Here is a 57,671-nt window from a genome sequence, read left to right on the forward strand (position 1 = left end):
GTTCTTCGGCTCTTGCGTAACCGGCTCACGTCGCGCACTCTGTAGATGTTCGTGCGGGCCGCGTTGTTCCAACGTCACGGTCGTGTCGATCGTGCGATGCCCGCTGAGGCCGAGCGCGGGCGCACGGTGCCCGTCCCGTCACGGAGGAGCGACGTCGTGATTGCCATCGAGCGGGTACCCGCCCCGGCCTGACCCGGCACGATCTGCCGGGCGGTCACCCCACGCCGGCTCCGTGACCGGGCCGCCTGCCCATCGCACACCGCACTTCCGACCAGCACCGACGGTCGCGTCGAGCCCGATCCAACTGCTCCGCTCGGTCCGCTACAACCCAGTCCGCTCAACAGTTCAACCCGCTCTACTGCTCAGTCCACTCAACAGCCCAGCCCGCTCGGCCCAGTCCGTTCCTTTGGATTCGCCCGTAGTACTCCACCTGTTCCCCTGGTACCGGGAGGTGATCGCCGTGGCCACCGCCACGACCAACCTGCTGAACACCCCGCTGAGCGATCCGCGTGCGGAGCGGGTCCGCCGCGCCGCGCTCGCCGCGTATGTGGACGGGAAGGTCAGCTTCGCGCAGGCGAACTCCCGGGTCAGCAAGGCGATCGAGCGCTTCGGGCACTGACCGCACGTCAGACCGCAGGTCAGGGACCGTGCGTCAGATGAGGTTCAGCCGCCGGTCCGCCATGCCGATCGTGAGGCGTTGGCCCCAGGTGAGAGCCACCGAGTCGGTCTCGATGCCGTCACCGAAGACGACCAGACGCTCGGATTCGACCAGCAACTCGAGCCGGACCGCTCCGACGAGGAGCCCCTCGGTGCAGGCCGTCCCCGTGGTCGGGGACGGCCACGCCTCACGGGTGAACCAGATCAGGGCGGGCGCCTCGCCGGCCGGCAGGTCCAGGGCACTGTGCCGCTCGCGCCAGACGGACCGGCACCACCCGGTGCTGCCCGTGCCGGTGCTGACGATCAGGCCGGACGATGCCTGCCGCTCTGTCGTGACTCCGTCGTACCCGGGCGCGCGCAGGAGGTAACGGGCCGTCTGGTGGCCGGGGTCCCCGATGTAGACCTCGTTCAGGGCACGCACGACCTGTCCGTCGTCGGAGCGTGCCTCGACCATGGTGAGGTGGCGCAACGGGCCGCCGGCGCCGCCCGCGCCGCCCGCGCGCCGGAGCGCTTCGGCGACGGCCAGCAGGCGCCCGGTCTCGCCCGGCTGGTGCCGGACGAGCACGCCGGGGTTGCGCGAGGGATCGGCGTCGATGCCCACGACGGGCTGGTCGTCGACGTACTTGGCGACGTTGGCGACGAGGCCGTCCTGGCCGACACAGATGATCACATCCTCGGGGTCGAACAGGAAGCGGTCGAGGTCGGCGCGCTCCACCTCGCCGCGCCGCCAGCTCGGCGGCACCGCGGCGGCCACCTGGCGCCGCGCCGCCGTCTGGGCGGCGTGCCGGGCCTCCACCTCGGCCATGTCCCGGCCCCGCGACCGCAGGAAGAACTCCGCCTGGCCACGGGTGCCGTGGTGCTCCAGCAGCTCGGTGTACTCGGTGCGCCGGTGGACGATCACCGCGCGCGGGGCGAGGCTCACCGCTCGCCGCCGGCCGGGACGGCGGCCGTCAGGCCGGGCCGGGCGAAGCGGGCGAACGCCTCGGTGAGGACGTCCGGCGTGATGGTGAGGGCACCGATGTCCGGCAGGTGGTCGGCCAGGTCGCGCACGGCGAGGGCGACCAGCGTCGCCGTGTCCATGCCGGCCAGCGCGCCGACCCGGGCGGCCTCGGCGTCGGCCTCGGCCGCGCCGACCAGGCGGACCGCGTCGGCACGGGCGGCGGCCTCCAGCCGCACCCGCTCGGCCTCGGCGCGGGCCGCGGTCTCGGCCCGCTCGGCCTGCGCGGTGGCGCTGATCCGCGCCGCCGCCGCCTGCTCGGTCATCCGGCGTTGCTCGTTGGCGCCTTCCTGGACGACGAGCTGTTCCCCGCGGCGGGCCAGCTCGATTTTGCTCTGCAGCTCGTTCTCGCCGATCCGGCGCTCCTGCTCGACCGCCAGCGCGCGGCGGCTGTAGGTGGCGCGGTCGGCCTCAGTCTGGATCTTTTCCCTGGTAGGGGTGCCCAGCGCCTTCTCCACCTCCGGCACCGGCCGGATGGCGACGACCCGGACACCGACGAGCGCGATCCCGGTCTGGGCGAGACGGGCGTCGCCGCCGAGGCCCTGGCCGACGCGCTGGCGGACCGCCGCGACGCCGTCCACCAGGGCGTCGGTGAGCGGCATGCGGACGAGCTGGTCGGCGGCATACTGCTGGGCGGTCTCCGTGATCATCTCGGCGAGCCGGGCGAGCGGGTCCTCGCGCCAGCTCCCCAGCTCGGGGTCGATGCCGAAGTCGAGACGGCTCGCGGCGAGCGCCGGGTCGGCGATGCGGAAGGTGACCGTCGACTGGACGGCGACGTCGGCGAAGTCCGCGGTCCGGGCGTGGAAGACGACCGGAAGCTCCCGGTCGTCCACCGGGACCTCGCTGATCACGGCCGTCCGCGGCCGGTACCAGAACACCAGGCCGACGCCCTCGTGGGCGACGGCGGTGCCCCGCTGGTGGCGGATGTACGCCGTCGGGGTGCCACGCAGGTGGCGCAGGAACAGAACACGGCTGATATCGGCCATCGCCGAACCTCCTCACACTCTTATCGTCGAACTGACGATAAGAGGGACTGTAGAGCCCTACCCCCCTTTTCGTCAACCTGACGAGATACCATCGCCGCCATGACCACGCCGCCCGCCGCCGGCTCCCGCACCGCGCCCGGCTCCCGCCCCACGCCCGGCTCCGGCACCCCGTCCGAGTCCGGCGCCACGCTCGACTCCGGCGCCGCGCCTGGTCCGGCCGAGATCCTCCCGGCCGAGATCGTCCCCGTTCCGCTGGCCGTGGATCTCGTGGTGCTCACCGTGCGCGATGACACTCTCTGTGTCCTTCTGGTGCGGCGCGGGATCGAGCCGTTCGCGGGGCGATGGGCTCTGCCCGGCGGGTTCGTCCGGCCCGACGAGGATCTCGACGCGGCCGCCGTCCGCGAGCTACGGGAGGAGACCGGCCTGGCGCGCTCCACCGGCCATCTCGAACAGCTCGCGACCTATGCGGACCTGGACCGCGACCCGCGCGGGCGGGTGGCCACGGTCGCGTACCTGGCGCTCGCGCCTGACCTTCCGGTTCCCGTCGCCGGCACCGACGCGGCGGCCAGCCGGTGGTGGGCGGTCACCGACATCCCGCGAGCCGGCTCGGACGGCGACTCGGGCGCAAACGGTACGGACGGCGGCACAGGCGAAGGCGCGGGGAGCGCGGACGGCGGCGCGGGCGGGGACGGCCGCGCGGTCGGCGGGATGACCGGGCTGGCCTTCGATCACGCCAGGATCCTGGCTGACGGGGTCGAACGTGCCCGTTCAAAGATCGAGTACAGCCCGGTGGCGACGGCGTTCTGCCCGCCAGAGTTCACCGTCGCGCAGCTTCGGCGGATCTACGAGATCGTCTGGGGAACCCGGCTGGACCCTCGCAACTTCCACCGTAAGGTCACCCGCACGGCGGGCTTCCTCGTCCCGACCGGACGGACCACAACGCGGGACGGCGGCCGTCCGGCCGAGCTCTTCACCCGCGGGGACGCCTGCCTGCTGCATCCGGCGATGCTGCGGCCGGAACCCGGAGACCGCTGACCCGCCCAGCACCGTGTGTCGCCCGGGACCAACGCCCCGGAACGACTCAGGAGCACCGAGACGGAACAGGCAGCGCCAATGCGGTCGTACCTGTGGACTCGCTCACGCGATGCACACTTCAAGAAACCGTTAGTAACGCATCGCGTGCCGAGCGTGAGACAGTCGTTGTGGCCGGCCGCCCGGGTTCACCCCCCGATCGCCCGGGCGCCCGGCCGTCCATCCGAGTGAGGCGCACCAGCAGCCCCGGCCACGAGCCGGCGCCGGCGACGGCGACGTGCACCGGAAGGCCCAGGAACCGCAGCGGGCTCAGTGCAGGGCGGGCGGTTCCGCCGCGCGGGACACGTCCTGGTCGAGCGCCGCGCGACTGAGGGCCGCCGTCCAGCGGTGGAAGTCAATCAGTGATGCGCGCGGCTCCTGGCGCCACAGCGCCTGGGTCACGTAGGCGGACAGGCCGTTCGGGCCGACCCGGCGCAGCACGACCTCCAGGAGATCGCTCGGCAGATTGACCGAGACGACCCGGTACCCCGGATCCTGGTATCCCGCCGCATCGTCGAACCCCGAATCGTCCGCGTACACGCGATCCACCAATCCCGGCCGAGCGGGGCCGCACCTCGAACGCCTGCCGCGATGCCCTCACCGACCCACGGGCCCACGGGACATTTCGCCCATGAGCCCCATCCTGACTCAGCTCTGCGCACTCCGCAATGGGTCCATGACCACGCCGAACCTGTCGGCCGACCCGTGCGCGGGCGCGCCGCCCGGGGCGGTTCCGCCGCCGTCGTAGCCGGCTCCCGTCCCGGGAACAGCCCAGTCATCCTGGTCGGTGGCACCGTCGAGGGGACGATAGCCGTCCTCGTCGGCGGGGTCGTAACCGGCTCGGGGATCGACGACCGGCTCGTCCTCGACCGACCGGTTGGCGGCCATCCGGTCGCGGCCGAGCGCGCCGATGCCGGCGGCGACCATCACCAGCGAGACGACGAAGGCGAGCAGGCGCGGGCCGTCCGGCGCCGGCTCGTCGAACAGGGTCAGCCCCAGGGTCACCGGGAGGAACGCCGAGACCCCGCTGGTGACGGGGAAGGCGATGACCGCGGCCCGGCCCTGCAGGCCGCGCTGCTCCAGCCCGAGGGCCAGCACGGAGAACAGGATGAGGACGTAGGGCGTCGGCGTGGACAGCAGGTCGATGAGCGTCGAGTCGCTGTTGCGGCGTTCGTGCACCGCGAGCCCGATCTGGCGGGTGGCCAGGGTCGCGATGGCATAGCTGACCCCGGCGGCCAGCCCGAACCCCAGCGCGGCCCCGGCGACCTGCCGTTTCGCCGCGGCCAGGTTCGCGCCGAACGCGCACAGCAGCGAGAAGATCAGCCCGAGCACCAGGAAGGCGAGCAGGACGCCGTTGCCCGCCGGGCTGCCGACCTCCGCGTTGCGGTGGAAGGCGTAGGCGAGCAGCCCGACGCCGGCCACCATCAGGCCCACGCCGCTCCAGCCGACCCGGCTGATCTGTTCACCCAGCGCCCGGCGCGCGAGCAGGGTGAACACGATCATGTCGAGGGCCATCACCGGCGCGACGAGCGCGACCGGCGCCACCGACAGGGCGTAGACCTCCAGCAGGAACGAGCCGGCCTCAACCCCCAGACCGATCAGCCACAACGGCCGGGTGGCCAGCCGGGCCAGCAGGCCGAGCCCGAGGCCGGTACCGGCTTCCTCCCTCCGGGCGGCCATCGCCTGTAGCAGCGGCGCGACCCCGTACAGGGCCGCCGAGACAATGGTCGTGGGCAGCCCGATTACGAGCGCCGTGTTCATGCGCGGCTCACCATCGCAGCGTCCCATCCGCCGACACGGGCGGCCGAGCCAGGGTGCGCCGCCCCAACGGCGGCGACCCCGGCGGCATCATCTCCCACAACGCGACGGCTCCCCCAGCACATCTCATGACGTATTGACTTTCATGGCACCTGGCCCACCCGCGCGCGCGGCATCACCAGTGGACGCCCAGTCCGATCTGGGCCAGCGCCGCACCGAATGCCTGCTCCCAGGCCTGTGGGCTGACGGCGACCCGCTGCGAGGGCGGCTTGACCCGGTCCAGACAGGCCAGGGCCGACCGGGTCAGGGACAGCGAGTCCGTACTGGTCACCTCGGCATGGCCGCGGTCGAGCTCCTTCTGCAGGTTGTCCCGCCCGTGGCCGGGGACGACGTCCATCAACAGCAGGTCGCGCCCGATCACGCGAGCCTCGCTGCACGTGTCCCCCGACGAGGTCACCACCAGGTTACTTGCGGCCATGAGCTCGGGAATCCGGTTGGTGAATCCGAACGGGATCACCCGGTGGTCGCGCTGCGCGAGGGCGGACAGCCGCGCGGCCAGCTTCTCGTTGCGGCCGGCGACGGCGAGCACCCACACCCCGGCCGCGGCGAGTGCCTCGGCGGCCTCGACCAACGGGCCGAGGCCCCACGATCCGGACATCAGCAGCACGCACCGGCTCTCCAGCGGGATGCCGAGATTGCCCCGGGCCTCCTCCTGGGTCGGCGGGTCGTAGAACGGCGTCCGCACCGGGGTCGGCACCACGGCGACCCGGGCCTGCGGGGCGAACCGGCGCACGTAGCGGGCCGCGGTCTGGGACGTCACCAGGAACAGGTCGGTGTTGTCCTGCACCCAGATGCGGTGCACGCAGCAGTCCGAGGAGAACACGGCCGTGGTCATCCCCGGAAACTCCGACTTCAGCCGGCTGACCGCCGCCGCGGCGGAGGCGAAGATGGAGATCACCAGGTCGGCCGGCTCGGCCCGGATGTCCTCGCGCAGCCGCGGCACGAGAAAGTGGCTGGACGTCCGCTCGATGGCCCGCGCCACCCGCCCGCCCGTGCGTAGCTGCGAGAAGTGCAGCGCGTCGTACACCCCCGGGACGGCGATCAGCCCACGGAAGGCGTTCTGCCCGAGCGTGCCGTTGCGGCCGTCCGTCATGCGCAGGCAGTCCGCGGTGCGGGTGTGGAACCCGCGGCGCTCCAGCGACGTCGCGCAGGCCTCGGCCATCACGTCGTGGCCCATTCCGAGGGAGCCGGAGAGCAGCAGCACGTTCCCGCGCCGAGACTCGGGCTCGCTCTCCGCCGTGACGTCGCCCATGATCCCCTCGATCCCGTCCATCTTCGACACGCTCATTCCGATGAGGTTGCGGAGACGCCGAGATCCCCGATCGACGGCGCAGTCACCGCGGGTGGCTGCCGGTTCGCCTGATACCACTCGATGTACTGCCGGACGCCGTCCAGGAACGGCGTCGTCGGCCGCCAGCCGAGAAGGCCGGCGGCCCGCTGCGCGGAGATCTCCCGGCCGCGGAAGTCCCCCGGCCGGGCTGGCATGTGCTCAATCTCCGTCCCGGGGAAGTGCCGCTGGACGGCCTGGGCCATCTCCAGCACGCTCACCGGCTCGTTGCCCTCCAGAGCGAGGGTGGTGTTCGCCGCGGAGTCGGCGAGCGCGAGCACGTGCGCGTCGGCCAGATCACGGACGTAGACGTAGTTGCGGAACTGCAGGCCGTCGCCGGCGACGGTCAGCGGCCGGCCGTGCACGGCGTTGTGGACGAACCTGGCCAGCACCAGCTCGTCACGCATGCCGGGGCCGTAGGGGATGCCGTACCGCAGGATCGTGAACGGGAGCCCGTAGGTCTGCTGGTAGCTGTGCAGGAGCAGCTCGGCCGCGAGCTTGGTCGAGGTGTACACGTGCCCGGCTCGCGCGAGCACGATCTCGGCGTCCTCGGTGAGCGGCGCGGGCCGCGGATGGTCACCGTGCCCGGCCGGAGCGGGGACGCTGCCCGCCGCGAGCCCGGACGGCTGCTCGGTCGGTTGCGCGGGCGGCTGAGCGGGCGGTTGCTCGGTCGGTTGCGCGGGCGCGTCGGCCACGGCGCCGTAGACCCAGACGGTGCTCGCGAACACGACGCGGCGCACGCCGGTGCGCCGGGCCGCCTCGCACACCTTGCCGGTTCCCTCCACGTTGAGGCGCACCGTGCGCACCGGGTCGGCGAAGGCGAAGTCGACGTTCGACATTCCGGCGATGTGAAAGACGACGTCCACGCCCGTGAACGCGTCGACGAGCGCCTCGAGCTCGAGAACGTCGATCTCGCGGTAGGCGGCACGCGGGTCGGGCCGCCTGCAGGTGCTCAGGTCAAGCGACAGCACCTCGTGGCCGGCGTCGAGCAGGCGGTCGACGACGTGACCGCCGATGAATCCGGATCCTCCCGTGACGGCTATCTTCATCGCCGGGCACCGTCCAGTTCCATTCCGTGGACGACGGCACGGAATGCCGAGATGACATGTTCGGCCTCGGCGTCGGTCATGTCGGAATGCAGTGGCAGGCAGACGTGCCGCGCGCAGATGTCCTCGGCCACCGGCAGCTGGACCTGCGCATACCGCTCGAACACCGGCTGCTGGTGCAGCGGGGCTTCGTACACCTCACCCGCCATGGAGACACCGTGTCCCTCCCGGATCTCCTTCTTCACCTGCGTCCGGTCGACGCCCCGGGAAAGAAGAACCGGGTACTTGTAGTAGTTGGTGACGCCGCCCTCGACCGCCTGCGGCCGTTCCACGCCCAGTTCGTCGATCGCCTGGTCGTAACGGGCCGCGACCCGGCGTCGGCGGGCCAGGAAGTCGTCGAGGTGACGCAGGTGGACGCGGCCGGTTGCGGCGTGCACCTCACTCATCCGCCAGGCGTACCCCTCGCGGATGTGAATGTTGCCGAGGAATCCCGCCTTGCCCTGGTCACGATAGAGGAGGGCTTCGTCTCGCAGCCGGTCGTCGGATGTGACGACCATTCCACCCTCACCGCACGTGATCAGCTTGGTCGGGTAGAAGGAGAACGACCCCGCCACCCCGAAGGAACCGGCGTGCCGGCCGGCGAGACTTGATCCGTGCGCGTGGGCCGCGTCCTCGACGAGCACGATGCCCCGCTCGTCGAGGAGGCCACACAGCTCGTCGATGTCCGGCGGAATCATGCCGCCGATATGCACGACGACGACGGCTTTCGTCCGCGGCGTGACGGCTGCGGCGACAGTCTCCGGGCTGAGCGCGAAGGTGTCTGCGTTCACATCGGCGAAGACCGGTGTGCCGCCGGCGCGGAGAACCGCGAACGCGGTGGCAGCAAAGGTGTTCGTGGGCACGACGACATCGAATCCGCCCACGCCGATGCTTCTTAGGATGATCTCGAGGGCGGCCGTTCCGCTGTTCACGGCGACGGCGTGGCGCGCGCCGTGCATGGCCGCGAACGCCGCCTCGAATTCCTGGGTGTGCGCACCGAGAGTCAGGGCACCGGTCGAGAGGACCTCGGCCGCGAACGACGCGACCTCTGCGCGGTCTTCTGGCGAGAACACGATGCGCGCCGCGGGGACCTGCACCAGTTCAACCCCCCTAGGTCAACGAGCCTATTAGCTGTAGTCAGTCGCGCACGCAGCGCGAGCAGCTTCGAACGCTACCGGCTCGCCCCCGGACCGGCTCGCAACATCGCGAAACCTGACCATCCGAACTGGTCGAAACCAAAGGTCCGGTCCACCCAGATCGCGTTGATTTGCACCGGACCCTGCCGTTGGCAGGCTACAGACCCCCGACAGGGGGTCGGCCGCTACTGCCGCGTCGATGCCGCGACAACCCCGTCGACACATCACCGCACGCCTTTTTCCTTCACCTGATCCCCACCGCAACGTAACCGTGCACAGTGTTTGCGCGACACACCGCAACCGAGGCCAGACGATTGCTACTCATCAGGATCAGTCGGGTTCGTGTTGTCATCACCAGGATGAACGCGGATCACCAAATGGGTAGGCCCGATCGGTGTCGGGCATCCGACGGCACGACAACTCCCCCAGGCGCTCACCCACCGCCCGGACATCTGCCTAACAGGCATCCGGCTGGCAGACGCCGAGTTGCCACCCACCCGCCCGACATACGCCCACAGACGGCCGGTAGCACGACGAGGCCGAGCGCTCACGGCCGGTGCGGGACGCGGCGGGGATGAGATCGGCTGCGCGCTCCGGGCCACACCCGGGGCAGCGCACGCGGATGCGGAACAATGCCCGGCGACAGGTTCCATCGGCATGCCACCGACATTCGGCACGGGGGGAAGAAGAAGTCCCGGCGATCGCGCGGCTCCTTGCGTACGGGGGGAACGCAGGGAGTGCGGAGATCGCCGGGACTTCCATTCACTTTACGACCCCCAGATGGCAGACGCGACAGGACTAAAGTCCCAACCCTGGCCCGAACCGTGGCCCGGCGGCGGGCTCACGCCTCCTCGAAGACGACCTCGCCGCGATCCGCGTCGAAGAACAGCCAGTTGGAGGGCCGCCCGATCGCCGGGCCCACGTTCACCACGACGGTGACCGGATCGGGCCCCGCGACGCGTACCGGCACCGGCACCCCGGAGACCACCGGGACGGACCGGACCGCTCCGGACCGCCCGGCGCCGGGGAACCGCGGCTCCCCGGCCCGCCCGCTCTCGGCCCTGGACTCGGGTTCGCGCTCGGGCTCGGGCGCGGGCTCGGCGCTCCAGCGGATCTCGAAGACGGCCCGGTGGTGGGTGTGCCCCACCAGCACCAGCGGGACGGCCGGCACGTCGCGGGCGCGGGGGACGAACGAGCCCGAGCCCGGATCGACATCCCAGCCGATCTGGTGGCCGTGCATCCCGACCGCGCAGTCCACATGGGTCATCGACACCCCGGACAGCAGCGGTGCCAGCAGCTCCGGCACCTGCTCCGGAGCGAGCAGGTCCCGGATCCGTTCCTCCTGGTTGCCCAGGATGCGCCGCAGGTCGGCGAGCTCGGCCCACAGCTTGGGGTCGGGATCGACGACCTCGTCGAGCGGCCAGAACCGCCCTGGATCGTGCCGGCGCATGGGCACCTTGGCCTCCAGGTAGTCACCCAGGCAGACCACCTCGTCGACACCGACCTCGTCGGCGGCGGCGAGGACCCGCCGCAGGGCCTTGCGTTTTCCGTGCAGGTCGGCCATGACCGCGTACCGCATGCCATCCAGCTTGCTCCGCAGGCGGGAGGCTGGACGGCGCGATCAACAGAAAGATCACATCGAGTGGACAGAGGAACAGCTCCGACTACCCGGAGGGGTCACCACAGGACCAGGCCAGGGCGGCCGAGGGACCAAAAAGAGCCAGTGGCGCGACCGGGTTGTCACGTTGGCCACACACGGGAAACACCAGGGTGCTTCACTGCCACCGTGCCGCGACCGGACGTACACGATGCGCATCGACATCTCGGGGTGCTGCCGGCCCACCCCTATTACGGTGGACCGCCGGTGGTCCCCGACGTCCGCGCCCGGGCGACGATCGCGCAGCTGCGCGCGGACCTGGACGCCGAGCGGACGTCCGCGGCCGTGGTGATCCCGAACTACGGCGTGCCGAAGCCATCGGTCGCCTTCGGGTTCAACGAGCTCTGTGTCGAGGCGGCCCAGGTGGACGAGCGGATCCTGGCCGGCCTGTGGGTCTCGGCGCGGCCCGAGGACACCGAGGCCACCGAGCGCGCGCTGGCACTGGCGGGCGAGCGGGGCGTGGTCGCCCTCAAGCTCAGCTTCCTGCTGGGCGGGGACGTCACCGACCCGGCCTGCCGGAGCCGGCTGGACCGGATCTTCGCCGTCGCCCGCGCGCACGACCTCGTCGTGCACGTCCACACCTCGCCCGGGGGTGCCGCCGACGTCGACCGGATGGGCACACTGGTCGACGACTACGCGGCCGAGGTCGCCGTCCATCTGGTCCATCTGGGCGGTGGCGCGAGTGGGCACATCAAGCTGATCGGCGGTCGCTTCTTCGACTGGGTCGCCGCCGGGCGCCGGGTCTACACCGACGCGAGCTGGGCGGTCGGCTTCGCGCCGCGGTGGTTCGCGGCGGAGGTGGCCCGCCGTGGCCTCGGCCACGACCGGCTGCTGTTCGCCAGCGACGAGCCGTGGAGCGACCACGAGGGCGAGCTCGCCCGGCTCACCGGTGCCATCGGCGACCCGGAGCTCGCCCGGAGGGTCCTCGCGGAGAACTTCCGCGACCTGTATCTGCGCGAACGGACACCGCGACCACACCCAGCGACTACTTGGTAACCGTCGGGCGGCCAAAATGTAAGTAGTCGATCACAACCGCCAGATTGAGACACACGGAGACCGAGACAGGAGCACGCATGGAGCTGACGGAGCTGGAGCGCCAGAGCCTTACCGAGGTTCCGCACCCCTCGCTGCCGCCCGGGAGCAACCTGTACGGCTCGACGAAGCTCTTTCCCGACTACCAGGCCGAGGACGGCGAGTCCTACCTGACGCTCGTCCACGGCATCGCGCACGAGTCGTCGGTGAGCTTCGTCGCGATCCTCCAGGCCACCCGGGCACTGCGCAAGGGCTTCGAGTCCGTCATCTACTTCTACGGGCCCGGCGCGATGAACTGCATGGCCACCCGCGGGTTCCCGCACACCGGCGACTCCGCGTTCGCCGGCGAGCACAACATCAACGCCCAGATCGAGACCTTCATCGAGGAGGGCGGCAAGGTCTACGTCTGCCGGTTCGGGCTCTCCCTGCACGGCCTGCGCGAGGAGGACCTCATCGAGGGCGTCATCCCCGCGCACCCGCTCGACATCCAGGACTGTGTCATCCATTACACCCGCAAGGGCGCGATCGTGAACTCGACGTACATGCTCTGACGCCCCGCATCCGGCTCCGGACGTCCCGGCTCCGCACCGCCGGCTCCGATCACCGCGGGCTCCGATCACCGCGGGCGGCTGCCATCTGCCCCGCCCGGAGCCGGGACGTCCGGTGCCGGACGCACCGGCGTCCGGCCACACCGCACCCCAGCGACACCGCACCCCAGCCACAAGCATCGCGACACCTCCGCACCTCGCCAGTACCCGGCACCTCGGCGTACCGGGCCCCGCGGACATGGGCCCCGCAGGCATGGGCTCCCGCGCGTCCGCGCGCCGGCCGGCACCTCAGATGCCTCCGAACCTCAGATGCCTCCGAACTTCAGGTGCCTTCGAATGTCTCCACCCCGATATCTCCACCCCGATCTCCCGCCCAGGCCCACAGGCGCTGCCCCACCCGCGACCGGGCCGGGCGCGGATTCCCGACGGGAGACACAGATGAGAAACGGTCCGGCGGCCGAACACCGGCCTGACGACGGAGCCGAGGCCCCCGTGTGGGCCGAGGCCGCGGCCTGGCTCGGCGAAGCATCTGACCGGCCCGAACGGGCGGGCGGCCCCCTGGCCCCCGTGGGCGCCCGCCCGTCGGGCGGACTCGACCTCGCGGTCCGCAGCGCCGTCGCCGTCCGCGGGGTGCGCGTCGCCACCCCGGTGCGCCGCCGCGGCGGCGCCGGTCCGAGCGACGACGGCCACGTCGTCGTCGCGGGCCGGGGACTGGCCCTGCCGATCATCCCCAGCAGCCCGTACTCCGTCGACGCCGGCCGGCTGCTGCTCGACGGTGTCGACCTCGGCATCGAGGCCAGGCCGGTGCGCCGGCCGCGCTTCTACGACCTGAGCACCGCCGACGGCGTCCCCTACTCCCAGCTCGCCCGGCTGCACGGCGCGGACGTCCTGGCCACGACGGTGCTGCAGACGTGTGTGCGGTACCGGGAGCCGGAGCGCTGCCGGTTCTGCGCGATCGAGGAGTCGCTGCGGGCCGGGGCGACCACCCGGCTCAAGACCCCCGGGCAGCTCGCCGAGGTGGCGCTGGCCGCCGTGCGGCTCGACGGGGTGCGCCAGATGGTGATGACCACAGGCAGCACCGCCGGCCCGGACCGCGGTGCCTCGCTGCTCGCCGAGTGCGTGCGGGCGGTGACGGACGCCGTCCCGGGGCTGCCCGTCCAGGTGCAGTGCGAGCCGCCGGCCGACCCCGCGTTCATCGGTGAGCTGCGCGCGGCCGGGGCGAGCACGATCGGCATCCACATCGAGTCGCTGGACGAGGCCGTCCGGCAGCGCTGGACGCCCGGCAAGGCCACCGTCTCGGTGGAGCGGTACGAGCGGGCCTGGGCCGAGGCCGTCCGGGTGTTCGGCCGCAACCGGGTGTCGACATACCTGCTGATCGGGCTCGGCGAGGATCCGGACGAGCTGGTCGCCGGCGCCCGCCGGCTCATCGCGATGGGCGTGTACCCGTTCGTGGTCCCGTTCCGCCCGATGGCGGGCACGCTCGCCGAGCGTGACGGGGCGCGGGCACCCGAGCCCGCCCTCGTCGCGGATGTGACGGCCCGCGTCGCCGCCGAGCTGCGCGCGGCCGGCATGCGCGGCGCGGACCAGGGCGCGGGCTGCGCGGCCTGCGGGGCGTGCTCGGCCCTGCCCCAGGCCGGGGGGTGATCCTGATGTCCAGTCTGCTGTCGGGGGGGCACACGCCGATCCGGCACCGCACCGTGGACACACTGGCGATCTGGGGTGATCGCCGGGCGCTGGCGGGCCAGCCGCCGTACCGCGTCGAGCAGGCCGAGGATCTGGCCACCTTCACCGCCTACGCCCGTCTGCGGCGGGAGGTCTTCGTCGACGAGCAGGGCCTGTTCTCCGCGACCGTCGCCGGCGATCTGGACGAGGTCGACAGCGACCCGCGCAGCATCGTCCTGGTCGCCCGGGTCGTCGGCGGGCCGGATGACGGCACGGTGATCGGCGGGGTGCGGCTGGCGCCGATCTGGCGCGGCGAGGACATCGGCGCCTGGCAGGGCGGCCGGCTCGTCGTCGCGGCGGCCGCCCGCGGGCGCTACGCGGGGGTCGGTGCCGCGCTGGTCCGGGCGGCGTGCGCGCGCGCCGAGAACGAGGGGGTGCTGCGCTTCGACGCCGCGGTGCAGCCCGACCGGGCCCGCTTCTTCGGCCGGCTCGGCTGGATGATCGCCGGGACGACCACGGTCGCCGGCCGCCCGCACGTGCTCATGCGCTGGCCCATCAACCGGCTGGCGGCGGTGGCGGCCTCGATCAAGGCCCCGCTGGCGACCCTGCTGGCCGGGATGCGCCCCGGCGGCCCCGGGTTCGTCGGTGACGACGGGGCACCGGTGCCCGGCACGGACGTCGTCGCGGCCTGCGACGCGATCGTGCCGTCGATGGTCGAACGCGACCCCTACTGGGCCGGCTGGTGCGGCGTGCTGGTCAACCTCAACGATCTGGCGGCGATGGGCGCCCGGCCGGTGGGCATGCTCGACGCGGTGGCCGGCCCGACGGCGTCCCGGGTCGCCCGGGTGATCGGCGGGCTGCGGGCGGCGGCGGAGCGCTACGGCGTGCCCATCCTGGGCGGCCACACCCAGCTCGGGGTGGCGGCCGCGCTGTCGGTGACGGCGCTGGGCCGCTCCGAACGGCCGATCCCCGCCGGCGGCGGCCTGCCGGGGCACGCGGTGACCCTGACCGCCGACCTGGGCGGTGACTGGCGCCCGGGGTACTCCGGCCGGCAGTGGGACTCGACGTCCAACCGCCGGACGGCGGAGCTGCGCGCGCTGCTGGACCTGCCACGCCGGCACCGCCCGTGCGCGGCGAAGGACGTCAGCATGGTCGGGATCGTCGGCACGCTCGGCATGCTCGCCGAGGCGAGCGGGTGCGCCGCCGAGCTGGACGTGGCCGCGGTCCCCCGGCCGGCGGGCGCCACCGTCGGCGACTGGCTCACCTGCTTCCCCGGTTACGCAATGCTCACCGCCGACGTCGACGACCGCCCCGTTCCCGCGCCGAGCCCGGCGACGTCGCAGCGCTGCGGCCGGCTGCTCAACGGGACGGGAGTGACCCTGCGCTGGCCGGACGGTGTGCTGACCCCGGCGCTGTCCGGCCATGTGACGGGGCTGGGCCACGCGTGAGCGCGGACCGCGGGGATGGCGCGCACGGGGGGCCGGAGCCGGCCTCCCGCGCGGTGACGATCGCCGCGGTGACCGCGCCGTTCACCCGTGACCTGGACGAATGCCTCGCGGCGATCAGTCGGCTGGTCGACGGGGCCCGGCGGCGCGGGGTGGATCTCCTCGTGCTGCCCGAGGGGGCGCTCGGCGGCTACCTGCGGGCGCTGCCCCCGCGCGGGGACGATCTGGCCCCGCGCGGGGGGCCACCCGCCCTCGATCCGGACGGTCCGGAGATCACCCGGCTGGCGGCGATCGCCGGGGATATGGTGGTCTGCGCGGGATACGCGGAGCGTGACGGGCGGTACCGGTACAACAGTGCGGTGTGTGTGCACGGTGATGGCGTCCTCGGCCGGCATCGCAAGGTCCACCAGCCGCTCGGCGAGTCCCTCGCCTACGAGGCCGGCCGTTCCTTCACCGCGTTCGACAGCCCACTCGGCCGGATGGGGATGATGATCTGTTACGACAAGGCGTTCCCCGAGTCCGGGCGTAGCCTGGCGCTCGCCGGCGCGGACATCATCGCCTGCCTGTCGGCCTGGCCGGCCTCGCGTACCCACGCGGCCGACGACATCGCCGCGGACAGGTGGCGGCACCGCTTCGACCTCTACGACCAGGTGCGCGCGTTGGAGAACCAGGTCGTGTGGGTCTCGTCCAACCAGGCCGGCACGTTCGGCTCGCTGCGCTTCGTCGGCAACGCGAAGATCGTCCATCCGGACGGCTCCGTGCTCGCCTCGACCGGCACGGGCGCGGGGACGGCCGTCGCGACGGTCGACGTCACCGCGGCGCTGCGGGCGGCCCGCAGCGGCCTGAACCACCTGCGGGACCGCCGCGGCGCGAGCTACGAGAAGCAGTGCCTGCTCGCCGGTGAGCCCTACGACCCGCGGCGGGCCGCCCGCCCGGCGGCCCCCCGGCCCACGGCCGAGCACGGATCTCGCCCGTCCCGGCCCGCGGGACCGGCGCACTGATGCCCGACGCGATCATCATCGGCGCGGGGGCGGCCGGCCTGACCGCGGGCCTGCTGCTCGCGCGCCGCGGCTGGCGGGTCGACGTGCTCGAACGGGACGTCGACGACCGGCCCGGCGACCTGGCCGGCATCGACGACTGGCGCCGGCCGGGCGCGACGCAGACCTGGCACTCGCACGCCTTCCTGGCCCGCTGCCGGTCGCTGCTGGCCGAGCACGCCCCGGACGTCCTCGCCGCGCTGCGCGCCGCGGGCGCGCTCGAGGTCCGGCTCGCCGAGCACGCGCCGCCGACGCTGACCGGCCCCGCTCCGGCCGACGACGAGCTCGTCGTCCTCGGGTGCCGGCGGGCGGTGCTGGACTGGGTGCTGCGCGAGGTCGTCGCCACGCAGCCCGGTGTGACCGTTCGCTCGGGGACACGCGTCGTCGGCCTGCGCATCGAAACCGATCCCGCCCCGGCGGGGCCCGCGTTCTCGCGCGGGCCGGTGCGGGTCCGTGGCGTGCGGTTGGCTGACGGCTCCAGCCGTGACGCCGACCTCGTCGTCGACGCCGCGGGGCGGCTCTCGCCCGTGCGACGGTGGCTGGCCGACGCGGGCGCCGACCTGCCGGCGCCGGCCGAGGCCGACTGCGGCATCGCCTACTACTCGCGCTACTACCGGCGTAGCGGCCCAGCGCCGGACATCGCGCTCAACCGCGGTCACACCACCGGCGCCTCCTTCGACCGCTACTCCTGCCTGATGTTCCCAGCCGACGGCGACAGTTTCTCGATGACCTTCGGCGTGCTCCCCGAGGACACCGGCATCCGGGTGCTTCGGCACGGCGCGGCGTTCGACGCGGCGGTGCGGTCCATCGAGATGTTCGTCCCGTGGCTGGACCCCGGGAACGTGCGGCCGGTCTCGCCGGTCACCGCGATGTCGCACCTGGCCAACCGGCTGCGGCCGCTGGTCGCGGACGGGCGTCCGGGCGTGCTCGGGCTGCTGGCGATCGGCGACGCGGCGGTCATCACCAATCCCGCTCACACCCGCGGGGTCTCGCTCGCCGTGCTCGGCGCCGTCCGGCTGACGGAGGTCGCGAGCGGGCTGCGTGACCCCGCCGAGCGGGCGCTCGCCCTGGACGAGTCGATGCGGGCGGAGCTCGCGCCGTGGTTCGAGGACTCGTGCGCCCAGGACGCGGCCCGGCTGCTGCGCTGGCGTCCCGAGCAGCCGGTCGTGCCGCAGGCACGGGGTGCCGAGCCCGCCGAGGGCGCGCCGCCGACCGGCTACACGCCCTGGCCGGCGGCCCCGGCCGGCGGTGCGGGCGCCGCGCGGCCGGCCGGCGTCACGAACGGCGAGGCCTACCTCGCCGCGCGCCGCGACCCGGAGATCTGGCACCGGTTCACCCGGCTGCAGAACCTGCTCGCCGCCCCGTCCGACGTGCTGGGCGACTCGGGGTTCGCCGCGCGGGTCCGCGAGATCCTGGCGACGGGCTGGCGGCCCGCGGGCGTACCCGGGCCGAGCCACGACGACCTGGTCGGGCTGGCCACCGACGCGCTCGCCCGGGTCGGTGCCCCGGAGCCCCGGTGAGCGGGAGCGCGGCAGGCGGGAGCGCGGCAGGCGGGAGCGCGGTGAGCACAGGCGCGGTGAGCGGGAGCGCGGCGGGCGACCCGCTCTCGGTGGCGCTGCTGACCTACTCCACCCGGCCCCGCGGCGGGGTGGTGGCCACCCTCGCCCTGGCCGAGGCACTGGCGCGCGCCGGGCACCGCGTCAGCCTGTGGACGCTGGCCCGCGGCGGGGACGCCGGCTTCTTCCGCCCGGTCGACCCGGCGGTCGAGGTGGTGGCGGTGCCGTTCCCGGAGGTCGCCGACGAGACGGTCGGGGAGCGCATCCTGCGCTCGATCGCCGTCCTCCGGGATGCCTTCGAGGCGTTTCCCGGCGGGTACGACATCGTGCACGCCCAGGACTGCATCACCGCGAACGCCGTGGCCGACTGCGTCCGCACTGTCCACCACCTGGACACCTTCACCACCCCCGAGCTCGTCGCCTGCCATGAGCGGGCGCTGCGCCGACCGTACGCGCACGTGTGCGTCTCGGCGGCCGTCGCGGCCGAGCTGGCCGCCGGCTGGGGGATCACCGCGACGGTGATCCCGAACGGCGTCGACGCGGCCCGCTTCACCGCGGCTGCCGGCCCGGAGGCTCCCGCCCGCGCGGCCCGCGGGCACTGGCGTGCCCGGCTCGGCCGGTACGTGCTCGCCGTCGGCGGGATCGAGCCGCGCAAGGGGACCGCCGACCTGGTCGAGGCGTTCGCGCTGCTGCGGGAGCGGGTGACGCCGGTCTCCCTCGTCGTCGCCGGTGGGGAGACCCTGTTCGACTACCGCGGGTACCGCGAGCAGGTGCTGGCCCGGGCCGCGCAACTCGGCGTCGAGCCCGTCATCCTCGGGCCGGTGGCCCACGAGGAGCTGCCCGCCCTGGTCGCGGCGGCGAACGTCTTCGCGTTCCCGTCCGCGAAGGAGGGGTTCGGGCTGGCCGCGCTGGAGGCGCTGGCCGCGGGTGTCCCGGTCGTCACCCGTGACCTGCCGGTGCTACGCGAGGTGCTGGTCGCGGCCGGCGACGCGGTGCGCTTCGCCTCGACGCCGACCGAGTTCGCGGCCGCGCTGGAGGCGTTCCTCGACTCCGCGGAACGGCGGCCGGCCGCGGGCGCCGAGCAGCCGCGGGCGGGAGCGGGCGCCGGACATCCGCGGGTGGCGGCCGGGCGGGCGGTCGCGCGAGGGTACAGCTGGGCGACCGCGGCCGACCGGCATGTCGCCCTTTACCGCGAACTGATCAGAACACAGGCCACCGGACGGCCGACGCGCCGAATCAGTGTCACCACAGATAAATCATCCATCTCATTGTAAGAATTTAATGACGGAAAGCGACATCTCCGGCCCGGATCCGGTCCGGACGGTCCCCCAGGGTGCCGAATCGACTCTGCTCCGTCCGCCGCGGCGAGTCGGAAATCCGACGAATGCGTCACGGTGCCGATGGACCCCGGCCGCACCGCGTCCACGGTGTTTCATCGAGGATGCGGCGGTCGCCGAGAACCACAACGACGAGCCGAACGGCAGACATAGATGTATGACGAAGCACCGGCCTGGTACGAGGCCGCCATCGATACTCGTCCCGAGCGGCTGGAGACCGAGGTCGACGGGACGATCATCAGCTACCGGTGCTGGGGGCGGGTCGACGGTCCCGCAATCGTGCTGGTGCACGGCGGCGCGGCCCACGCGGGCTGGTGGGACCACATCGCGCCGCTGATCCCGGCCGAGTACCGGGTGGTGGCTCTGGACCTGTCGGGCCACGGTGACAGCGGACGCCGCGAGGAGTACTCGCTGAGCACGTGGGCATCCGAGGTCGTGGCGGTGATCGGCCACGCCGGGATCACGTCCCCGCCGATCATCATCGGGCACAGCATGGGCGGCTGGGTGACCATCACGACGGCCGCCGAGTACCCGGACCGCGTCGCCGGCATCGTCGTCGTCGACTCGCCGGTGAAGGAGTCGACCCCGGAGGAGCGCGCCGCCCGCGAGCGGACGGCCTTCGGCCCCCTGCGGGTGTACGCGACGGCGGCCGACGCGCTGGCGCGGTTCCGCACCGTCCCCGAGCAGCCGAACAGCCTTCCCTACATCATCGACCACATCGCCCGGAACTCCATCGGCGCGATGCTCGGCGGCTGGACGTGGAAGTTCGACCCGAACGTGTTCGGCAACCGGACGCCGTCCCCCGAGGTCCTGCGCAAGGTCCACTGTCGGGTCGCGCTGTTCCGCGCCGAGAACGGGCTGGTCACCCCGGACATCGGCGAGCTGATGTACAACCTGCTCGGCCGGGTCGCGCCGGTCATCGAGATCCCGCTCGCGGGACACCACGTGATGCTCGACCAGCCGCTGATGCTGGTCACCGGGATCCGCACCATCCTGGCCGACTGGGAGCACTCGTCCCCGCAGGAGCGCGCCGACTAGCGGGCCGGCCGGGGGCGCGGTTGCCACTCTCTGCCACATCCACGGTTAATCCGAGGTCGGGCGGGCATCCGGGTCTACACCGATCCGAATGGACACCGCCGGAGGGCGGGGTCAGGTCCGGTCGAGGAGGAGACGGCATGACCAGCACTTTCACCCGCCAGCCCACGACGTCGGCCCCAGCACCCCCCGCCGATCTCCCGGTCGCCCCGGGAGACGTCCCGACATCCCCGGACGGCGTCCCCGCCGACCAGGCCGGCATCCCGGGCCTTCCGCCCGATGCCACGGTGCAGACCACATCGCCGCGGATCACGCCGTCGACCCCCGCCACGGTGACGGAGCCGCGGCCGGCATCAACCGGCCGCCTCGTCTCCGACGTCGCGACGGACGTCTCCACCCTGTTCCGCCAGGAGATCGCGCTCGCCAAGGCCGAGCTGCGCGAGGAGGCCACGAAGGCCGGCAAGGGCGCGGGGATGTTCGCCGGAGCCGGCGGGGCCGGCTACTTCGCGCTGCTCTTCGTCCTGCTCGCGGTGATGTTCGGGCTGGGCGAGGTCATGGCGCTGGGCTGGGCCGCGCTGATCGTCGGAGTGGTGCTCGCCGCGGTCGCCGCCGTCCTCGCCCTGCGCGGCCGCAGCACGGTCCGCAACGTGCACCCGGCGCCGACGCAGACAGTCGAGACGCTGCGCGAGGACGTCCAGTGGGCGCAGAGCCGCCGGCACTGATCCGCCGGTACCGATCCCGCCGGTACCGATCCGCCGGCGCTGAGCCCACCCCAACCGCTATCACCGACCAGCGACGGAAGACGTCCCAGGCCGACGTCCAGGCCGAGCCGACGTCCAGGCCGAAAGGAAGGCGCGCGTGACCAGCACAACACCTGATGAGATCCGGGCCGATATCGAGGCGACCCGCGCCCAGCTCGGCCATGACCTCGACGAGCTCTCCGACCGCGTCAGTCCGCACAAGGTCGCCGAGCGCACCGCCGCCGGGGTGAAGGACAAGGTCGCGGGGGCCGGCAGCGCGCTGAAGCCGAAGCTCGACGAGGCGGCCCTCCGGGCGCGCGGGAGCGCCGGACACGCGGCCGCCGTGGCTCAGGAGACGGCCCACCGTCAGCTCGACGCCCACCCGCAGGTGGCGGACGCCCTCCATCGGACCACGGCGACCGCCGGCAGCGCGGTCACCATCGGTCGGGAGAAGGCGACGCAGACGGCCACCGCGGGGCGGGCGAAGGCGGGGGCGCTCGTCACGGCCGGGCGTGACCGGGCGCGGGAGAACCCGCGCGCGGCCGGCTCGGCCGCGGGCGGAGCGGCGGTCCTGGGCGTCGTGGCCGCCCTGGTCGCCCGCCGCCGCCGGCGGCGGCGCCGCGCCGACGACATCTGATCACGACGGTTCCGGCGGCGCAGGCACCGCCGGGCCGGTGGCCACCGCCGATCCGGTTGTGGCTGAGGCTGCCGCGGCCGAACCGGTGGTGACAGCCGGGGTGGACGGCTCCGCGTCGGAGGTCGGGACGCGCGGCACGGCGACGATGCCGTGCTGCCGCCGCAGCTCACGCAGCCGCGACTCCTGGTCTGCGCTGATCTCCTCCTCGGCGAGGCGCGCCTGCGCCGTGTCGGCCGTCCAGCGCACGGCGGTCTCGACGCCGTCACGGCGCAGCAGGTAGTCCTCCCAGCGCCCGGCGAGACGCGCCGCGACCACCGGGGCCAGATCGCGGCGCTCGCGGGCGGTGTGCCCGACCTGCAGCGCGTCGACCTCGACGGAGGTCTCGTCCCGCCAGCGCTCGAGGCGCTCGCGCTGCCGGTAGGAGGTGCGGTCCAGACCACGCTTGAACAGCAGCGGGGCGAGGTCGATGCCGAGCAGAAGCAACGTCAGCAACAGGCGCCACACCAGGACGGAGCGGTCCTCGGTGGTCAGCCGCCAGAACGCCTTCTCCCGCATCAACAGGTCGTCGGCCGCGCCCGTCGTGGTCTGCACCGTGGCCGCGAAGTCGGAGCGCCTGGCCTTCTGCGCAGCCCGAAACTCGTCAAGATCACGTTGGGCGGCGTCGCGCAGCCGGGTGGCGTCGGTAACGGCGGCGGTAGCCGCGGCCAGCTCGGCCAGCTTGATCTGGTAGACCGGGCCGGCCCCGCCCAGGCAGGCCGGGCCACCGCCGGGCTGGCCACCGGTGAGCTGGCAGTTCACCTCCGCCGTCTTCGCCTCGACGAGATCGTCGGCGGCGTCGAGGCCTTTCTGTTTCGCCGCGAGATCGGCCGTTCGGGCGGCGAGCTCGCTCTCCTGGTTCGCGTCCCACCCGGCCAGTAGGTGCCCGGCGTCCTCCTGCTGTATCTCGGCGACCCGGCTCGCGATCGAGGACTCGAAGATCCGGAGCAGTACCGTCTCCCCGACGATTACCGCCGCGCACACCGCGATGAACACGCGGACCGCCACGGAGAATCCAGCCCGGCCGGTTTCCACACCGCCGTCCGCGCCATAGCGGTACGGGGTCTGGGTCAGCAGGACGGACCGGTCGATGAAGAAGATGAACAGCGCGTAGAAGATGCCGAACGGCAGCGCCTGGAGGGTCCCGACACCGAACCCGAGGGCCACCACCGTCGCCCCCGCACAGGTGGCAAGTGCCGCTGTCAGAAGCATCAGCGCGCCGGCCGTGACGAAACGGGCGCGCTCCGTCGGCGGGAGGAATTTCGCCTGCGCACCGGCGAAGAATGCCAGCATGTCCCCGAAAGCCCGCACCGGGCCAGGACGACGTGGTCGTTCACGGGAATGTTCGGAAGTCTGCGGTGAATCTGACACAGGCCCCCCGTCCAACCGGTACTTCACAGATTCGCGCAGCATTTTGCCGGGCGGATCTGGCGCCGCCGGTGACACCCCCGGGCAGCGCGGCAACGTTATCTCCCGGCCACCGTCCCCACAATTCATGGCTGAGAGCGGCGGCCCGGTGGGGCGGTCAACCGGATTTGTCGCGCCCGGGATAGTCTCGTTTTCGGCGGAGGTGCCGGCGCCGGCCGGGCCGAGTTTGGACGGAGTGAACGATGGCGCAGATCAGTGTCGAGGTGGAACGAATCGTCGGCGGCCCGCCGGAGCGGGTGCTGGCGCTGCTGGCCGACTACGCGGGGACACGGGCCGAGCTGTGGCCGGAAATGATCACCGACTACAAGGTGGTCGAGGGCGGGGAGGGCCCCGGCACCCGGATCACCTACCGGCTGCACGCCACCCGCAAGCGCGTCCGCGACGTGGACGCGGTGGTCACCGCCCCCGCCGCGGGCAGCCTGCTGGAGGCCGACCAGCGCTCCTCCCTGCGCACCCGCTGGCAGGTGCGCGCGGCCGGCGCCGGCGGCAGCACGGTCACCGCGCTGACCACCTGGGACGGCGCGAGCGGGGTCGGCGGGTTCTTCGAGAAGACCTTCGCCCCGATCGGCATCCGCAAGCTGAGCAACGCCGTCCTGGACGGACTGGAGACCCGGCTGCGCCCGCCGGCCTGACCAGGCGATCTCCCCACGGCCGGGCCCGGGGCCGGGCCCGGGCTACCCGGCCTCGGCCGCCGTGCCGTCCTCGGCGGTGCCGCGGACGGGCGCCGCGCCCCGGATCGCGATATGCAGGCGGACCACGGTGCCGACCGGCGAGGAGCGGAGCTGGACGAGGTCACAGAGCTGATGGGCCAGCCACAGCCCCCGGCCGCCCTCGGAGTCCAGCTCCGGGATCCGCTGGCCGACCAGCGGGTCGAGCACCCGGCCGCGGTCGGCGACCTCGCAGATCAGGGTCGGCCCCTCCACCCAGATGCGCAGCCGGCCGATCCCGCCGCCGTGGCGCACGCTGTTGGTGACGATCTCGTGGATGGCCAGCCTCAGGTCGTCGACCCGGCTGTCGGGCACGCCGACCTCTCGGGCCCGGCCGACCACCACACGCCGCGCGGCAGACACGTCCCGCCCGGTGAAGCGCAGGCTGACGACCGCCTGGCCGGCCACTGCGGGCGCCGGCAGCCCCATCTCGAACGCCTCCGGCACCCCCGGCCCCAGCGGCGCGGACGCCGGTGCCCGGGTGCGGCCGAGCAGCGGGTCGGGCGCGGCGCGGTACGGGGCGCCGCCCCGGGCCGCGCCGTCGCCCAGCACCCGCGGATGGGTCCGCCACGCGGCGTCCACCACCGGTGCCGGTAGCGTGGCCGCGTCGTAGGCGCAGCGTAGCCGCAGCCCGGACGATGCCCCGAAGGCCAGATTGGCCAGTGATTCGCAGTGGTGGCACTCGGCTATCTCCGCCGGGCTCCGCCCGGCCCAGACCAGCTCGCCGAGGCCACGTGCGCGGGTTCCCCGGGCCCGGGCCTCGTCCAGAAAGGCCGACCAGGCCGGAATGACCCGGCCCGGATTTCGCCCGAATTCGGTGATGTCCAGAAAGGAGATCTTCGACACTATCGAGCCCAGCACGGACCGCAGCAGCCCGGCGTTGGCGGGCGTGACCGCGACCAGGACGGCCTCGTCACGCTGGACACCGGCCCGGACGAATTCCACCGCGCCGGCCAGGAAACCGGCCGGGCCGCGGTGGACGAGCGCCTCGTGAACGAATGCCACGGCTGGACCGACTTCCGGCCCGTGGGCGTCCCTCACGGTGTCCCCCCCGAATTCGATCAGTCATGACCCGGACCGCCGCCGGGGCGCCGTCATCGCGGCTCCAGGTCCCCCCGGCCCGAGCTGCGACGTCGTGAGCCCCGCACAGAACGTGACAGGCCAATCCGAAACACCATGACATGGTATGTCGACGGAAGAACACCGTATTGCGCTAAAGAGCCTGGGCATCGGCGGACGGACCGCCCGGCGGGTGTCCCCGGCGGGCACGACATCCGGGCGGGCGACCAGCGCCACGGCGGGGCCGCGCGGGCGTCCGGACCGGCACCGGGGCTCACCCCGACCGGCACCGGAGATCCGACGAGAGGGATTATCGGGAGTACCAACCCCCGGGTCCGAACCGTGGGGACGATGAGCACACAGGCAAAGGCGGTTGCGGATCGTGACGACGGTGTCCGTCTCGGAGACGGTGTCTGTCCAGGCGCGGATCGCCGCGGAGCTGGGCGTGCGCGAGGGGCAGGTGGCCTCGGCGATCGACCTGCTCGACGGCGGTGCGACAGTGCCGTTCATCGCCCGGTACCGCAAGGAGGTGACCGGCGCCCTCGACGACGCGCAGCTGCGAACCCTGGAGGAGCGGCTGCGGTACCTGCGGGAGCTGGCGGAGCGGCGGGCGGCGATCCTGGAGTCCATCCGGAGCCAGGGCAAGCTGGACGACGCCCTCGAGGCGCAGATCATGGCCGCCGACACCAAGGCCCGCCTCGAGGACATCTACCTCCCCTACAAGCCGAAGCGCCGGACGAAGGCGCAGATCGCGCGTGAGGCCGGGCTGGAGCCGCTCGCGGACGCGCTGCTGGCCGACCGCTCGCTCGACCCCCGGGCGGAGGCGGAGCGCTACGTCGACGCCGAGAAGGGCGTCGCGGATGCCACGGCCGCGCTCGAGGGCGCCCGCGCCATCCTGGTGGAGCGCTTCGCGGAGGACGCCGACCTGATCGGTGCCCTGCGCGAGCAGATGTGGTCCCGTGGTCATCTCGTCAGCCGGGTCCGCGAGGGCAAGGAGTCCGACGGCGCGAAGTTCGCCGACTACTTCGACTTCGCCGAACCGTTCACGAAGCTGCCGTCCCACCGGATCCTCGCGATGTTCCGCGGTGAGAAGGAGGAGATCCTCGACCTCACCCTGGAGCCGGACGCGCCCGCCGACCCGGCCGAGCCCCCGGCCCCCGGCCCCACCGACTACGAGCGGCGCATCGCCGAGCGTTTCGACATCGCCGACGCCGGCCGGCCGGCCGACCGCTGGCTGCTCGACGCGGTGCGCTGGGCGTGGCGGACGCGGGTCCTGGTCCATCTCGGCGTCGACCTCCGCATGCGGCTGTGGACGTCCGCCGAGGACACCGCGGTGCGCGTGTTCGCGGCGAACCTGCGTGACCTGCTGCTCGCCGCCCCTGCCGGGCAGCGGCGCACCATGGGCCTCGACCCGGGGTTCCGCACCGGCGTCAAGGTGGCGGTCGTCGACGCGACCGGGAAGGTCGTCGCCACCGACACGATCTACCCGCACGTCCCGGCCCGCCGCTGGGACGACTCGCTGGCCTCGCTGGCCCGGCTGTCCACCGAACACGGCGTCGAGCTGATCGCCATCGGCAACGGGACGGCCTCCCGGGAGACCGACAAGCTGGCCGACGACCTGATCCGCCGGCATCCCGAGCTGAAGCTGACCAAGGTGATGGTGTCGGAGGCCGGTGCCTCCGTGTACTCCGCCTCCGCCTACGCGTCCCAGGAACTACCCTCGATGGACGTCTCGCTGCGCGGCGCGGTGTCCATCGCGCGCCGCCTGCAGGACCCGCTCGCCGAGCTCGTCAAGATCGACCCCAAGTCGATCGGGGTCGGCCAGTACCAGCACGACCTGGCCGAGGCCAGGATGTCGTCCTCCCTGGACGCCGTCGTCGAGGACTGTGTGAACGCGGTCGGGGTGGACGTCAACACCGCCTCGGCGCCGTTGCTCTCCCGGGTCTCCGGCATCAGCGGCGGGCTGGCCGACAACATCGTCCGCCACCGTGACAGCAACGGCCCGTTCCGGTCGCGGACGGGGCTGCTGGACGTGGCCCGGCTGGGCCCGAAGGCGTTCGAGCAGTGCGCCGGCTTCCTGCGCATCACCGGCGGCGACGACCCGCTGGACAGCTCCAGCGTGCACCCGGAGTCCTACCCGGTAGTCCGGCGGATCCTGACGGCGACCGGTGGCGACCTGCGCGCGCTGATCGGCGACACGAAGACCCTGCGCTCGCTCAAGCCCACCGAGTTCGTCGACGACACGGTCGGCCTGCCGACGGTGACCGACATCCTCGCCGAGCTGGAGAAGCCCGGCCGCGACCCGCGGCCGGCGTTCCGGACGGCCGAGTTCACCGAGGGCGTCGAGACCCTCGCCGACCTGGTGCCGGGCATGATCCTCGAGGGCGTGGTGACCAACGTCGCCGCGTTCGGTGCCTTCGTCGACATCGGCGTGCACCAGGACGGCCTCGTCCACGTCTCGGCGATGTCGAAGAACTTCGTCAGCGACCCCCGTGAGGTCGCCAAGCCCGGGGACATCGTGCGGGTGAAGGTCCTCGACGTCGACATCCCGCGCAAGCGGATCTCACTCACGCTGCGCCTCGACGACGAGCCGGGCGCGGCGGACGCCGGCGGCGGGCAGAGCGGCCAGGGTGGCCAGGGCGGTGAGCGGCGCGCGGGCCGCGGCGGCCGCGGCGGGCAGAACCGCGGTGGCGCCGGTGGCGCCGGCCGGAGCCAGGAGCGCGACGGCGGGCAGCCCGCCGACCAGCAGGGCGGCCGGCAGGCGGCAGCGGCCGGCGGCGGGCAGCCGGCCGGCGGCCAGCCCGGAGGCGGGCGTGGCGGTCCGGGGCAGCGGGGCGGCCCCGGCCAGCGCGGTGGTCCGGGCCAGCGCGGTGGCGGTGGCGGTGCGGGTCAGCGCGGCGGTGCCGGTGCCGCGGGTGGCGGTCAGCGCGGTGGCGGCGGTGGCCAGCGCGGCGCCGGTCACCGCGGCGGGCGGACCGACGGGGCCATCGCCGACGCACTGCGCCGCGCCGGTCTGGTGACCGGCGACGAGGTCACCCTCGGCGGAAAGCAGGACGACAGCCGGGACAGCCGCCGCCGCGGGCGCCGATAGCCGCGCGCCGGCCCCGCCGGCTCGATCAACACGAGCCGGCGGGGCCGGCCTGGATGAACCGGTCGGAGACCACGAAGGTGGCGAAGTCGGCGTACTGGTCGACGGGGCTGGCCCAGCTCAGGTCATCGCCGCCGAAGAAGGTGGAGAAGAAGACGCCCTCGATACGCAGTGCCGGCGTGCTGCGGTAGAAAAGGCCGTCCTGGTGGAAGACCTCACTACCGTCGACCCAGACGGTCACCGATCCGTCCGCCAGCTGCGGGCTGTTCAGGCGGACGCGCTGCTGAATGGCCACCCACCGCCCCGGGACGAATTTCCAGCTCCCCAGGCCGAGTGTCGTACCGTAATCTTTCGAGCGTGGAAGGTAGGCGTACACCTGCCCTTTTCCGCCGGCCCGCCACATGTAGCGGGTGGAGAATCCGTTCGTGCCGTCCGGAGTGTTTCCGCCGGCCACGTGGGTGCCACCGAAGAATCCTGGGAGCTTGCCGCCCCTGGCGAACTGGAAACCATCCTGGAACCGGACTCGGTAGCTCAGATAGAGGTCGTCGGCGGGACCGTCACGAAACTGGAGATAGACCTGGGCACCGCCGGAAGGGGCCCCGTCCTGCTCGACCGAGAGCTGGCTGGCCGAACCCTTCGGATAACGGACCCGGCTGTGCTTCCAGGCACAGCCCGCCTCCGGCAGCTCCACGGTGACGTCGTCCAGGCCGAAGGCGCCCCGCCGGCGCATGATCAGCTCATCGCCGAAGAAGCTCTGCAGGTGCGGGGGCATCGGCGGCGCCGCCGGGGTGTTCAGTCCGTTCACCGCGGGCACCTCCGGCTCCGGCCGACGCTCGTCCGGACCGGTGGTGCAGCCCACGGCGCCGCCCGCTCCCAGCAGCGCCGCCAGAAAAACGCCTCTTCGCGACAGTACGCTCACCGCTGTTCTCCCCGACCCGCATTCCGCCCACCTGGCTTATCGCCGGTAATTACGCGTGTCGGCTCGCGGCACCGATCCCCCGGCGGCGAGGACCACGAATTCCGGGTGGTCCGCGCCGGCATAAAGTCTAGACCGCGCGCGACCGGTACCCGGGTATGGCGACGGCCGGCGCGGCGATCCGTGCCGGCCGGCCGTCGGGCGTCCGGGGCCGTTTCAGCTCATCCGGCCAGCCGGACCAGTTCCGACCCCAGGTACGACGCCAGGGTGGTGGAGTACGTACCGGTGATGTGGCTCTTGTCGTAATAGACGACCGTGTCGCCGATGATTGGCGGACACTGTTCCTTCGCGCACAGCCACGGCACGGGATCGACCAGCATCGCCCCGCCGTCGCGGGCACCCTGGTTCTCGATGGCCCGCTGCGGTTCGGTCAGTTTCGCGTCGGAGACCCGCACAACACACCGGCGGATGTTCGACGGATTCCTGGCAAGGCAGTCCGGAACGTCGAATCCCGGGTAGGGCGTGTCCGAGATGAACACGACCTTGGCCCCGGTCGAGCGCAGCGTGCGCACGGCGCTCGCCATCCCGCCGGCGCCCACCCGGATAGCCTCCGTCCGCGCCTCGGAACCGACGACGATCAGGTCCGGGTCGAGCGCGCCGATCCTGGCGAGGGCCTCCGCCCGCCAGGTGTTGCACTCGGTGTAGACCCGTTTCAGGGTCTCCAGCACGAAGTCCGGGTAGTCGGCCGGCGGGCAGCCGCCCTTCGTGTAGGGGATCAGCCGCCAGCCGCGTTCGCGGCTGACCTTGTTCATCGCGTTGAACCACTGGTTCGCGTGCGAGTCGCCGAACAGGACGACCGTCCGACGGCCGTTCGGGTCCCCGTAGGCGCAGTCGGTGGGAGTGCTGGCGGTGATCGACGCATAGCACCTGTTCGCCTTGTAGTCGAGTGGGACCTGTTCCAGCGACGGCCGCAGCCCCGCCGGCAGCCCCGGCAGGTCCAGCGACTGCTCGATCACCCGGGACAGAGCGGTGGACGCTCCCACGCTTCCCGCCGTTCCCGCTGTTCCCCCGGCTCCGGGCGCTCCCGCCGCGACATCGGCCGGGCCGGGGATCGGCGCGACACCGCCCGTGGTGGGGATGGCCGCGACCTGGCCCACGCCGAGCGCGACCGCAACCGCGGCGCCGGCCAGGCAACCACCGAGGCCAAGGCCGACCGCCGGCCGACGGACCAGCACCGACCGGGCCCGGATCGGGTTCTCGACCGCGTAGTAGGTGAGCGCGGCCAGGACCAGCGACCCCAGCACGGCGGCGACCTTCCCGCCCGTGCCGAGCGGTGCCCCGGAGGCCTCAGGCCAGAGCACCAGCACCGGCCAGTGCCACAGGTACCACGAGTAGCTGAGGCGGCCCGCCACCTGTAGCGGCCACCGGCGCAGCAGCAGCTCGGCGCCCCGGCGCGGCGCGGCACACCCGCCGGCGATCACGAGCGCCGAGCCCGCGACCGGCAGCAGCGCCGCCAGCCCCGGGTACTGCGTGCCCTCGTCGAACCGCGCCGCGGCGAGCAGGATCCCCAGCAGGCCCAGCCAGCTCAGCTGGGACGACAGCGCGCGGGGCATCCGGGCGAACGCGGGCGCGCCGAGCGCGACCAGCGCCCCCGCCGCCAGCTCCCACGCCCGGGTGTGGCTCCCGAAGTAGGCCCACGGCGCCGACCGCGGGGTGAGCAGCACGCTGAGCGCCAGCGAGCCGCCGAACACCGCGACGAGCACGGCGAACACTCGCCCGGTGCGGACCGGCCCGGTGCGGCCCCGGCGCCAGCCGCCGGCGATCACCGTGGTCACGGCCACCAGCACCAGCGGCCACAGGGCGTAGAACTGCTCCTCGACGGCGAGGGACCAGAAATGCTGGAACGGCGACGGCGGCCCGTCCGCCCGCAGGTAGTCCGTCCCGGCCTGGGCGAGCCGGATGTTGATCGCCGACACGGCGGAGAACGCCGCGTCCACGCTGATCGAGTGGAGGCGCAGCGGTGACGCCCACCGCCAGGCGGCCACCATCGTCGCGACGATGACCACCGTCGCCGCCGGGACGATCCGCCGCGCCCGCCGGGCGTAGAAGCCCCGCAGCGAGATCCGCCCGTGGCCGGCCCGCTCCGTGAGCAGCTGCCTGGTGATGAGGAAGCCCGAGATCACGAAGAAGACGTCCACGCCGACGAACCCGCCGGCGACGGCGAGCCCGGAGTGGCCGAGCACGACCAGGACCACCGCGACCGCGCGCAGCCCCTCGATATCCGGTCGGAACTTCCTGACCCTGGTGTCCCCGCCGGCCGAGGCCGGCGGGGACACCAGGGTCGACGTGTCGCCGACCGTCGGGGTGGCCTCAACCGTGGTCAAGTCAGACTCCGCCGCCCAGCACCGGACGGCCGACCGCCCTCGACCGACGCCGGCGGGCGAGTCCGGTGAAGCCGCTGAGCAGGACCAGCACGAGCGGCACCGACGCCCAGATCCCGACGAGCACCCGCGGGCGCCACTGGTCGCCGTTGTCGCGCAGCGTGTTCCCGTCCAGGCTGATGCCCTGCGTCGCGAGCTGGTTGTCGACGATCGTGTTGCTCCGTACCCGGATGTTCTCCCCGCCGCCGCGGACGTGCAGGCCCACCCGGTTGCCGGTGATCGTGTTCTGCTCGACGACGTTGTCCGGCGAGGAGGCGAGCACGATGCCGTCACCGCGGTTGCCGCTGGCGGTGTTGCCGACGATGCGGTTCCCTGTGCTCGAGGCGTCCATCATGATGCCGTTGAGCCTGTTGTCCCGGGTGATGTTGCCCGCCACGACGCCGCCGGTCACGAAGTCGGAGAAGATGATGCCGTGCCGGCCGTTGCGCTCGCTGACGTTGTTGCGCACCGAGATCCCGGTCGAGTAGCTGTGCGGGTCGACACCGTAGAGCGTGTTGTCGTGGAACCAGTTCTGCTCTATGGCCACGTCACGGGCATGGTCCGTGTACGTCCCGATGAAGCTGTGGTCGACCTCGGAGTGGGTCATGCTTCCGGTGGAGCGGTCCGACCAGGAGACGCCGTAGGAGCTGTTCCAGTCCCGTCCGAGATAGCTCAGGTGGCTGCGGGTGATGGTGAGGGTCGCCGCGTTCGTGGCGACCACGAACGGCCGCCGCTCGTCGACGCTCAGCTGTTGCAGGTCGTCACTCGTCGTGCTCGGGCGGACGGCGACGCCGTCCAGCGCCAGCCGGCCGCCGTCGACGCCCAGCAGCACGCCGCGCCGGACCTCGAGCACCAGCTCGGAGACCGGAGCCGTGATCGTGAGCGACGCCCCGGGCGAGACGACCAGCGCCGTCGACAGGGTGACCCGGCCGCGGCCGTCGTATCCGGCCCAGGACGGGTCGTCGACCTTCTCGACGACGTCCAGCAGGCCGGTGACCGGGCGCTGCAACGGGACGACGCGCTCCGGCCGGCCGCCGGCGAGCAGCGTGATCGCGTCGGGCCCCACCGCGATGCCGCGGATCTCCGGTGACGGGCTGGTCCGCGCGTCGACGGTGTTGGGCGGCAGCCCCAGGATCACGTTGCTGAGCGGGTCGTAGGACGGCGTGTAGGCGTGCCGGTGGAAGAACTCGGTGGTCGAGGTCAGCTCCCGGTAGTCACGGCCGACGGTCACGCTCAGCGTGACCGCGCTCAGCGCCGTCATCACGGCCAGCAGGAGGTGGACACCGCGGCGGCGGGACCGTTCGCGCCGGGCGCGGGCGGCCGCCGTCACCGCCGCCCGCTCGGCCGGCACGCTCCCCGGCTGCCGAACGGGCACCGCGGTCGGCAGGGTCACCGTGTTGGCGGTGCTCGCCGTCACGCCCGCCGGGCCGGGCTGGTGCGGTGCGTGGGGCGTGTGCAACCCGAGAGGTGGCTCATAAGGTGGCTGAGGAGGATGGGGAGGGTAGGGCTGGCGGGTCGGGCGGGTCGTCATCGGTTGCCCTCCCCCGCGACGGACGCGGGCACGCGGCCCCCGCCGGCCACGGCCTCGTCGTCCCGGGCGGTGCCGGTGGTGCCGTCGCCGTCCCGGTCCCGGTCGCGCTGGCGCTGGCCGCTGGTGGCCGCGGTCTTGGCGATGACCTCGAAGCTGCGCGGGTTCCCCATGTAGAGCGTCGCGACGAGCGCGACGATCGTGAACGTCGCCGTGACAGGCGCCAGGACGACGGCGGCGAGGCTCTGCAGGACGCGGTTCGTCCAGAATCTCGCGCTGCTCACCCCGGGCTGGCGCAGGCCGGCGTTGACCCAGCCGCTCAGCCCGAAGTTCACCAGCCAGACCGCCAGCGAGCACCAGAAGAGCGAATGCGCCCAGCCCGCCACCTCGATCGTGTCCGTGAGGATCAGGACGACCGCCGAACCCGACGCGAGAAACGTGAACAGGCTGAGGAAGTACCGCACCGCGATTCTGATCGCGGCGCCGAGCGGGAGCACGTCGCGGTTCACGATGGCGTGGATGTTGCCCCACATCCACCGGCGGCGCTGCTTGAAGTAGGCCTGCCACGTCCACGGGGAGGTGAGCTGGATGTACTCGTGGAAGAAGCCCCAGCGCAGACCGGCCGCCGCCGCGTTGCAGCCGAAGGTGAGATCCTCGGAGGCGAAGATCCGCCAGTCCCAGGTGACCGTCCGCTCGGTGTGGCCGGTGATGGTGAGGCCCTCCCCGTGGACGAACAGCGGCCGCCCGAGGATTCCCTGGAAGGAGGAGCAGTAGGTCATGCAGTTGTGGAAGCGCAGGTCATCGATGTGGCTCAGGATGAAGTGCGCGAACGGCCCGCTGCCGTAGTCGATGCGCGGGGCCGTCACGCCCTGGCAGATGTCGTAGTCGGCCGCGTAGGCGGTCTCGAGGTACTCCCACGTCGGAGACGTGTCGTCATCGAGAAACGTGATCTTTGTATCGGCCGTGTCGTAGCCGAGATGCTGGCGGACGATCCGGCTGAACTCCAGGGCACGCGCCTTGTACTGGGCCACGCAGGTGAAGTCGGTGGGCACCGTGATGACCCGGTCCGCCTCGGGGTAGATGTCGCCGTTCCCGGGCTCGTTGGTCACCCAGATCTCGTAGTTCATCGTCATCGGGAACGAGCGGATCTCCCGGATGATCTCGTTGACCCGGTCCTGTTCCCGGCCGACGGTGGTGATCTGGATAATGTATCTCGAGAAGAGATCCCGGTTCTGCCGGAAGGTCGTGTGGAACCACCACTCACCCGCGGCAAGAATGAAGATCTCGATCATGGGCCGGAGGAAGGCCACGAGCAACAGCCAGGGCAGCAGGGTGCTCATCGGGGCGCGCCTTCCGTCGCCTCGACGCCACGGGAGTCCCGCGGCTGCCGCGGAAACCGGTCGGGCGACCAGAGCGCACGGGCGGAGGCCAGCCCCGGCCCCGGTTCGGTGGCGCCGCCACCGAACCCGTCACCGAACCCGTTGCCGGACCTGTCCCCGAGCGAGTCAGCGGCTCGCCCGCCAACCAGCTCGGCGACCCGCTCGCCGCTCACGGCGCCGTCGGCCGCCGCGCGGTCGACGAAGCGGCTGTTCATCTCGATGACCGACCGCAGAATCGGCATGTCCACGCCGACACCGGCGGCGAACCCGAGGAAGGCCATGGTGTCCTTCGGCAGGCAGACACCCCCGTACGGCGCGCCGCCCCTGGTCCCGTAGGCGGGGTTGAAGGACGCCTCGGCCGACCGCGAGACCGTCTCGGACACCGCCCCGAGGTCGATCTGAAGACGCTCTGCGACTACGTGCATCTCGTTCCAGAACGAGATCTTCGTGGCGTTGAAGATGTTGTGCGCACACTTGACGAACTCGGCGGTCGTCGGGTCATCGAAGATCCTCATGGTCCCCCCGAAAGGCGCGAAAAGCTCCGCGAGGCGCTCCCGGACCCGCCGGTTACGAGCCCCGATGACGGTCATCCACGGCCAGCGGAAGTCCTCGGCGGCCGACGAGGCGCGCAGGAACTCCGGATTGCTGGCCAGCAGGAACCCGCTGCCCTGACGCAGCCCGGACTCCTGCTCCAGCAGCGGGCCCACCAGCCCCTCGGTCGTGCCCGGATCGACGGTGCTGCGAACAACCACGGTGTGCACGGCGGACGTCTCGCGCAGGGCGCGGCCGAGGCCGCGGGTACCGGCCACGAACGCCGTGAGGTCGTAGCGGCTGCCGGCGTTCGGTGTCGGCAGGGTGAGAAAGACGAGGGAGTCGCCCTCCGATCTCAGGTCGATCTCGGGCCGCGCGTCCAGGCCGATCTCGTTCAGGAATGCGACTCGCTCCGGTGAGACGTCGATGAACGTGACCCGGTGCCCGGCGTCGAGCAGCCCCCTCCCGGTGGCTGTTCCCACGACTCCGGATCCGACGACAAAGATTCGCATCTTCTTCAGCTCCTTGGGGCGCGCTCAGGGCATGGTCGGCCCGGGCGGCGTCGAGCGGGCGCGGACGATGACGTCCGAGAATCCGCGCGTAGGGCGACGGAGAGCCGTCCCGGTCCGCGCGGCGTTGTCGGGGAGTCCGCGTCCCGGTCGGGATGCGCGGACTCGTGAGCCTCGGGCTTTGCGCCCGGTGATTCTCTAAACGATTAGGCGGCGTCGCCGTGGCCGGTCCCGACCGGCCCGCGCTCCGGTGTCCGCCGACCCGCGGCCGGGTGGAGTACGGACGAGGACGCATGTCGTGATGCCCGCGAACGGCGGCGGACCGCCGTTCCCCCCGGGCACGCTCGCGGACACGGACACAATGCCGTCCGCACGCTGCGTTGCCATAACTACTGTTTCCCCCAGTGGTTCGCGGCCGGACCCCGGAACCGACCCCCCAGACACGTTTACCGATCGATGATTACCCCAGAACAGAGCATCCCCAAATACCCCGTCCAAGTGCGGAAGAGTAGCCGATCGGCGCGTGGTTCGCCGCAGAAGGCCGACACCGGGCGTGTTACGCGGGACGACCTTGAAGCGAATTCAGCCACAGAATTACGCGACAGCAGTGCGGCCGGAACGGCCGTTCATCCCTTTCCTGGCGATCCAGGAACTATCTCCGTTCGGGAACCCGTCCGCACTGTGCCGATATCGTGCACTTCGCCCGACATGCACCCCTTCTCCGGAACGGCGCCGCCCGGCGGCACGGGACGGCGCCGCCGGGGTGTCAGAGGTACAGGCCGGTGTGGCCGTCGCGCTCCGGGGTGGTCGCGGGCATCCGTCCGTCACGAAGGGCGAACAGCTCGGCCAGGGTCGCGGACATCCCGACCCCGGCGTCCGCCGCCGTCCCGAGCCAGGCGAGCGCCTCCTCGCGTGGGAGCGGCCCGACCTCGACCTGGGCGAGGCAGCGGCCCGGCCGCACGATCGCGGGGTGCAGCCGCGCCAGCGGCTCGTTGGTGGTGACCGCGACCAGGACGTCCCGGCCCTGCCCGACCAGACCGTCGGTGAGGTTGAGCAGCCTGGACAGCGCCTGGCCGGAGACGCTGCGGGCGTCGCCGCGCAGCAGCTCGTCGCAGTCCTCGATCACCAGCAGACGCCAGCGGCGCCGGGACGAGTCCTCCGTGCCGCCGCCCGTCGCCCCGCCGCCCGCCGACACTCCGCCCGCCGACACTCCGCCCGCCGACACTCCGCCGGCGCCGGGGCTGCCGGGGCCGGCAGCCGCGTCCGCGGTGCCCGCCGGAACCGCCGCGGCCGCGTCCGTGGTGTCCCCGTCGGCCGCCTGGTCGGCTTCCGCGGTGGAGTCCGACGCCGCGTCACCGAGCGCCAGGCTGGTCCCCTCGGCCGGGCCGTCGTCGTCCGTGTCGTCCGACCCGATCGCCACCTCCATGAGGTAGCCGGGGTCACCGAAGAGCGCCTCCGGGTCGAGCACGCAGTCGACCTGGCACCAGCTCCGCCACTCGTGCGCGAGCGCGCGCAGGATCGTCGTCTTGCCGGTTCCCGCCGGCCCGTGCAGGAGGATCAGCCGGCCGACCAGGCTCTCCGGGCGCATGGCCATCAGATGGTCCAGCGGCGCCAGCGTGGTCTCCGCGTAGTTGCGCCGGATCGACCGCCAGGCGGTCGTCGCGGCCCGCCGGATGATCCTCGTCGGCCCGCGCTGGGTGGAGAGGTACCAGAAGCCCATGGTCACGGTGCCCTCGCCGACGGACTCCGCCGTCGCCTGGCGCACCACGCCGTCGAGCACCGTCCGGGCGAGCTCCTCGCTGACCGCCGTCACCAGGACCTCGGCGCTGCCGCCGCGCCAGCGCACCGCGCGCACCGTCCAGCCGTCACCGGTCGCCAGCCGCGAGTCACGGGCGTCCTCGACCACGGTCCGCACGACCTCGGCGTCGACCGGCAGCAGGCTCGCGCCGGGCTTGAGCCGGTCGATGCGCGCGCTGCGGGCCCAGGGCTGGTCTCCCTTGGTGAAGGGGCCGAGCGCGAGCGCGTCGACGACGTCGTAGGGGGTGTCCGAATCGTCGAGGGCGACGACGAAGGGCAACCCCGCCGGGAGCCGGCCGGAGCGCTCACCCCTCACACGATCGCCGTTGGACGAGGAACCCTGCCGCGGAATGGACACGAGACAGATACTCGGTGACGAGTGCTCCTGACACCACCTGGTTCCTCCATTCCGTCGCGGAAGGTGGTGGGAGGCGCCCGGCACACCGCGTCATGGCGGGTCTCGGAATCGAGCCCGCATGGCCTCCCGCCGCGTACCCGATGGTCCGCTCCGCGGCGGGAGGTCCCCGGCCTGACCGTCAGTACCCGTGTGGGTACCACGCAGGAGCCACCGGGTGGCTACGGCCGGGCACCGGGCCCGGGGACGTCCGGCGCCTCGGCACCAGGCTCGGGTGGCTCCGGAGGCCCGAACCTGGCCACCTCGAGCACGGCCCGCAGGAGGTCGAGGAGACGGTCCCATCCGACGAGGAGGGCGGCGGTGTTCTCGCCGGTGACGGGGTCCGACGCGAGCAGGTGCAGGGTCTTCACCACGGCGTAGAGGTACTGCGGGCGCGGGCGCCAGACGGTGAGCTGCGGATAGGTCTCGTCCAGCGCCTGGTGCAGGACGCGGCGCAGCGGCGTGTCGGGGCGCCGCCGAGCCGGGTCGGTGTGATGGAGGATGGTCACCACGGCGTCGATCTCGTCCACGTCCGGCAGCCACATCCCGGCACGCAGCGCGGTCTCGGCCTCGGCGAGGGCCTCGTCCACGGCTGCCACCGGGTCGCCACCGCCGTCGGGCACGGGCGGCGGCGCCCAGTCGTCGTCGTCATCGGTCACCTCACTACCGTCTCTCAACGAAGCCACGATGGGACACGGGGTGATCGGATACACAGTGCCGCCGCGTGGTGGGAGACGCGGCGGAAGACATCGAGAGGCACGATGCGGGGGACCCCGTCCGGCCGGAAGGCCTCTACCTTCCGGTGACAACCCACGGTCGACGGAATCGCGAGGCGCCCCAGTGCCCAACCTGCAGCCAGAGAACTCCAGGCCGTTGATCAGCCTGCCACCGTCACTGCGGCCGCCCCCGGAGCCTCCGCCGTCAGCGGAGTCCCTGCCGGAGGCGGCGCCTCATGCTGGTCTCCCCCGTCCCTTCCTGCTCGGCGTGGACGGCGGCGGTACCAAGACCACGGCCGCCGTCCTCGACCTGCGGCGGTCGACGCTGACCACGGCCACCGCGGGCCCGAGCAATCTCGACGTCGTCGGCCTCGACGGCGCCGCCGCCGCGATCATGGAGGCCGTCCGTGGCGCGCTCGGCCAGGCGGGTGCCGCGGCCGACGAGGTGGCCGCCGCGGTGCTCGCGGTGGCCAGCGCCGACACCGACGACAACCAGGAGGCCCTCCGGAGCCGGCTGACCGACCTTCGGCCGGTCGGGAGCACGCTGGTGCTCAACGACGTCGTCGCGGCCTGGGCCTCCGGCACGCTGGGCCGCCCCGGTGTCGCCGTCATCAGTGGTACGGGCAGCAACACCCTGGGGGTCGCCGCCGACGGGCGCACCTGGCGATGCGGCGGCTGGGGGCACCTGCTGGGCGACGAGGGCTCGGGGTACTGGATCGGCCTGCACGGGATGCGCGCGGCCGTCGAGTTCCGGGACGGGCGCGCCCCCTGGTCGGCGCTCGTGCCCCGCCTGCTCGCCTTCTACCATCTCGACCTGGTCGAGAGCGTCGACGATCTCGTCTACGGCAGCCTCGACAAGGCGGGGATCGCCGCGTTCGCCGTCGAGGTCGCCGCCACCGCGGCCGCCGGTGACGCCGTCGCCCACCGGATCCTGACGGACGCCGGCCGGCTGCTGGCCGACCAGGTCCGCACAGTGATCGACCGGCTCGGGCTGACGGGCGAGTTCCCCGTCTCGCTCGTGGGCGGCACGTTCAACTCCGGGCCGCCGTTCCTGGACGCGTTCACCGCCCGCGTCACCACCGCCAGCCCGGGCGCGCGTCTCGTCCGGCCGCGGATGTCCCCGGCCGCCGGGGCCGTCCTGCTGGCGGCGCGGCTGGCGGGCACCGAGCAGCTGGTGGACTGGGCCGGTATCGGCGATGCCCCGGGCACCCCCACGGAGGAACTGGTCCGCCCGCCCTGACAGAAGCGGAACCCCGGGCTGCCTTGGGCATGCTCAGGGCGCGCTCAGAGCGTTCCCAGAACTTGGGTCAGTGCACACGGTCAGGACTGCGGTCAGGCGCGGTCAGGCGCACGGTCGGGGTCTCCGTTAGGGGGAGGGCGTCATGGTCGGCCCCGGCGCCGGAGCCGACGGGGCACCGGACAACGACGGGACCCGCGCGAACGGAGGCGCGGAGGCCGGCGAGGCGCCCGCCGACGGGTCGGTGGAGCCGAACGGGTCCACGGTGCTGGTCGGGTCCACCGTCGCGGTCGGACTGGCGGTGACGTCCGGCGAAGGCGAGGGGGACACCGTCGGCGAGGGCGGGGCCACCGGCGCCGGGGCGGTGGTCACCCTCGCCCGCGGTGTCGGCGTGGCGCTCGCCTGCTCACTGCGCGGTTCGTTCTTCGCCTGCTCGACCGCCGCGGTGTAGGAACGTGACGCCGGCAGCGACTCGGGCCGTACCAGGATGTACAGCGCGAACACGGCGACGAGCGCGAACATGAGCAGCAGCGTCGAGCGCTGCGCCGGTATCCGGTCGAGGAACCTCATGAGGACGTCGGCGGCGCCGTGTCGAGGTCGGCCGGCACGTGGATCCCGGCGCGCAGCAGCGCGACCGTGATCTTGGCCCGCAGCGCCCGACCGACCTCGAACTGCTTGCCCGGCAGGGTCCGGGCAACGACCCGGATCTTGAACTGGTCGAGGTCGATGCTCTCCACCCCCATCACGGTCGGCGCGTCCAGCAGCAGGTCGTGCAGCGCGTCGTCGGCGTACGCCTCGGCACCCACCCGGGTCAACACGTCACTTACCGTAGTAACATCAACACTTGTGGGTATCGGGACGTCCACCACGGCCCGCGCCCAGTCCCGGGACAGGTTCACCACCTGGACGATCTGCCCGTTCGGCGTGATCACCACCTCGCCGTTGGACGTCCGCACGCTGGTGATGCGCAGCGTGACCTCCTCCACCGTGCCAGTGATCGCGCTCGGCGCCCCCTGGACCACCAGGCGGACGAGGTCCCCGAAGCCGTACTGCCGCTCGGTGACCAGGAAGAACCCGGCGAGCACATCCTGGACGACGCGCTGCGCACCGAAGCCGAGCGCCACACCGACCACGGTCGCCGGGGCGACGATGCCGGTGACCGGCACCCCGAGGCGCTGGAACACCAACACGACCGCCACGCAGTAGACCAGGGCCAGTGACACCCAGGTCAGCACCTGGACGACCGCGTGGCGATGCTTCGTCGCCTCGGAGCGCACCACCCCGTCGCTCTGGCTCGACTGCTGGTCGATGCGCCGCTCGACGCGGACACCCACCCAGGTCGCGAACCGGGTCAGCAGGACGGCCGCAATCACGATCATGACGATCTCGAGCCCGCGGCCACGGGCCCACTCGGAGATGTCCGTCAGCGGAGCGGCCGCCGTGATCATGCCGCCGCCACAGTCATGACGCCGACGCGATCATGACGTCGGCGTGGCTCGGCCCGCGTCGGCTTCCCGCAGGCCACACACGCGGCCGGCGGCACCGCGCCAGCAGGTCGGGTATGCCCTCACCCATCCGAACCTACCCGCGACCCTCCACCCCGACCGCCCCACCCCACGCCCAGCCCACAAGCCGCAAAGAAATCACCACCTAAGCCCACACTCCAACCAAACAACCCTCAGGGGTTAACCGAACACCTGAAGCAACCAAACCCCGACCCAGAACCCGCCTCACCCCAGCCAGCACCCGTCACGGTTGGTCGGCAGGGCCGGCCCCGGACAGAGCCTGGGACAGGCCGACTCCAGATGTGCGGTCGACCCCGGGCGGCTGCCGCTGACCAGCTCAATCCGGCATCCCGGTCAGATTCGGAACCCAAGGTCAGGTTCAGCACTCAGCCGACCGCGGCGCCCAGGTCACTCGGACGCGTCGTCACCTGGAGGTTGGTGGTTCGAACGCGGCGAGCATTCGTTCCATTGCCAGGTCGACGCCCTCCCGGTCGCCGGTGGCGAGCAGGTCCAGGAGCAGGCCGCGAGTAGTTGCGAGTGCGAGGCGGGCCTGCGTGCGTGCCGCGGCCGGCGGCAGGCCGTCACGCACCAGGAACTCGGTCATCGGGCCGAGCCAGTCCTCGACGACTCCGTCCAGCAGCGGTTGGGCGTAGGCGCGACCCTGCAGCGCCTGGCCGTAGATCTCGAAGAAGAGGCGCTCGAACGGAGCCAGTTCGGGCTGGCTCAGCCGTCGCCACATCTGGCGGCCGAGCTCGACCGCGGAGGCTGCCGGTTCGCGCCGCATCTCGGCGAACGCGGCTCGTTGCTGTTCCTCCATCGCGCGCACCACCTCGACGAGGAGGCCGTCCCGTGAACCGAAATGGTAAATGATCATGCGATGGCTGGTGCCGAGAGCGGTCGCCAGTTGGCGCAGACTCAGGTCGCCGATCCCGTGCTCCGCCAGGTGCGCGATGACGTCTTCCAGCAGGGCTTCCCGCGCACGCCGCCCCGCGCTGGTGCGCGGACTGTCCGGCAGCTGACCTTGCGACGCCATGTACCAGATGGTACATGTACCACTTGGTACAAGTCGCGGCGCCACCCGGCGCCGGTCGAGAAACCGATCACCCCACAGGAGGCACCCGATGTACTACGAGACCTCGGTGACCATCGACGCCACGTCCGACGAGGTCTGGGCGGTGATGCGGGACGTCGAACGCTGGCCCACCTGGACTCCGACGATGACCACCGTGGACATGGCGGCACGGCCCGCGGCGGTCGGGAGCTCGGGGGCTGACGGCGAACTGCGCGACGGCAGCGTCGTGCGGATTCGGCAGCCCCGGCTGCCCGCGGCCGAGTGGACCGTGACCGACCTGACCCCGGGCTCGGGCTTCTCCTGGATCTCCAGGGCCACCGGCATGACCACGGTCGCCGACCACCGCATCACGCCCGCCGCGGAGGACGGCAAGGTCACGGTGCGGCTGAGCCTGCGGCAGTCCGGGCCACTGGCGCCGGTGGTGGCGCTTTTCATGGCGCGCCTGGTCCGCCGCTACGTCGACACCGAGGCCCAGTGCCTGCGACAGCACTGCGAGCAGCGGTCCCGCGCCGGCCGGAGCGGCAGCTGAAACGCCGAACCTCACCTGCACGGCCACCGGAATTCAGCCGTCATCCGCGCGAGGCCGCCGGCCCTGGGTGCCTCGCAGCGCGATTCGTGGACTGGCGGGGCGGACCGAGTTACGGACCCAGCCTGCCTCGATCTGATCAGATCAGATCAGATCGAGGCCCCGTAAGCGAAATTCAACCCAGAATTTCGGCATGAGCCCGCGAAACACGGGCACGAATCGATCACATTCCGGATCATCGCCGCCGGAAAACGATCCCGCCGATTCCGCGGACGGCTCTCCTCAGGACCACCCACCGCGAGGGTAGGCCCGGGAGCCCAGGCCGGGCCGCCGGTCCGAGGCCAGAACGCGACGAAGTAGTCAGCCGAGCATTTCTTCTCAGCTATCTCGGGCTCCACGGTCGAGATCTCGGGTCAACCCCCGCTTCCACCGCATCCCGATGACACGCGAAATCGATCCGAAGGCGAGCGGTCGTCAGCGGACCTCAACCCCGCAGGGCGCACGCAGAGTCGCCGCGTCAACCCATTGACGCAGGCCAGGACCTTGATCGCGGCATCGGCCCGCCCATTGGACCGCACCGGGACGCGGCCGGGTACCCGTTCGGCCATGTTCGACACCGGGCCGTCGGCGTGAGCCGCGGAGACGCCAGGGCGGCCGCCTTTCACCCCGACCGGCCGCCTTGGGCACCTACCCGAATTTGCCTACCCGAATGGGCCAATGAAGCCGAATACCGAGCCCGGCGGCCCACCGACCGACCGCCTCCACACACCTGGACCACACCAGGATCTGACCACGCCAGGCATCCAACCGACTACGCTCCGCCATCTGCCGCCAAGACGAACAAACAGAGTATTTCGGACATTTGGCTGCGGAGCTGAATCGAAAATGCCTGCGGCGCAGCCAACGTCGAAGATCGGCCATGCTGGCCGAGTCGAGGATCCCGATCATCGGCCAGCCGTCGCCGACCACAGATCCGGACTCGCGTAACAAGGTCATCCGCACAGTACGCGATTAACACGGAGGAGCACTCGAACTCTCCCTCGCCCCAGACCCTCCCGGGTTGTGGTGAACCTGGCGTTGGTAGTTTTCTGCGCAAGTCGAGACTGACCGGCAAACGCTGATCCACACCCTGCGCCGGACCGCCGTACTCCCGATAAGGGCGGTTCGACGGGCGCCGTCGGTGAGTGTCATGGCGACTCGTCACAGTCAAGGGAGAAGGATTAATGCGTATCACCAGAATGCGGGCCGTCACGGCCGGCGTTCTCGGCGCGGCCATGACGGCGGCGGCCGTACCGGCCTGGGCCGTTCCCATGCCGACTGCGACCGCGAGCCCGTCCGCCGACATCGCCGAGGGCATCCTCGGCTCGCCGGATCCCACCGCTCCCGCGGGAAGCGGGATAACCGTCAACCTCGATCCGAGCGCCTCGCCGAGTGCCGCACCCGGGGCCACCCCGGGCGTTGGTCCGAGCCCGTCCCCGGGCACCGGCCCGGGCGTCATCATCAGCAGCCCTTCGGCGACACCGACCGGTACCGGCGACGCGACGCTGGACCAGTTCCTGTCCCTGCTCCCGTTCCGGCTCCCCTTCGACCGGGAAATCAACGGCATCGACGACTTCGAGACCAATCCGCTGCGGCTCAGCTACACCTGCACCGGCGCAGGTCCCGCCTGGCGGGTGAGCAACCAGTCGGACGTCGCGTTCGGCTTCGGCTGGTTTGACACCAGCCAGGGCTCCGGCATCTCCACTCTCGGCCCGCGGCAGTCTCTGGAGCTGCCGTCCCACGCCATGGCCGTGATCGCTTCGCCGTGGAACGAGACGACCGGGAACCTCCTGGTGACCGTTCCGGCCGTCGGCGTCTCCGCATGCGCCGGGACTCCCGCGCCCGCGGTGATTCCGGGCGGCGGCGGAGTGGGCGCGACGCCGACAGTCGGTGCCGGTGTTGGCGCTGGTGCTGGCGGCGGGACCGGCGGCGGTGGCGTACCCGGTGGTGGGACCGGCACGGGCGGCGGCACCGGCGGTGGTACGGGCACCGGCACCGGCGGCGGTGGCGTACCCGGCGGCGGCGGTGCACCCGCCGGCGGCGGCGGGACCGGCGGCGGAGGCGGTGGGACCGGCACGGGCGGCGGCACCGGCGGTGGTACGGGCACCGGCACCGGTGGCGGTGGCGTACCCGGCGGCGGCGGCGGGACCGGCGGCGGAGGCGGTGGGACCGGCACGGGCGGTGGTACGGGCACCGGCACCGGCGGCGGTGGCGTACCCGGCGGCGGCGGTGCACCCGCCGGCGGCGGCGGGACCGGCGGCGGAGGCGGTGGGACCGGCGGCGGAGGCGGTGGGACCGGCGGCGGAGGCGGTGGGACCGGCGGCGGAGGCGGTGGGACCGGCGGCGGAGGCGGTGGGACCGGCGGCGGAGGCGGTGGGACCGGCACGGGCGGCGGCACCGGCGGTGGTACGGGCACCGGCGGCGGTGGCACAGGCACCGGCGGTGGCGGTAGCGGCGCACCCGCAGGCGGCGGAGGTAGCGGTGGTGGCACACCCGCCGGCGGCGGAAGCGGAGGCGGAGGCGGCACACCCGCCGGCGGCGGAAGCGGCGGTGGAGGCGGTGGAGGCGGTGGCGGTGGCGGCACACCCGCCGGCGGCGGTGGCGGTGGCGGGCTGCCTATTGCCGCGCCTGCCGCACCGACCGCGGTATCCGCCGTGCCGTACTACGCCGGTTGATCACCGGCGTAAGCCGGGACGCAGTCAGCGGCCGACTGTCGGGATAGCGGCACCGACGCCGCCACCCGGCATGCCTCCCACAGATCATCGAGGGAATGTCGCGGGGGATCCGAAGCAGAGCCCGCAAAGAGCACGGAGCGGCCGAGGTGGGAGGCTTCCAGGATCGGGAAGCCTCCCACCTCGGCTGGCCCGCGGCCGCTGGCGCTCCCTCGTCGCGAGGTCCGGTCGGGCCTATGTCCGTCGGTAGAGTTGCTGGTAGCGGGCGGCAGCGTTCGGGTTCCGGTAGACGCAGCCGGGCCCGAGAGGTCGGTACAGGTTGGAACCGACGTTCCCTGGACCACAGCCGCCGAAGTAGAACTCGTACACCAGCCCCTTCCCCGCATGTTCCAGGAACCAGTCGTACATCCACTGGACGAAGTTGGCGCTGTCGCCTCCTCCGTTCGATCCAGCGCCACTCACGACCCCCACTCGCCGATACCGAACGCCTTGTTGTACGCCGTGGCGAAGTTGTACCAACAGGTCAGTCCGCCAACCGCTGTGGCCTGGGCGTCGAATTCCGCCTTCGTGCGTGACACCGACCAGGCATCGTAGGAGTCCAGACCGACGGTGTCGACCCAGGCGTCGCCCGGATACATGTCGATCGCGTTGTGGCTCGGCGGGTTCTGCGAGTAGTTGGCGTTGAGGCTCCACGACTTTTCGGGATCGGGTTCGGACGTGGGCCTGACGGCGTCCACCACGTGGCGCCAGCAGTTGATGAAGTCTGTCGGGTTTGTGGCGGACCACGGGAACCAGTTGCCGTTCGCCTCCCGGGAAAGCCGGATGATCGAGTTCTGGCGGCCGAACGCGTTCAGCGTGTTACGAAGTTCCGCCAGTACGAAACATATGCGCCGGTGACGCAGGTCGCATTACTCGCACCGATGTTCTCCGGGAACGGTGAAGCCCCGATTATCAGCCGGCCCGGCCAGGTGGCGAACCTCTGCAGGAGATCGGAACTGACGGCCGCACCGCGAGCGCGGCTCGGCGCGGGTGGCCCGGTCCAGCGGCCCGCGCGAGTGACCAGTCCGGCGGCCCCGCGGTCGTGGGTCGGGTCGGCATCCGCGCCGGTTTCGCACCAGCCGCCGCAGAGCCGCCCCAAGATCATGATTGCCGGTCCGGGGTTGTGACCGACCCGGGGCGGCGCCACGCGCACGAAGCGGGCATTGCGCACACGAAGCGGGCATTGCGCAAATGAAGGGACCACGCCTCGGGGAACGGCCGTTCGGCCCGCTCGGGCTCGCTCGAGGCATCGACGTGGCCGGCGGCGGGGAACAGCCGACCCGGGCGCCCGCGGGCAGGATGGTCCCTGACCTGTCAGCCATCCCGGCTGGTTCGGCAGCCGTCGACGCCGAGGACAACCGCGACCTTACCAGCAATTACCGAGCCACTGACCAAGCCATCACCAGGGACTTTCGAGACATTACTCGGTGAATTCCTGGGACCTCTCCGCCACTACAGCCAGGTTTTCTCCTGGAAAAGATCCGACAGGAGATCAGATCGCGAGACGGAGTGCGCAATATTTTGTGGCACGCACGTGGTCTGATGATGTGTCGCAGACGGTCGGCCGATGCCGCAGAATGAAATTCTCGGACGCCGATGCCGGTCTCGACACACCCGATTACCGCACCAGGGGTTCACGCTCGGGCAACGTCGTGGACCACCGAACTCCCGGTGCCAGACAAATGGAGTGAAACCTGTGATGGTAAGTGACCGTCAACCAGTCGCGCGCCTCGCGGTGGTGGCCGCCGCTTCCTCGGGGCCGGTCAACCTGAGCAACCCGACGTCAGCGGACGCCTCGGCCACCGCGGCGCGACCACCGTGGCAGGCCCGCCCGGCCGCGACCGCCGTCACCGGGCCACCGGGCGCCCCGGGCCTCCTGGTGTGTGGGAACGCCAGTGGCCTGCTGGCCGGCCTCTGGCAGAGCGGCCGGGACCGGGTCGACGGCTTCCTGTGGCAGGCCGACACGGTTCGCAGCCTCCCCGGGAGCAGCCGTCCGATCGCCATGAGCTCTCTGGGCGTCGTGGTCGGCGAGATGATTGGCAGGCAGGGCCCGCAGGCATTCCGCTGGAGCTACGGCATCCACTCCGCGCTTCCCTACCTGGGCGGCACGGACATCCCGGGAGGGCATTTCAGTATCGCCGTGAGCGTCAACGGCCTGGGCCTGGTCGCGGGCAGCAGCAGCACCGACAGCGGCGATCGGCATGCCTGTCTGTGGCGGGAACACATCAGCGAGGACCTCGGCACCCTTGGCGGCCCGGAGAGCTCCGCCGCCGCCGTCAACGACCTCGGCCTGGTGGTCGGTACGAGTCAGACGCGCAGCGGGGCCGACCACGCGTTCGTGTGGTCCGACCGCCGTATGCATGACCTCGGCACCCTCGGTGGCACCTGGAGCAGTGCGTCCGGCGTGAACAACGCCGGGCTGGTCATCGGGAGCAGCGGCACGGCGGACGACCGGACCCACGCGTTCTGCTGGCAGAACGGAACAATGACAGATCTCGGGACACTCGTTGGAGATGAGCACAGCGAAGCCGTCGCGGTGAACAATGCCGGCCAGGTGCTCGTGCGCAGCTACGGCGGGGGAGTTCGGGCATTCCTCTGGTCCGGCGGCGACCTCACCGAGATCCACGGTTTCGGCGAGGGTTGGGTCGACCCGGCCGGGCTCAACGACTCCGGCGTGGTCTGCGGAACGGTCGAGCTCCCGGCCGGGGACGGGCATGCGTTCCGCTGGCGGCACGGAGTGGTCACCGATCTCGGCACCCTCGGCGGGAGGCAGAGCTCGGCCAGTCACGTGACGGCCGGTGGAGTCGTTCTCGGTGAGGCGGTGAGCGTCTCGAGCCCCGTCCCCCACGCCGCCTTCTGGACACCGTAGTGGTGCCTGAGAGCGGCGGTGCGCCGCATGCCACGGCGAGCGGCCAGCGTGGCGACGCCGGCACCGACTACAGACCAGCAGAACGGCCCCGGCGCTCCGACGCCGTCCGCAACCAGGAGCGCCTGCTGACCGCGGCGCGGGCGGTCTTCGCCGAACTCGGCACGAACGCACCGTTGAACACGATCGCGCGACGCGCCGGGGTCGGCCCGGCGACGCTCTACCGGAACTTCGCCAACCGCGAGGACCTGATCGAGGCCGTGTACCGCGAGGATGTCGCCGGGCTCCGCCGCCAGGCGGACGAGCTGGGCGACCGGCTCCCGCCCGGCGCAGCGCTCGCCGCCTGGCTCAGGCAGCTCGCGAGGCACCTCCTGGCCCGGCAGGGGGTCTTCGTCCTCGAGATCGAGGGCCCGCCAATCGCTCCGCTACCGCGGGCGGCGCCGCCCGCCTCCCCCGCCACCCCGCTCGGTGACGCCGGAGCCGGAGTGCTCGCCCGTGCTCAGCGCGCCGGCAGCGCGCGCGCCGATATCACCGTGGACGACCTGGTGGCGGTCACGGCCGCGCTCGTGTCGGCGCTGGGCCCTGGCGGCGGCGAGCGAAATTCCGGCACGCCCGAGGCCCAGCCGGCCGCCGGCGAAAAGGGAGAAATCAGCGTCCAGCATTCACAAGATCATGATACAGGCGCATATCTTGACCGGCTGCTGTCACTCGTCGCGAACGGCTGGCAGATTAGCGACCGCGGCGGTCATCCCTAGCCGTGCTTCGAAGGCGGTGCGTGGCGCGGAGAGCATCCCCGCGGTAGGCGGGCCTCCACGGCGCGGGCACGCATCGACCGTCTCGTAACTGGAGTCTTCCCTCAAATGATGATCAAGTGCAGGCCACTGTGATCCGCTCCGGGGCCGGAGAAGTCCGGCCCGTTCCAGGTCGACTGCGCGAGCGGCGCGATATCGCCAGGTACGGCGACGATGACGGTCCCGTACTTGCCGAGGATGTCCATAATAGTTGACCTGATCCGAATAAATTCGACACCCGTGTGCCCGACGTGCACCGGGCAGAGGTCGCCGCTGTCCAGACGCGCTATTCCGTCGGGTATCTGCTCGCCGGCGGCGACCTGGGACCGGTTCTCCATCCGCCATTGCCGTTCGCTGAGCCAGCCCACGACGACCAGGTCGGGGAGACCGTCGCGCTCCAGCCGCAGCCGCGCTCGCGCCACCATCGCATGGTGGACAGCCGCCGCGGCCGCGCCCGGTGCCGCCACGGGTGAGGCTCTGTCACCGGTGCTGACGAGCCTCTCCCCGTCCGGCGTCAGACGGACGAGGCGGCCCTGGTTGGCGAGCACCGGCTCGGCGTATGCGACCCCGGCGTTCGCCCAACGGGTCACGATCGACCGTGCCGCGTTCTTCGAGATGAGCCGAGCGGGGTTGAGCACGTCAGGCAGGTCGGTCTCGAAGACCGCATGCATATCGAAGATCCACTCGAGCGCGTGCAGATCGCGCGTGTTAAGTCGAACCGTCCCCTGGTCGGCTCTCCTCCTAGGTATCCGAGTAGCCACCGTTCCTGCTGCCTCCACGCACTCGCAGTACACCGGACGGAAGTAGATTCCCAGAGGACTTTTGACCCTGAGAGCCATCACGATCCCGATGAGACAAGAGTACATGGCAAGGAGACAGCGGTGAGGAGACGAGCGACTGGCGGTCGTGCGACTTCGCCGGCTGGCCAGCAGATAACCGGCGACTGACCGGCTCCTGCCAATCAGGCCGGCATTCAAAGCGCTAAGATGCAACGTCGCGATGACGGCCGAAGCACGCCCACGCGGAACTGATTATTTAAATCAGGCACAGATTTTCAGGAACCGGATGAGAGCTCGTCCACATTGTCCGGAATTTTTGAGGTACCAGCATACGCCTGGGCCACTTTCCGCGCGGCGAGCTGCCGAACTTCAGGGAGGATCGCGCCTGACATAGTTAGCCCATTGCCCATGTTTACCCGTAAGCAAACGCACCCCATTGGCGTTAACCCGGCACCCCTCGAGGCCGTTCGCGGCTGGTCGACGTCGCGCTTGCCCACAGCGTCGGGCCGGTACCGCGCGGTCCAGGCCGCCACCTCATCGCGGTCCCGGATCCTCATCGGACGCGACGCTGTAAACGGGGCGGGGAACGATGGCCGGCGCGAGAGCTGATCAGCGCGTGCCCGAGAGACGCCGAGTCACTCGGCAATGTCCCGCAGGTTCACAATCCCGGCCACACTCAACACCGTAGAACCAGCATCGCTGCTACCGGTAACACCGCTAGCCTCTCGGAGCGTCACACGCAATCCGGGAGGTCCGTGCCAATGTGGCTTTGCGCGCATAGAACGCACGACCGCACCGCCGGCACGGCTGCGACAGGCGGACAAGGCGGCCGGGCGCTGCGCCGCCCGATCCCGTTTCGCCACGGACCGCTCCGCGGCCACGACGCCGTCCTCGGCGGCCACCGCTCCCGCTCAGCTCAGGTACCGGCCGGGGACGCCGCCAATCGCACCACAGTGATCGATAGAAAGATATCCGGCCGGACGTGCTTCGATCTGTTCCACACCTGCCTCGGCCGGCCCGACGCCGGAAGAGCGGCCCGGCGCGCTTCCACGCGACGAAGATGGCGATCAGCAGGGGTCCGGCCGGTCTGGCTGATCCCGGCCGATCCACGCGAGCAGGGCGCCCAGCGACGGCAGGCAGACAACAGCGAGGACTGTGGCCAACAGCCATCCGGCGAAAACATCAGTGGGCCAGTGCACCCCGAGGTAGATCCGGCTGAGCCCCACAGTGAACGCCCAGATGCCCGGGACCGCGACAGCCGCGACCCTGGTGGAGCGCCTGCGGGCCCGGCGGTACAGCACCGCGGCGAGACCCGCGGCCACCAGCGCCGAGGTGGTCGTGTGGCCGGATGGAAACGCGAAGCCGGACGGATAGGTTATCCAGTGTGCCACCGGCGGTCGCGCCCGACCGACGATGACCGCCAGCGAGGTCCTCAACAGCTGTCCCAGCAGCAGCGCCACGACCCCTGCGACGGCGCCCAGCCACCACCGCGACACCGCCAGGGCGCCGGCGACCGCGGCAAGACAGTAGGCGCGGGCACCGACGCCGGTGTCGGTGACGGCGACCGCGACATCGGACAGCCCGGGGTCACGGTGAGCCAACACCCATCGGTGCCACCCGGCATCGAACCCGAACGGCGTTCCACTCCGGAGGACGACGGCGCCCAGCAGCACCGCGAGCAGGACCCCCGCCGCTCCGGCGACGGTGTACCGGATGGTCTCGGTGCGGGCCCGCTCCGAACCGGGCAGGCCCACCACCCGGTCAGAGGTCGAGCGCACCGGTTGCCCGCCGGGTCGACGCATGTCCGCCAACAGGAGTCTCCGTCGGCACATCGGTGATCATCACATGGGTCGCCGGCAGGGCCCGTCGGGACACGATGGCCCCCGCCTTGATGTCAGGCGCCGCGACACAGCCGATGATGATCGTTTTCAACGGTCCTGTTCCCCGGTCGAGCCTTATCCGTCGGTCGTTCGCGACTGGTTTTTCGCGGCCGTTGCCTGCGCGCTTCCTCCTTCCGCGGCCGAGCTTTCGCGTTCGGTTCCGCGGTCGTTTCGGGCCCCGCGACACGCCTCGGCCGAAGAGCGCGTCCCGCCCGCCGGGTGTGCCCCGTCCGAAGACCGCGCCTCGCCCGAAGACTAGGACGGCCAACATGTGAGGACGATGTGGGACGGCCCTCCCCTATCACCATCAGCTCCCCGCTGTATGACTGCTCCGCCAGGTCGTGAAACTGGCCGGAACCCCGCTGTGCTGACCAGAAGCAATAGCCAGTAGGTGTCTTTCCCGGCTGGCCGCCGTAGACAGGCAGGAAGCGGCATCCGGATGGCATCCGCGTACCGCGGTACCTGGGCTGTCGGCCCTGGTACCGCGGTACCACCGCCGGGCCCGAAGATCGGACCGCGGTATGACGAATCGTCTCGGGCCCACGCCTAGCGTCTCCCAGCAGGACGCCGGGAACCCGGCGGACAGGTCTGAGAGGGAAGCGATGATCGAGGCGCGACAGCTGACCAAGCGATACGGGCCGAAGACAGCCGTCGACGGTCTGGACTTCACGGTCCGGCCGGGCTCGGTGACGGGATTTCTGGGGCCGAACGGCGCCGGTAAGTCCACCACGATGCGAATGATCATTGGATTGGACGCGCCGACCGCCGGCTCGGTGACGGTGAACGGCCGGGAGTACGCGAAGCACGCGGCTCCGCTGCGGGAGGTCGGCGCGCTCCTGGAGGCGCGGTCCATCCACCCCGGACGAACGGCCTTCGACCACCTGATGGCCCTCGCGTACACCCACGGCATCCCCCGCGCCCGGGTGGACGAGATGATCGAGCTGACGGGCCTGGGTTCGGTGGCCCGCAGGCGCGCCGGTGCCTTCTCGCTCGGCATGGGCCAGCGGCTGGGCATCGCCGCGGCGCTGCTCGGGGACCCGCAGACCGTCATGCTGGACGAGCCGGTCAACGGGCTCGACCCGGAGGGTGTGCTGTGGATCCGGAATCTGCTCACCGACCTCGCGGCCGCCGGGCGGACCATCTTCGTCTCGTCGCACCTGATGAGCGAGGTGGCGCTGGTCGCCGACCATCTCATCATCGTCGGGCGCGGGCGGGTCCTGGCTGACACCACCGTGCAGGAGCTGGTCCGGCAGGCCGGCGGCGACACCGTGGCGGTCGCCAGCGCCGACCCGGCGCGGCTGCGCGGCCTTCTGGCCGGTCCCGGGGTCGAGATCACGGCGACCACGGGGTCGGAGCAGTTGAGCGTGACCGGCATGTCGGCCCGCGAGATCGGGACCAGAGCCGCTGAACACGGCATCGCGCTGTTCGAGCTCACCGCCCGGACGGTCTCCCTGGAGGACGCCTTCATGGCCCTGACCAAGGACGCCGTCGAATACCATTCCGAGACGACCGTGGCGAGGGCGGCATGACCACCATCACTGAGACCCGGCCCGTACCCGCAACGCCGTCCCGGACGGCCGGCTCCGGTCAGAAGGTGACCGGCCGGCGGGTGCTGCGTTCCGAGTGGGCCAAACTGTGGTCGCTGCGGTCGACCTGGATCACGCTGACCCTCGGGCTGCTCTTCCTGTTCGCGGTCGGCGTCATCGCCGCGGTGCAGTACAGGTCGATGACCGGGCCGGGCAAGCACCTGGACCCCGGCCTCGCGGATGCCACCACCCAGGGCCTCGCCCTGTTCGGCGTGCCGTTCGCGCTGGTCGCGCTGGGCGTCCTGGGGGTGTTGACGACCTCGGGCGAGTACACGTCCGGCATGATCCGGTCCACGCTGGCGGCCGTCCCGCGCCGCCTGCCGGTGTTGTGGGCCAAGGCCGCCGTCCACGGTCTGATCGCCTTCGTCCTCAGCGTGATCGGTGTGTTCGTCGCGTTCCTCGTCGCCAGCGGGATCCTTTCCCGCACCCCCATCGCCATGAGCGTCACCGACGGTGGTGTCGTGCGCAGCCTGCTCGGCGCGGGCCTCTACCTCGGCCTGGTCGCCGTGATCGGGGTGGCGCTGGGCGCACTGCTGCGCTCGACCGCGGGCGGGATCTCGGCCCTGGTCGGCACGTTCCTGCTGGTGCCCAGCCTGATGTCGCTGCTGCCGAGGTCCTGGCGGACCGACGTCACCCCGTACCTGCCCAGCAGTGCCGGCGAGTCGGTCTTCGCCCTGCACCACACCGCCGGCACGTTGTCGGCCGGTGCGGGGCTGCTCGTCCTGCTCGGCTGGACGGCTCTCGTCCTCGGCGGGGCCGCGCACCGGCTCGTCCGGTCGGACGTCTGATCCTCCGGTACTCTCGGTGAGCGACGACGACGCGGCCGGCGGGCTCGTGGGACATCCCGCGACCGCCCGGTTGTTCCACGCCGGACAGCGGGTCCGGCAGTGGGACATCGCACGCCCCTGGGCGCTGGACACCGCCGTCGTGGTCACGATCTTCCTCGTGTTCTGCCTGCCCGCCCTCCCGCACGACGGGGACCCTCCGGACACGCCGATCCCCTTCGTCTGGCCGCCGCTGGCCGAGATGCTGCTGTTCCAGGCCGCGCTGCTCGTCCCGCTGTGGTGGCGGCGCCGCGCCCCGCTGGCAGCGTTCCACGCGGTCATGGCGGCGTTCGTCGTCGAGCTGGCCGTCGGTGTCCTGCTGCGCGCCGACGTCGCGCTGCTGGTCGCCGTTTACAGCCTGGTGCTCCACGCGCCGCTGCGGCGCCTGCCGTGGGCGGTACCCGCGTCGATCGCCACGTTCGTGCTGCTCGTGATCCGCCTGGCCACGGTGCTGCCGGTGGGGGATCTGATTTTCCTGCTCCTCAGCATCGGCGTCGCGGCCGCCGCGCTGGGGTTCGCGGTGCGCATCCGCCGCGCGCAGCTGGCCGCGCTGCGCGACCGGGCCCGTCAGCTCGAGATCGAGCGGGACCAGCGCAGCAGACTCGTGGCGGCCAGCGAGCGCGCCCGGATGGCCCGCGAGATGCACGACATCGTCGGCCACAGCCTCGCAGTGATCATCGCGCTGGCTGACGGCGGCGCGTACGCCGTGGACGTCGCGCCCGAACGCGGCAAAGAAGCGCTCAACCTGATCGGCGACACCAGCCGCCGGTCGCTCGGCGAGCTGCGCCGCGTCCTCGGCGTACTGCGGGAGCGTGCCGAGGCGCCCGATCTCAGCCCGCAGCCGCGCATCGCCGATCTCGACTCGCTGTGCCGGCGCGTCCGCGCGGCCGGGCCGCAGGTTGAGTACCAGAGCGCCGGTGAGCTCGATGCCCTGGATCTCGGGGTGCAGCTGGCGGCGTACCGCATCGTCCAGGAGGCGCTCACCAACATCCTCAAGCACGCCGGCCCGCGCACCCGGGTGCGCATGGCGCTGCGCATCGACGGCACCCGGCTTCGGATCATGATTCGGGACACCGGCCCACCCGACGCCGCCGACCGGCCCGCTCCCCCCGGCGAGCCGGGTCACGGCCTGATCGGAATGCGGGAACGCGCTGGGCTCTACGACGGCACCGTCGCGGCGGGCCCCGCCCCGGGCGGAGGATGGAGCGTGGCAGCCGACCTCGACCTCACCCCGCACGAAACCCCACCGCACAAGCCCGAAGGCGACCCCACATGATCAGCGTGCTCATCGTGGACGACCAGCCCCTGCAACGCCTCGGCTTCCGCATGCTGCTCGAGAGCAACCCCGACACGGAGGTGGCCGGCGAGGCCAGGAACGGTTCGGACGCGGTACGGCAGACGGCGGACCTGCATCCCGACGTCGTCCTGATGGACGTCCGCATGCCAGGCATGGACGGCATCGAGGCGACCAGGCGGATCGTGGCCGGCGGCGGCCGCTCGCGCATCCTCATGCTCACGACCTTCGATCTCGACGAGTACGTGCACGCCGCGCTTCGCGCCGGCGCCAGCGGCTTCCTGCTGAAGGACGCCTATCCCGAGGAGCTCCTCGCCGGCATCCGGGCGGTCGCCGTCGGCGACGCGGTCATCGCGCCCGCCCTCACCAGGCGCCTGCTCGACGCGTTCGCACAGCATCTCGGCGATGCCCTTCCCGACGGGGAGCGGGCCGCCGACCCGCGCCTGGACACGCTGACCGAACGGGAACGCGAGATCCTCGTCGCCATCGGCCACGGCTGGACCAACGGCGAGATCGCCGAGCGGCTGGTCCTGTCCGAATCGACCGTCAAGACCCACGTGGGCCGCGTACTCGCGAAGATCGGCGCCCGGGACCGGGTGCAGGCCGTCATCTGTGCCTATGACCTTGGCCTGACCCGCCCGCAGGCCCGCGCCGAAACCGCCCGGGACCGCAGAACCGACAATCGGCAATAAACGGGCGAGACAGGCCACACGCCGCACAATTAAATTAACATCAGGTGGACGGGTATCGCCCACTCGGACCGCAAACGGACTCGGACCGCAAACGGACTCGGACTGTCAACAGCCGGGGATGAAAGACGGCGATCTGGCGATCGTACGATAGGAACCGGCTCGGCGCTCTCCGACCTGGTTTCGGCGGGGGCGAGAATCAGGATCGTCGAACTGCACGACCGCACGTGTCCGGAGGCCGTCCATGCTCCCATCAATCCTTGACATAACCCCGGGAGAAATCGCGTCCATCGACGCCGACGAATACATCGGCGCCCTGATGCGATGGCATTTCTCGGAGGAGACCGGTAGCCCGTACTGGTTGCGCCGGTCCCGGAGCCTGGATTTCGACCCGATCGCCGACGTCCGGACTTTCGCCGATCTCGTGCTCTTCCCGAACGTCGTCAACGAGTTCCGCGATGTCCCGGTCGAGGACCTGGTCCCAAGGGGGCTGACCGGCGCGGACCGGGTGATCGCGGGAATCTTCGAGAGCGGCGGGACGACCGGCGCCCCGAAAAGATTCGTGATGTTCGAACGCTGGGCCGAGTTCGCACTTAGCTGGGACGAGTTCCATTACAGCGACCTGGGGACGACGAACATCCTGGCGATCGCGCCCAGCGGGCCGCACATGTTCGGCGACTTCGCCAGCAGGAGGGCACGCCGCCACAACGGCGTGAGGTTCACCGTCGACCTCGACCCCCGGTGGATCAAGAACCTCATAGCCCGCGGCGCTCTGGAGGAGGCCGACCGCTACGCCGAGCATCTGGTCGACCAGGCGGCGCACATCCTTACCAGCCAGTCCGTCGGAATCCTGGTCACGACTCCACCGCTGCTCGAGCGGATAGCGCGGCGCGCGGAGCTCGTCGAGGTCATCAACAAGAACATCCGGTTCATCTGCTGGAGCGGCGCGCACATGGACGCCGACTCGCGCGACATCTTCCGGCGGGAGGTATTCCCCGGAATCCCCCTCAAGGGCCTTTACGGGAGCACGACGGTGCTCGGTATGTCCCGCGAGCGCCCGCAGGAGGATTCCGACGAGCTCGCGGTGTTCGATCCGCCCAGCCCGTACATCACCTTCCAGGTGGTGGATCCCGGGACCGGCGCGGAGGTCGGGTTCGGCGAGCGCGGCCAGGTCGTGATGAACCACCTCACCAAGTACGCGCTGGTGCCGAACAACCTCGAGCGGGACACGGCGGTCCGGGTCGAGCCGCTGACCGGAGCGCTCGGCTGCGCCGTCGCCGACGTCGCCCCGGTCACCACCTTCGACAGCCAGGCCGTCATCGAAGGGGTCTACTGATGGACGAGCAGATCCACATCGACGCGCTCGGTCCGACCGGGCCGTACCGCTCCCGCGAGCGCAAGCCGCTCACCGCGCTCTCCGGGGAGCACATCGGCGAGATCAGCCAGGTGCCGACGCTCTACGTGCGCCGGGCGCTGGCCGCGATGCGCGCGGCGCCGACCGTGCCGGCCGCCGAGCGGTTCGCCGCGCTCGACAAGGCCGCCGACCTGTTCACCGGCGCCGCCGTCGGCGGCCTGCACCCCGACGACTACGCCCACCTCGT

At 71.8% G+C, this 57,671-nt stretch carries 49 protein-coding genes and 1 pseudogene (1 of these 50 cut by a window edge); 26 read left to right on the forward strand and 24 right to left on the reverse strand.

Annotated elements, in window-relative coordinates; translation table 11 throughout:
- Window positions 1-406 precede the first annotated feature (406 nt).
- Window positions 407-619 carry a hypothetical protein gene (locus AC559T_RS03840; RefSeq protein ID WP_498867800.1) on the forward strand — a complete coding sequence of 71 codons (213 nt, stop codon included), beginning with the start codon at window positions 407-409 and terminating at the stop codon, window positions 617-619.
- 33 nt (window positions 620-652) lie between these two features.
- Here AC559T_RS03840 and AC559T_RS03845 read toward each other — a convergent pair whose 3' ends face one another.
- Entirely contained in the window at window positions 653-1,579 is a 927-nt protein-coding gene (locus tag AC559T_RS03845) for an NAD(+)/NADH kinase (protein WP_498867767.1), read from the reverse strand.
- Window positions 1,576-2,640, reverse strand: a complete 1,065-nt coding sequence (locus AC559T_RS03850; protein WP_071059762.1) for an SPFH domain-containing protein — start codon at window positions 2,638-2,640, stop codon at window positions 1,576-1,578. The genes AC559T_RS03845 and AC559T_RS03850 overlap by 4 nt, the downstream gene beginning before the upstream one ends.
- Window positions 2,641-2,739: 99 nt before the next feature.
- Between AC559T_RS03850 and AC559T_RS03855 the strand changes: the two genes are divergently transcribed.
- A complete protein-coding gene (locus AC559T_RS03855; RefSeq protein WP_368952825.1) occupies window positions 2,740-3,675 on the forward strand; it encodes an NUDIX domain-containing protein in 936 nt (311 codons plus the stop codon).
- A 306-nt stretch (window positions 3,676-3,981) separates the two neighbouring features.
- Here the strand turns inward: AC559T_RS03855 and AC559T_RS03860 are convergent, their stop codons facing one another.
- From AC559T_RS03860 to AC559T_RS03885, 6 genes are all read right to left on the reverse strand, one after another.
- On the reverse strand, window positions 3,982-4,251 hold the full coding sequence (locus AC559T_RS03860) for a hypothetical protein (protein WP_020572301.1): 270 nt from the start codon (window positions 4,249-4,251) through the stop codon (window positions 3,982-3,984).
- A 108-nt stretch (window positions 4,252-4,359) separates the two neighbouring features.
- Window positions 4,360-5,472, reverse strand: coding sequence for a DMT family transporter (locus AC559T_RS03865; RefSeq protein ID WP_112106489.1), 1,113 nt, complete (start codon window positions 5,470-5,472; stop codon window positions 4,360-4,362).
- Between the two features lie 172 nt (window positions 5,473-5,644).
- On the reverse strand, window positions 5,645-6,817 hold the full coding sequence (locus AC559T_RS03870; protein ID WP_498867768.1) for a glycosyltransferase family protein: 1,173 nt from the start codon (window positions 6,815-6,817) through the stop codon (window positions 5,645-5,647).
- A complete protein-coding gene (locus AC559T_RS03875) occupies window positions 6,814-7,905 on the reverse strand; it encodes an NAD-dependent epimerase/dehydratase family protein (protein WP_498867769.1) in 1,092 nt (363 codons plus the stop codon). Before AC559T_RS03875 ends, AC559T_RS03870 begins: the two co-directional genes overlap by 4 nt.
- Window positions 7,902-9,038, reverse strand: a complete 1,137-nt coding sequence (locus tag AC559T_RS03880; protein WP_071059767.1) for a DegT/DnrJ/EryC1/StrS family aminotransferase — start codon at window positions 9,036-9,038, stop codon at window positions 7,902-7,904. Before AC559T_RS03880 ends, AC559T_RS03875 begins: the two co-directional genes overlap by 4 nt.
- 880 nt (window positions 9,039-9,918) lie before the next feature.
- Entirely contained in the window at window positions 9,919-10,656 is a 738-nt protein-coding gene (locus AC559T_RS03885) for a metallophosphoesterase family protein (RefSeq protein WP_112106491.1), read from the reverse strand.
- A gap of 207 nt (window positions 10,657-10,863) precedes the next feature.
- On the opposite strand from AC559T_RS03885, the gene AC559T_RS03890 reads away from it, so the two are divergent.
- From AC559T_RS03890 to AC559T_RS03935, 10 genes are all read left to right on the forward strand, one after another.
- A complete protein-coding gene (locus AC559T_RS03890; RefSeq protein ID WP_498867770.1) occupies window positions 10,864-11,730 on the forward strand; it encodes an amidohydrolase family protein in 867 nt (288 codons plus the stop codon).
- A 77-nt stretch (window positions 11,731-11,807) separates the two neighbouring features.
- Entirely contained in the window at window positions 11,808-12,317 is a 510-nt protein-coding gene (locus tag AC559T_RS03895) for an MSMEG_0572/Sll0783 family nitrogen starvation response protein (RefSeq protein WP_071059770.1), read from the forward strand.
- 435 nt (window positions 12,318-12,752) lie between these two features.
- On the forward strand, window positions 12,753-13,958 hold the full coding sequence (locus tag AC559T_RS03900) for an MSMEG_0568 family radical SAM protein (protein ID WP_112106493.1): 1,206 nt from the start codon (window positions 12,753-12,755) through the stop codon (window positions 13,956-13,958).
- Between the two features lie 5 nt (window positions 13,959-13,963).
- Entirely contained in the window at window positions 13,964-15,424 is a 1,461-nt protein-coding gene (locus AC559T_RS03905) for an MSMEG_0567/sll0787 family protein (RefSeq protein WP_071059817.1), read from the forward strand.
- Window positions 15,421-16,422 carry a carbon-nitrogen hydrolase family protein gene (locus AC559T_RS03910; RefSeq protein ID WP_498867771.1) on the forward strand — a complete coding sequence of 334 codons (1,002 nt, stop codon included), beginning with the start codon at window positions 15,421-15,423 and terminating at the stop codon, window positions 16,420-16,422. Before AC559T_RS03905 ends, AC559T_RS03910 begins: the two co-directional genes overlap by 4 nt.
- On the forward strand, window positions 16,422-17,978 hold the full coding sequence (locus tag AC559T_RS03915) for an FAD-dependent oxidoreductase (protein ID WP_112106495.1): 1,557 nt from the start codon (window positions 16,422-16,424) through the stop codon (window positions 17,976-17,978). The genes AC559T_RS03910 and AC559T_RS03915 overlap by 1 nt, the downstream gene beginning before the upstream one ends.
- 41 nt (window positions 17,979-18,019) lie before the next feature.
- Complete coding sequence (locus AC559T_RS03920; RefSeq protein WP_498867772.1) at window positions 18,020-19,288, forward strand: MSMEG_0565 family glycosyltransferase; 1,269 nt, start codon at window positions 18,020-18,022, stop codon at window positions 19,286-19,288.
- 216 nt (window positions 19,289-19,504) lie between these two features.
- Window positions 19,505-20,389, forward strand: a complete 885-nt coding sequence (locus tag AC559T_RS03925; protein ID WP_112106496.1) for an alpha/beta fold hydrolase — start codon at window positions 19,505-19,507, stop codon at window positions 20,387-20,389.
- A 137-nt stretch (window positions 20,390-20,526) separates the two neighbouring features.
- Complete coding sequence (locus AC559T_RS03930) at window positions 20,527-21,108, forward strand: phage holin family protein (protein WP_071059775.1); 582 nt, start codon at window positions 20,527-20,529, stop codon at window positions 21,106-21,108.
- A 136-nt stretch (window positions 21,109-21,244) separates the two neighbouring features.
- Entirely contained in the window at window positions 21,245-21,763 is a 519-nt protein-coding gene (locus AC559T_RS03935) for a DUF3618 domain-containing protein (RefSeq protein ID WP_498867773.1), read from the forward strand.
- Here the strand turns inward: AC559T_RS03935 and AC559T_RS03940 are convergent, their stop codons facing one another.
- On the reverse strand, window positions 21,764-23,092 hold the full coding sequence (locus tag AC559T_RS03940) for a DUF4407 domain-containing protein (RefSeq protein ID WP_498867774.1): 1,329 nt from the start codon (window positions 23,090-23,092) through the stop codon (window positions 21,764-21,766).
- 317 nt (window positions 23,093-23,409) lie between these two features.
- Between AC559T_RS03940 and AC559T_RS03945 the strand changes: the two genes are divergently transcribed.
- Window positions 23,410-23,859 (forward strand): SRPBCC family protein, encoded by a 450-nt coding sequence (locus tag AC559T_RS03945; protein ID WP_020464077.1) that lies wholly within the window; start codon window positions 23,410-23,412, stop codon window positions 23,857-23,859.
- A gap of 42 nt (window positions 23,860-23,901) precedes the next feature.
- Here AC559T_RS03945 and AC559T_RS03950 read toward each other — a convergent pair whose 3' ends face one another.
- The gene (locus AC559T_RS03950; RefSeq protein ID WP_368952835.1) at window positions 23,902-24,939 is read right to left on the reverse strand and encodes an anti-sigma factor RsbA family regulatory protein; all 1,038 of its coding nucleotides are present in this window, start codon (window positions 24,937-24,939) and stop codon (window positions 23,902-23,904) included.
- A 436-nt stretch (window positions 24,940-25,375) separates the two neighbouring features.
- Here AC559T_RS03950 and AC559T_RS03955 point away from each other — a divergent pair, with 436 nt between their 5' ends.
- Window positions 25,376-28,084, forward strand: coding sequence for a Tex family protein (locus AC559T_RS03955; RefSeq protein ID WP_498867775.1), 2,709 nt, complete (start codon window positions 25,376-25,378; stop codon window positions 28,082-28,084).
- Window positions 28,085-28,109: 25 nt separating this feature from the next.
- Here the strand turns inward: AC559T_RS03955 and AC559T_RS03960 are convergent, their stop codons facing one another.
- The 7 genes from AC559T_RS03960 to AC559T_RS03990 form a co-directional block, all read right to left on the reverse strand.
- Entirely contained in the window at window positions 28,110-29,000 is an 891-nt protein-coding gene (locus AC559T_RS03960; RefSeq protein WP_368952837.1) for a polysaccharide lyase, read from the reverse strand.
- A 218-nt stretch (window positions 29,001-29,218) separates the two neighbouring features.
- Window positions 29,219-31,381, reverse strand: coding sequence for an acyltransferase family protein (locus tag AC559T_RS03965; RefSeq protein ID WP_498867776.1), 2,163 nt, complete (start codon window positions 31,379-31,381; stop codon window positions 29,219-29,221).
- A gap of 1 nt (window position 31,382) precedes the next feature.
- The gene (locus tag AC559T_RS03970; protein ID WP_498867777.1) at window positions 31,383-32,810 is read right to left on the reverse strand and encodes a NosD domain-containing protein; all 1,428 of its coding nucleotides are present in this window, start codon (window positions 32,808-32,810) and stop codon (window positions 31,383-31,385) included.
- Window positions 32,811-32,944: 134 nt separating this feature from the next.
- A complete protein-coding gene (locus AC559T_RS03975; RefSeq protein ID WP_498867778.1) occupies window positions 32,945-34,285 on the reverse strand; it encodes a glycosyltransferase family 2 protein in 1,341 nt (446 codons plus the stop codon).
- Window positions 34,282-35,367 carry a Rossmann-fold NAD(P)-binding domain-containing protein gene (locus tag AC559T_RS03980; protein WP_112106505.1) on the reverse strand — a complete coding sequence of 362 codons (1,086 nt, stop codon included), beginning with the start codon at window positions 35,365-35,367 and terminating at the stop codon, window positions 34,282-34,284. The genes AC559T_RS03975 and AC559T_RS03980 overlap by 4 nt, the downstream gene beginning before the upstream one ends.
- A 763-nt stretch (window positions 35,368-36,130) precedes the next feature.
- Entirely contained in the window at window positions 36,131-37,477 is a 1,347-nt protein-coding gene (locus AC559T_RS03985; RefSeq protein ID WP_498867779.1) for a DUF5925 domain-containing protein, read from the reverse strand.
- 260 nt (window positions 37,478-37,737) lie between these two features.
- A complete protein-coding gene (locus AC559T_RS03990) occupies window positions 37,738-38,214 on the reverse strand; it encodes a hypothetical protein (protein WP_071059782.1) in 477 nt (158 codons plus the stop codon).
- A 181-nt stretch (window positions 38,215-38,395) separates the two neighbouring features.
- Between AC559T_RS03990 and AC559T_RS03995 the strand changes: the two genes are divergently transcribed.
- Together AC559T_RS03995 and AC559T_RS04000 are read left to right on the forward strand one after the other, a co-directional pair.
- Window positions 38,396-39,511, forward strand: a complete 1,116-nt coding sequence (locus AC559T_RS03995; protein ID WP_498867780.1) for an N-acetylglucosamine kinase — start codon at window positions 38,396-38,398, stop codon at window positions 39,509-39,511.
- A 142-nt stretch (window positions 39,512-39,653) separates the two neighbouring features.
- On the forward strand, window positions 39,654-39,959 hold the full coding sequence (locus AC559T_RS04000; protein ID WP_498867801.1) for a hypothetical protein: 306 nt from the start codon (window positions 39,654-39,656) through the stop codon (window positions 39,957-39,959).
- A 29-nt stretch (window positions 39,960-39,988) separates the two neighbouring features.
- On the opposite strand, the pseudogene AC559T_RS04005 reads toward AC559T_RS04000, so the two are convergent.
- From AC559T_RS04005 to AC559T_RS04015, 3 genes and pseudogenes are all read right to left on the reverse strand, one after another.
- Window positions 39,989-40,078, reverse strand: a pseudogene (locus tag AC559T_RS04005) (Rv3103c transmembrane domain-containing protein); the annotation flags it as partial.
- Window positions 40,075-40,956, reverse strand: a complete 882-nt coding sequence (locus AC559T_RS04010) for a mechanosensitive ion channel family protein (RefSeq protein WP_498867781.1) — start codon at window positions 40,954-40,956, stop codon at window positions 40,075-40,077. The gene AC559T_RS04010 and the pseudogene AC559T_RS04005, both read right to left, overlap by 4 nt.
- A gap of 481 nt (window positions 40,957-41,437) precedes the next feature.
- Window positions 41,438-42,046 (reverse strand): TetR/AcrR family transcriptional regulator, encoded by a 609-nt coding sequence (locus AC559T_RS04015; protein ID WP_498867782.1) that lies wholly within the window; start codon window positions 42,044-42,046, stop codon window positions 41,438-41,440.
- Between the two features lie 88 nt (window positions 42,047-42,134).
- Between AC559T_RS04015 and AC559T_RS04020 the strand changes: the two genes are divergently transcribed.
- Both AC559T_RS04020 and AC559T_RS04025 read left to right on the forward strand, forming a co-directional pair.
- On the forward strand, window positions 42,135-42,614 hold the full coding sequence (locus tag AC559T_RS04020; RefSeq protein ID WP_112104998.1) for an SRPBCC family protein: 480 nt from the start codon (window positions 42,135-42,137) through the stop codon (window positions 42,612-42,614).
- A gap of 1,220 nt (window positions 42,615-43,834) precedes the next feature.
- Window positions 43,835-45,325, forward strand: coding sequence for a hypothetical protein (locus AC559T_RS04025; protein WP_498867783.1), 1,491 nt, complete (start codon window positions 43,835-43,837; stop codon window positions 45,323-45,325).
- 231 nt (window positions 45,326-45,556) lie between these two features.
- Here AC559T_RS04025 and AC559T_RS04030 read toward each other — a convergent pair whose 3' ends face one another.
- Complete coding sequence (locus tag AC559T_RS04030) at window positions 45,557-45,784, reverse strand: hypothetical protein (RefSeq protein ID WP_498867784.1); 228 nt, start codon at window positions 45,782-45,784, stop codon at window positions 45,557-45,559.
- Window positions 45,781-46,224, reverse strand: coding sequence for a glycosyl hydrolase (locus AC559T_RS04035; RefSeq protein WP_498867798.1), 444 nt, complete (start codon window positions 46,222-46,224; stop codon window positions 45,781-45,783). The genes AC559T_RS04030 and AC559T_RS04035 overlap by 4 nt, the downstream gene beginning before the upstream one ends.
- Before the next feature lie 836 nt (window positions 46,225-47,060).
- Here AC559T_RS04035 and AC559T_RS04040 point away from each other — a divergent pair.
- A complete protein-coding gene (locus tag AC559T_RS04040; protein ID WP_112105008.1) occupies window positions 47,061-48,230 on the forward strand; it encodes an HAF repeat-containing protein in 1,170 nt (389 codons plus the stop codon).
- Window positions 48,230-48,982, forward strand: a complete 753-nt coding sequence (locus tag AC559T_RS04045; RefSeq protein ID WP_071059792.1) for a TetR/AcrR family transcriptional regulator — start codon at window positions 48,230-48,232, stop codon at window positions 48,980-48,982. The genes AC559T_RS04040 and AC559T_RS04045 overlap by 1 nt, the downstream gene beginning before the upstream one ends.
- A gap of 101 nt (window positions 48,983-49,083) precedes the next feature.
- Here the strand turns inward: AC559T_RS04045 and AC559T_RS04050 are convergent, their stop codons facing one another.
- Window positions 49,084-49,689, reverse strand: a complete 606-nt coding sequence (locus AC559T_RS04050; RefSeq protein ID WP_498867785.1) for a hypothetical protein — start codon at window positions 49,687-49,689, stop codon at window positions 49,084-49,086.
- A gap of 1,175 nt (window positions 49,690-50,864) precedes the next feature.
- Entirely contained in the window at window positions 50,865-51,575 is a 711-nt protein-coding gene (locus AC559T_RS04055; RefSeq protein ID WP_498867786.1) for a phosphatase PAP2 family protein, read from the reverse strand.
- Window positions 51,576-52,279: 704 nt separating this feature from the next.
- Here AC559T_RS04055 and AC559T_RS04060 point away from each other — a divergent pair.
- The 6 genes from AC559T_RS04060 to AC559T_RS04085 all read left to right on the forward strand — a co-directional run.
- Window positions 52,280-53,206, forward strand: coding sequence for an ABC transporter ATP-binding protein (locus tag AC559T_RS04060; RefSeq protein ID WP_112105000.1), 927 nt, complete (start codon window positions 52,280-52,282; stop codon window positions 53,204-53,206).
- A complete protein-coding gene (locus tag AC559T_RS04065) occupies window positions 53,203-54,051 on the forward strand; it encodes an ABC-2 transporter permease (RefSeq protein WP_498867787.1) in 849 nt (282 codons plus the stop codon). Before AC559T_RS04060 ends, AC559T_RS04065 begins: the two co-directional genes overlap by 4 nt.
- Window positions 54,052-54,067: 16 nt before the next feature.
- A complete protein-coding gene (locus tag AC559T_RS04070) occupies window positions 54,068-55,363 on the forward strand; it encodes a sensor histidine kinase (RefSeq protein WP_498867788.1) in 1,296 nt (431 codons plus the stop codon).
- Window positions 55,360-56,073: a response regulator gene (locus tag AC559T_RS04075; protein ID WP_112105002.1), complete on the forward strand. Its 714-nt coding sequence runs from the start codon at window positions 55,360-55,362 to the stop codon at window positions 56,071-56,073. Before AC559T_RS04070 ends, AC559T_RS04075 begins: the two co-directional genes overlap by 4 nt.
- Window positions 56,074-56,314: 241 nt before the next feature.
- A complete protein-coding gene (locus AC559T_RS04080; protein ID WP_498867789.1) occupies window positions 56,315-57,406 on the forward strand; it encodes an acyl-CoA synthetase family protein in 1,092 nt (363 codons plus the stop codon).
- Window positions 57,406-57,671 carry the start of an aldehyde dehydrogenase family protein gene (locus AC559T_RS04085; RefSeq protein WP_112105004.1) on the forward strand. Its footprint extends 1,114 nt past the window's final position, so only the first 266 of its 1,380 coding nucleotides appear in the window; it begins with the start codon at window positions 57,406-57,408; the stop codon falls past the right edge of the window. The genes AC559T_RS04080 and AC559T_RS04085 overlap by 1 nt, the downstream gene beginning before the upstream one ends.

This window comes from Frankia sp. Hr75.2 (genome assembly GCF_949319125.1).
Classification (GTDB): Bacteria; Actinomycetota; Actinomycetes; order Frankiales; family Frankiaceae; genus Parafrankia; species Parafrankia soli.

Bases quoted from the DNA above. Each gene is read 5' to 3' on its own strand.
- AC559T_RS03850 (WP_071059762.1), bottom strand. From the start codon at position 2,640: ATGGCCGATATCAGCCGTGTTCTGTTCCTGCGCCACCTGCGTGGCACC.
- AC559T_RS03855 (WP_368952825.1), top strand. From the start codon at position 2,740: ATGACCACGCCGCCCGCCGCCGGCTCCCGCACCGCGCCCGGCTCCCGC.
- AC559T_RS03865 (WP_112106489.1), bottom strand. From the start codon at position 5,472: ATGAACACGGCGCTCGTAATCGGGCTGCCCACGACCATTGTCTCGGCG.
- AC559T_RS03870 (WP_498867768.1), bottom strand. From the start codon at position 6,817: ATGAGCGTGTCGAAGATGGACGGGATCGAGGGGATCATGGGCGACGTC.
- AC559T_RS03875 (WP_498867769.1), bottom strand. From the start codon at position 7,905: ATGAAGATAGCCGTCACGGGAGGATCCGGATTCATCGGCGGTCACGTC.
- AC559T_RS03885 (WP_112106491.1), bottom strand. From the start codon at position 10,656: ATGCGGTACGCGGTCATGGCCGACCTGCACGGAAAACGCAAGGCCCTG.
- AC559T_RS03895 (WP_071059770.1), top strand. From the start codon at position 11,808: ATGGAGCTGACGGAGCTGGAGCGCCAGAGCCTTACCGAGGTTCCGCAC.
- AC559T_RS03900 (WP_112106493.1), top strand. From the start codon at position 12,753: ATGAGAAACGGTCCGGCGGCCGAACACCGGCCTGACGACGGAGCCGAG.
- AC559T_RS03905 (WP_071059817.1), top strand. From the start codon at position 13,964: ATGTCCAGTCTGCTGTCGGGGGGGCACACGCCGATCCGGCACCGCACC.
- AC559T_RS03915 (WP_112106495.1), top strand. From the start codon at position 16,422: ATGCCCGACGCGATCATCATCGGCGCGGGGGCGGCCGGCCTGACCGCG.
- AC559T_RS03925 (WP_112106496.1), top strand. From the start codon at position 19,505: ATGTATGACGAAGCACCGGCCTGGTACGAGGCCGCCATCGATACTCGT.
- AC559T_RS03930 (WP_071059775.1), top strand. From the start codon at position 20,527: ATGACCAGCACTTTCACCCGCCAGCCCACGACGTCGGCCCCAGCACCC.
- AC559T_RS03940 (WP_498867774.1), bottom strand. From the start codon at position 23,092: ATGCTGGCATTCTTCGCCGGTGCGCAGGCGAAATTCCTCCCGCCGACG.
- AC559T_RS03945 (WP_020464077.1), top strand. From the start codon at position 23,410: ATGGCGCAGATCAGTGTCGAGGTGGAACGAATCGTCGGCGGCCCGCCG.
- AC559T_RS03975 (WP_498867778.1), bottom strand. From the start codon at position 34,285: ATGAGCACCCTGCTGCCCTGGCTGTTGCTCGTGGCCTTCCTCCGGCCC.
- AC559T_RS03980 (WP_112106505.1), bottom strand. From the start codon at position 35,367: ATGCGAATCTTTGTCGTCGGATCCGGAGTCGTGGGAACAGCCACCGGG.
- AC559T_RS04000 (WP_498867801.1), top strand. From the start codon at position 39,654: ATGGTCGGCCCCGGCGCCGGAGCCGACGGGGCACCGGACAACGACGGG.
- AC559T_RS04010 (WP_498867781.1), bottom strand. From the start codon at position 40,956: ATGATCACGGCGGCCGCTCCGCTGACGGACATCTCCGAGTGGGCCCGT.
- AC559T_RS04015 (WP_498867782.1), bottom strand. From the start codon at position 42,046: ATGGCGTCGCAAGGTCAGCTGCCGGACAGTCCGCGCACCAGCGCGGGG.
- AC559T_RS04020 (WP_112104998.1), top strand. From the start codon at position 42,135: ATGTACTACGAGACCTCGGTGACCATCGACGCCACGTCCGACGAGGTC.
- AC559T_RS04025 (WP_498867783.1), top strand. From the start codon at position 43,835: ATGCGTATCACCAGAATGCGGGCCGTCACGGCCGGCGTTCTCGGCGCG.
- AC559T_RS04040 (WP_112105008.1), top strand. From the start codon at position 47,061: ATGGTAAGTGACCGTCAACCAGTCGCGCGCCTCGCGGTGGTGGCCGCC.
- AC559T_RS04050 (WP_498867785.1), bottom strand. From the start codon at position 49,689: ATGCATGCGGTCTTCGAGACCGACCTGCCTGACGTGCTCAACCCCGCT.
- AC559T_RS04060 (WP_112105000.1), top strand. From the start codon at position 52,280: ATGATCGAGGCGCGACAGCTGACCAAGCGATACGGGCCGAAGACAGCC.
- AC559T_RS04065 (WP_498867787.1), top strand. From the start codon at position 53,203: ATGACCACCATCACTGAGACCCGGCCCGTACCCGCAACGCCGTCCCGG.
- AC559T_RS04075 (WP_112105002.1), top strand. From the start codon at position 55,360: ATGATCAGCGTGCTCATCGTGGACGACCAGCCCCTGCAACGCCTCGGC.
- AC559T_RS04080 (WP_498867789.1), top strand. From the start codon at position 56,315: ATGCTCCCATCAATCCTTGACATAACCCCGGGAGAAATCGCGTCCATC.